A 57671-nucleotide genomic window follows, 5' to 3' on the forward strand; every position below is an offset into this window, starting at 1 on the left:
GGGCACGGCTGGTCCAACTTCATCCACGTCATGTGACGACACCACTCAGCCGGGCAGGTCGGCCCGAGGCGCCAGGCAAGGTGCCCTGGCCGACCCGCCCGGTCGTCATCCGCCGCCGTACGTCAACGGATGCCCGCGGCGTGGAGCCGCCGGGTGGCGGCGGGGTCGATGCTGGTCCTCGTCACCGAACCGGGTCCGCCTCCTGCGCCGCCCAGCGCGGCCGTCACCACGGCGAAGAACAGCGCCGGCATGAGCAGCGTTCTGACCAGCATGGCCCAGCACGCCCTGCTGCCGACTCGGCCACCGTCCTTGGCCCGTACGAGCTGGGTGCCGGTGAGGACCGCCCCGAGCGCCCGGCCGTTGCCGTAGAACAGGCCGTACAGCATCGGCACCGCGAGGAACAACGAGATCGCCACCAGGGTGACGACCCCGTCGGAGAGGCCCCTCGCGACGGCCACCAGTGCGAGGACGACGACACCCGCGCCGACACCGAGCACGAACACCGTCATGTCGATGAGCCAGGCCAGGAACCGCGCTGCCTCACCGGCCCGGACGTACAGCGTGCCGTTGTCGAACGCCGCGAGCCGGTCGGCGGTGCGCGGTCCGAACAGTCGCCCCGCGTGCTCCTGGGCGATCTCCAGCCGGGTCAACGGCCGGCCTGTTGCGCGGACTGTCACAGCACTCGTCTTTCGTGTCGTCGGTACAGCTTCACCGGGTGAAACCGGACTGAGGTCATCCGGCAGCACTCCGTCGAGCCCTGGCCGACCGAAGACGCACGAGTACGACGGCACCGGCGACCAGCGTCAACCCCAGGAGGATCAGCGGCACCGCGGGCATCGGCCAGGGCGAGCGGACGTACTCCGTGACGAACACGACCGCGCGGTGGGGCTCGTCGGTCGCGGAGCGGGTGATGCGGATGTCGTCGGTGATCTGCGCCGGATTGAACTCCCCGTCGTAGCGGGTCAGGAAACGCGGACCGACCAACGCCTTGGACAGCGTCGGGTATTGCGGGTCCGGCTTCACCTCGCCCGCGAACGTCAGCTCGGGAACGCTGCCCTGGGGCGCCGGACTACTGACGTCCATCCGGTGATCGGCGAGTACGTACAGGCGCAACTGCTGCCGGTTCTCGGCCGTCGCCGACAGTCGCATCGGGTAGACCGGCGTATCGGTCTCGAACACCAGCCGCATCGGCGGCAGCCCGGCGGAGAGGCTGCCGGAGGTCGGGGCCAGGCGCACTGCCACGACGAGCCAGCCCTCCGCAAGGTACGGGCCGAGCGCGCCTTCGAGGGCGACGGGCAGGGTGAAGTCGTTGTCGCCCAGCCAACGGGTCACGGCGGTGGCGTCCGTGCCGGCGAGCTGGGCGACCTCGTACGGCCCGATCTCGACGTGGTCGACGACGGTGGCGCCCCGGTCGGCCCCGGGGGGTGCACCCGCGCCACCCCCGTCCACCCTGACGCGCCGCACCTCGACGTCCGGGCGGCTGACCCGGTCGAGTTCGGTGAACAGTTTCCCGTCGGCCACCTCGAACCGGGCCCGCGCGGGAACCGGCATCAGGAAGGCCGCCTGGTTCGCCTCGGAACGCGTCTGCACCGAGAGGGTGATCGACTCGGTACGGCCGGTCAACTCCACCAACGCGGTCTCCTGCAACGCGCGCAGCTTGTCGTTGGCGACGAACGCGCCACACGCGCAGGCACCGGAGATCGCGGGATTGACTGCCAACATGGTGACAGTGAGTGCGAGAACCACTGCGATGCGGGTTGTCAGGCGGGCGGTCGCCACGACCGGCCGCATGCGGTCGACCCTGATCGAGCGCCACCGTCCGGCCAGGCCATCGTGCTTTTTGGCGATCTTCGACCGGGTCGCCGGCCGGCCTGTTGCAGGGACTTCCACAGCACCCTCCTGTCGCGTCGTCGACACAGTGTGCGTCACCTCCGGAGCGTGGCCGCGCGAGGCCTACGAGGGATCACACTGTCAGACTCTGGCCAATCGACGAACGTCCCTCGCTTTGGGCGGTGCTCCGCCATCCCTCTCGTGGTCAGGGACGCTGACCCCGACCTGTGCCGGCCTTTCCTCCGGACCCGGCTGGACGGTAGCTGTTCACGATCTGGGCTACAGGTTCAAGGTGCGCCGGATGTACGACGTGCAGGTGGTGTTGACCGTCTTGAAACCCACCCCGAAGTGCTTCTCGGCCGCCTCGTCGTAGTTCAGGTCGCCGTGCAGCGCGTTCATCGCCCACTGGAACATGTTGGCCTCGCCGTACCGGCTGGCCATGCAGCTGATGGCGAGATGCGAAAGCCCGTAGAAGACCGACGCGGCCTCGTCGGATGCCGATTCGGGCAGGGGCGCCAGCTCGATCGTGCTCGCCCACTTGCCCCGTTGGACGTGTGAGCGGACCGCGCGCATGGTGCCCGAGGCGGTGGGGCCCTGCGGGGCGAACTCGATGTACTCCGCGATTCCCTCTGTGATCCACTGCTTGGAGTTGTAGATCCCGGCCGCCCTGTCGTCGGAGCCGGTCGAGGTCACCACGTGGCCGAACTCGTGGCGCAGGACGGGCTCGAGGTTGCTGCGGCCCAGGGCGCTCATCTTCAACACCACGTCGCTGCGGATCTTGCCGGACTGGTAGGCGTAGCCGACCGCGTACTTGGCGTCCTGTCCGCCCAGCCACCTGTTCCATTCCTTGTTCCCGGCCAGGAACACGACGTAGCGCGGCGGCGGCTGGCGGCCGGCCACCTCGGCGTACCGGTCGGTGATCCTGGCGGCGCGGTCGGCGGCTGCGGTGACCTCGCCGAGCCGCTTGGCCTGGGCGGGAGGCGCGGCCACGGTGACCCGCTCGCCGTCCTGGAAGACCAGGCTGTCCCACTCCCACGGCAGCGGACGCAGGCTGTAGGCGTCCGTGGCCGGCTGGTTGAGCCCGGTGATCAGGTAGCCGTTGCCCCGCAGGCTGACCTTGGGCCGGTAGGTGAACTGCGCCGCGTCAGAGGTGAGCCGGGACGGTGGTGGGCAGGTCGGCGTGGCGAAGCAGTAGGAGACGACGACGTCCAGTTGCACCCTGTGCTTCTCGGCCCCGGGACCCTGCGGATACACGGCCGGAATACCCATCATGATCTGCCACGCGGAGATCCGCAGCGCCCGCAGGATCTTGAACTGGTTGCGGAAGTGGCCGTACAACGCTGTGTAGCTCTTGTCGACCGGGGCGAGGTAGCCCGCCTCGTCCCCGCGAAGCAGTGCCTCCGCCTGTGCCTTGAGCATGGCCTCGACGGCGTCGTGCGGGCTCAGGGACGCTGTCGGCGACGGTGCGGCGGACGCACTCGCCGCCGTGGCCGGCCTCTCCTCCGGCGTGCAGCCGGCGGAGGCGAGCAGCGTAGCGGTCAGTACGACCGCGAGCGCACCGCGCGCGCCCCGAAACCGTCTCGTCCACTGCCCCTGGCCGCGCGTCATGGCGTCCTCCCCGTTCATGGTGCGACGATCTAAGCACCTCGACGACGCCTCGGAACCTGGGGGTTCGTCCATGATGGATGAACCGGGTCGGGGCGGGCCTCCGGCTCGACGGGGGCGGGCTCACCGCCGGAGTCGGTGACTTCGACGCCGGCAACGACAGTCGGGTGGCGCGCCCTCGGGCCGGCCAGGAATCAGCATTTGAAAGGACCCGTCGTGCTGGGACTGTTTCTCGTGGTCCTGACCCTGCCCATCGTTGCGCTGATCATTCAGGGGTTCCGGAAGCGCACTCGGCGGTTGACGGATCCGTCGCGACGCTGGGCCCGCGCGGCGGGCTGTCTCCTGCTGGCCGCGGCCGAGGTCTACTTCTATGGACTCGCGCACGTCGGATACTTCTGGGCCAGCCTCGCCGAAACGTGCGTCAGTCGCTTCGGGAACTGGAACGGCCGGTACGGGCAACTGCGCTACTGGCCCCTGGAGCGCAAGTGCAGCCAGTTCGTCGACATGGTTCCGGGCTATGTGAACCCGCTCATCGTCGCGCTGCTCGTCGCGGCGATCGCGGTTGCCGCCGTCGCCATCGTGCAGGCTGTTCGCGGCCGTCGCTCGAACTCGCCGACCCCCTCGTGACGAAACGCGTCACACTCCATCACCGTTCCCGCCCCGTGCCGGGCGGCCCGGTTGCGTGCCCGAGTCCGACGTGTCGTGCTCAGCCGAGTGTGGAGCCGGGGGTCGTGGGGTTGCGGGCGCCGAGGAAGAAGATGCCGGGGTAGCCCTTCGTCTCGAATGCGCCGCTCGGGTTGCGACGTAGGGTCGATTTCTCGATCGACATGGTGCCGGTGCGGTTGTTGCTGACGAAGAAGATCGCGCCGCCGCCTTCGTTCGCCCTGTTGCGCTCGATGATGGTGCCGGCGATGCGCACGGTGAACTCGTTGCCGTCGCAGTAGATCGCGCCGCCGCTGCCGCCGCCAGGCGTGCCGGTCCTGGCCGGGTTGGCGCCGTGGCCGATCGCCTCGTTGTGGCTCAGCACGCTGTTCAGCACCACCCAGGAGACGCCGATGCTGCTCAGCGCGCCACCGTTCGCGCAGGAGCCGCCCTGGCCGGCCGCGCCACCGAAGGTGCTGCCCACCACGTACACCGGCTTGTTGTCGTACTGGCTGAGTACCCTGATGGCCGCGCCGCCCAGGTCGGGGCCGGTGCGGTCGCAGCGGTTGCGTACGAAGCGTGAGTTGATCACCTTGAACCGCCCTCCGCGGACGAAGATCGCTCCGCCGCCGCCGCCCTCGCCCCTGTCGCCGGTGGAGTTACCGTCGGCGAACGTCAGGTTCTGCACGGTGAGTTGCGGATGGTCCTGGTTCTGGCAGTGCGACGTGGTCCAGCCCTGGGCGCTGTCGCAGGTGTTCATGTAGAGGATCCGGCGTTGCCCCTGGCCGCTCAGCGTGACCCTGCCGCCACCGTCCAGCACCACCTTGGGGCCGTTGGCGTTGCGTACCTTGGCGGTGGCGGTCATCTTGATCGTGACCGGGCTCGGCCCGCAGTCGAAGGTGATGATCCCGCCGGCCGCGACGGCCTTGACCACCGCCGCCGAGGTGCAGCCGGCCGGAGTGCCGGTGCCGACGGTCCGGGTCGGCTTCGAGGTGTCCACCGGCCGTGCCTCGGCCGGTACAGCGGCACCGCCGTTCGGGTTGCCCGCCACGAACATCTTGGCCGGCGTGGGGCTCGCGCTGGCGCCCGGGCCGCCGAATCCGGAGCGGCCCGACGGCGCGGCGCCCTGGTCACCGCCCGGCAGCGGCACCGGTGTGCTCGACGGGCCCGGCTGCCAGGCGGTCGGATCCGGGTCGGCGGAGCCGCAGGCGGGCAGGGCCGCCGCGGCGACGCCGAGGACGAGGAGGACGACGAGCGACGACGAGCGCACCAGGTGATGCTAGGAGCCCGGCGGCGCCGCAGCGAGCCGGGCGGCGCCCCTTGCCGAGATCCATCCACGAGCGTAGGAAGAACACCACGCTCCACCAACCGCCACTGATCTCGCATCGATCCACCGTCCCGTGTCAAAGGAGATGCGCGTGACCACCCCCAGACGGCTCCGTCTCGCCGTGTCCGTGCTGGTGACGGCAGGCGCCGTCCTGCTCGGCGCGGCCGCCGCCGCGGCACCACCGACTCCCGCACCGGCCGGACAGCAGGCCTGCGACCCGATCGACCCGACGGCCTGCCTGCTGCCCTTCCCGAACGACTACTTCACCGTGCCGGACCGGACCAGCCCCACCGGCAAGCGGGTGCGGATCGCGGCCTCCGCGATGCCCGCCAACGCGCAGGGGATCCCGATCGACCCGACGGAATGGAACCGGCAGGACGGGTTCAGCCCCGGCTCGCCGATCCTGGTGCGCGTGCCCGGACTCGATGCCGCGGCGACCGGGATCGCGCCGGTCACCGACATCGGCCGCTCGCTGGCGCCGGACGCGCCGATCGTGCTGCTGGACGCCCGGACCGGCAAGCGCACGCCGTACTGGGCCGAGCTGGACGCGCACGCGGCCGGCCAGCCGGACCGGCAACTGCTGATCATCCGGCCGGCGGTGGCGCTGACCGAGGGCACCCGGTACGTGGTCGGCCTGCGCGGCCTGCGCGACGGCGACAAGGCGCTGATCCCGGCGCCGAAGGGGTTCACGGCGTACGTGACCGGTGCCGGCCTCGGCCACCGGGACCCTCGCGTCCCGCAGATGAAGCGGATCCTCGCCGACCTGACCAGGACCGGCGTCAAGCGGCACAGCCTCTACCTGGCCTGGGACTTCACCGTGGCCAGCCGGCACGGTCTGACCGGGCGGATGCTGGCGGTCCGGGACAGCGCGTTCGCCGCCCTCCGCCGGGCCGCGCCGTCGTTCACCGTCAGCCAGGTGACCGACTACCCGCCGGAGCAGGAGCCACTGATCGCCCGGCAGGTGACCGGCACCATCGCCGTGCCGTCCTACCTGACCGGCGACGGCGGGCCCGGCTCCCGGCTGCACTACGGGCCGGCCGGCGGCGACGGGACGCCACCGACCCCGAACGCCCTGCCCACGCCGTCCGGCGCCACGGTGGCGGCGGACTTCGTCTGCAACATCCCGCGCAGTGCCTCCGCCGCGAAGCCGGCACACCTCTCGCTCTACGGCCACGGCCTGCTCGGCAAGCCCACCGAGATCAACGCCGGCAACGTCAAGACGATGTCGAACACGTACGACTTCACCTTCTGCGCGACCAGCTGGATCGGCATGTCGGCCGCCGACGTCCCCTACGTGGGCGGCGCCTTCACCAACCTCAGCGCGTTTCCCGCGGTGGTGGACCGGTTGCAGCAGAGCTTCCTGAACTTCCTCTTCCTGGGCCGGACGATGATCCACCGGGGCGGGTTCGCCGCCCACCCGGCGTTCCGGGACGCCACCGGACGGCCGCTGATCAACGTGGCCGGCGGGCTCCACTACGACGGCAACAGCCAGGGCGGCATCAACGGCGGCGCGCTCACCGCCATCGCCCAGGACTGGACCCGGTCGGTGCTCGGCGTGCCGGCGATGAACTACTCCACGCTGCTGCAACGCAGCGTGGCCTTCGCCCCGTTCCAGACGATCATGGACGGCTACTACCCGGACAAGGTCGACCAGCAGTTGATCCTCGGGCTGCTGCAGATGCTGTGGGACCGCTCCGAGGCCAACGGGTACGCCCAGCACATGACCGACCGGCCGCTGCCGGGCACCCCTGCGCACCAGGTGCTGATGCACGTGGCCTTCGGCGACCAGCAGGTCTCCACCGCCGCGGCGGAGGTCCAGGCGCGCACCATCGGCGCCCGCCTGCACACCCCCGCGCTCGCCGCCGGCTGGTCACCGGATGTGCGGCCGTACTGGGGCGTCGCGCCGATCCGCAGGTATCCGTACACCGGCTCGGCGATCGTGGTCTGGAACAGCGGCGCGGCGTACGCACCGCCGCCGACGAACCTCGCCCCGGCCGGACCGGAGTACGGCGCCGACTCGCACGAGTTCCCGCGCGCCCAGGCCGGCGCCCAGAAACAGAAGGCGGTGTTCCTGCTCACCGGCAAGGTCATCGACGTCTGCGCGGGAAAGCCCTGCTCGTGACGCGGTGACCGGTCGCGTACACGCGTGCCGGGTGCGGGAAGCCCTCACCCGGCACGCGTGTCCGCCAGGGCGCCGCCGCCTTCGCGACGCCGTGACCAGGACGGGCACACCCACCGCCAAGGGCTGAGCCCACCGTGCGTGGCGTTGCCATAATCTAGCCGTGGCTAATCCGAGGCGGCGTCGCTCGTCCCATCCCGCGATCATCGGGGCGGTCATCGCCGCTGTCGCCACTGTGGTCGCGGCGGCCATTCCCGTCGTGTGGGAGCTGACCCGCGATCGCGGCGGCAGCGGTGCCGCGGCACCGGTGCAGGGCACGCCATCGGCTGCGCAGCCCCAGTCCACCGCGCCGGCGACGAGCACCGGGGCGCGTCCCGCCCCGACCCTCGCGGCGCCTGCGGCCTCTCCTTCGCGGCCGGCCCAGCCCGACGTGCTTCCGCTGGTCGACATGGCCGAGATGGACGACTTCGAGGGCTGGGAGCAGGAGCCGCTGATCGTCGCCGGGAAGCTGCGCGATCCGGTGCTGACCACCTCACCGTGCTGGTTGAACGACCACTTCACCGTCACGTTCGTGGTCAGCCGGCAGTTCCGGCTCCTGGAGGCGGCCGTGGGAATCGCCGACGAGTCCTCGGCCGGGGCCCTCCGGTTCACCGTGCTCGCCGACAGCAAGGAGGTCTTCACCACCTCGGTCGGCCTCGGACGGACCCGCCCGGTGAAGGTGGACATCAGCGACGCCACCCAGGTGTCCCTGCGGGTCAGCACCACCAACCTCAACCAGTGTCATCGCGACAGCATCGGCGTCTGGATCGGCCCCCAGCTACGCCGGTGAGCGCGGCCCGACTTCCGGGTAGTAGGCGGAAGTGGACTTCCGGGACTGGTGGCACGTGTTGTCGGGCGTCGCCGGGTTGGCCCTGGCCGGCTACGGCGTGCGCCTGCTGTTGATACCGCTGGAGTAACCGGTTCGACCTGTTTCGCCAGCGACAACCCTCACAAGATCATCTGCGGACTCCGCGACCGGCTAGGGTCTCTGCCCGTGGAAAGTGACACCTCCGCCGCCCCACCTGGCACAACGGAGCCCTCGGGGCTGGCGCTGCTCGGTCTCGGTCCGCTCGAAATTCGCGCATATCAGGCGCTCGCCAGCGTACGTGAGCTGAGGCCGGACGAGCTGCGGACGCTGCTGGGGCAGGAGCGCGGCGCGGCGGACCGGACGTTCGCCGCCCTCGCGGAGAAGGGACTGCTGTTCGAGGCCCGCGACCCCCACCGCCTGGTCGCCATGCCGCCCGACGTCGTCGGCGAGGCGCTGATCCAGCAGCGGATGGCCCAGTTGCATGCGGCCCGGGCCGAATTCGCGAAGCTGGCACACGAGTACCGGAGCGCGGTCGACGCGGGTGAGACCAGCACTCTCGTCGAGGTCATCCCGCAGGAACTGGTGCCACGGATGACCGTGCAGCTCAACCACCAGGCCACGACGGACGTCATGTGGGTCAACGCGCCGCCGTACCTCGGCACCGTGGAGGCGCCGGAAACCCACGAGTTGCAGCGGCTCTCCCAGGGCGTCCGCTACCGCTGCATCTACGCCCGGCAGATGCTCGACGATCCCTACCTGCTCGAGGTGGTTCGCCGGGACATGCTGGCCGGGGAGCAGGCCAGGGTCGTCGACCGGGTTCCCCTGAAGCTGGGCATCGTCGATCGCCGCATCGCCCTGGTCCCGCTGCTCACCGGGAGCGCGGCCAGTTCGTTGCTGGTGCACCGCTGTTCGCTGCTGGACGCACTCATCGCGTTGTTCGAGACCATGTGGTTGTCCGCGCTCCCGCTCGACGGCATCGTCGGTGCGGCCTGCGACACCGACGTGGGCGGCGGGTTGGCGTCGGAGGACAGCCGCCTGCTCACCCTTCTCCTCGCCGGGAACACCGACGAGGCGGTCGCCCGGCACCTGGGCATGAGCAAGCGCACCGTCGTACGGCGGGTGCGCCAGCTCATGGACCGGGCGGGTGTCACCAGTCGGATGCAGCTTGGGTGGCAAGCCTCGCAACTCGGCTGGATCGACCCGCCCGCCATGACCGCTAACTCACCTCGGTTCCGTTCCGAGGATCAGGACGACACGCCGTAGGCGCGCAGGACGGTCTGCCGCACGCTGTTGCCGTAACGGTCGACCGCGACCGCCCGTAGCGAGACGGTGCCGGAACCGGGATTGGCGAGCTGGGCCGTCCAGTCGTTGCCGTGCCGGCGCACGCTGACCGGTGTCCAGGTCGCTCCGTCGTCGAACGACGCCTCCATCGTCAGCTCGCGAACCGTCCTGTTCTTCACCGAACCCGGCTGGTGCTCCACGTACACGGGGAAGGAGAAGGTTCCGGCCGGTGCCCGGTTCAGCTCGTCGAGGACCGGGGCATAGCGGACCGCCATCAGCGGTAGCGGGGCCGTTGTTCCGGTGTGCGACGACCGGAACGTCCACACCGACGAGGCGGCCGGGCTGGTCGGTTGGCAGTAGACGACGTCGCAGGTGAGCGATGCCTCCAGCCGGTACTCCGCCGGGTCCGCCGGTACCCGGTACCAGCCGGCGGGCTGCGAACTGTTCCCGCCGACGAGCGTGCCGTCGCGGAACAGCTTGACGGTCCCCCCGATCGGCGTGCCGGTCAGCATGGCCGGGACGTGCCCGGCGCCGGAGTCCACGAGCATCGGCAGGTGGACGTCGATGGTGTCGCCGGACCGGTACGCCCAGTGCGGGCGGGACGGACCGTAGTTCTGGAAGATCGCCGGTGGTGCCGCCGCGAACGACGGGCCGATGACGCCGGCCAGGAAGGTCTCGCTGCGGCGCTCGCCGGGTTTCATGCTGCGCAGCGGTGTCCAGACCAGCGGCTCGACCGTCTGGTGGAAGGGGATGCCCGGGCTGAAGTACTCGGTGTGGGTGCTGGGCACGGTGAGGTTCTGGGTCAGGTTGAACAGGTACCGGTCGAAGTAGACCGGCAGGAACCCGACCCTGACCTGCGACTGGCCGCCGAGGCCCCGGTAGGTGCCGTCCACCCGGCCCAGGCCGGCGGCTGTGACGTGGAAGTCGACGTCCGGCACGCGGCGCTCGGACGGGAAGGTGAGGTTGTAGGCGTTGCCGGCGCTGTCGGTGAGGCGGGCGGACGAGGCGAATCCGAATCCGTCGGAGTCGTTGGCGCCGCCGACGTACACCTCGTCGAAGAGGTCCCCGGCGAGGCTCGTCGTCCAGGACGAGTAGGAGTGCGCCGAGGTGGCCGGATGCCTGAAGATCGCGTGCTGGTACTGGTGCCGCAGCTTCGCGTCCGGCCGGTCGTCGACCGTGTAGCTCACCCGCTGCGCCTGCCGGGCGTCGAGAGTGACGGTCGTCGTACGGTCGATCTTCACCTCCGGGTACGCCTGGATGGACACGGACGGTACCCAGGTGCCGGCCCGGTTCGTGGTCAGGTACGAGTAGACGCCGTAGCGTCCGACGGGGAGCCGTACCGTGTCGCCGTTGTCGATCTCTAGAACGTCACCGGTGTCGTGGTTGAAGACAGCCAGGTAGTCGAAGAGCGCGCCCTCGGGCGGTAGCTGCCCCGTGCGGTCCAGCGCCTGGAACGTGACCTCGTAGCTCTCCGGCTCCTTGGTGCCGCCGAGGGCGACCCGGGCACGGTGCGCCCCGTCGGACGACTCGGCGATCAGGACCCCGCCGTAGGTGCCGGGATCCGCGGCGCCACGTTCGAAGGTGACCACGACCGAGCCGGTCGCGTGCGCCGGCACGGTGAGCTGTTGCGGGGACACCGTGAACGTGCCCGGGGCCGCTGGCGTACCGTCCTGCGCGGTGGCGTCGATCCGCAGGTCCACCGTCACCGGGCTGGCGCCGTCGTTGCGGAACGTGATCTCCTCCGACAGCGGCTGCGGGTCGGTGTACGGCCAGCGGAGGAACCCGAAGGACACCGACGACCGGGTGGCCACGAACGTCTCGGACACCGCGCGGGCCACGTCCACCCGGCCGGCACCGACCTCGTACGGTGACTGCTCCGGTAGGGCGGCCGTGGTGCTGGTCAGTGCCGCCTTGAGGGTGGCCGCGTCCCACTCCGGGTGCTGTCCGGCAACGATCGCGGCCGCTCCGGCGACATGGGGCGAGGCCATCGAGGTACCGCCGGCCCGCAGGTACCAGTCGTCGATCACGTCGCTGCCGTTCGGGTGGACACCGGCGGACCGGGCGGCGACGATGGCGGTGCCCGGGGCGGCGATGTCGGGCTTAACCGCGCGGTCGCCCAGCCGCGGCCCACGGCTGGATCCCTCGGCCAGGGCGTCGCCGGTGCTCACGTTGGCCACGCTCAGCGCCGCGTCGGCGGTGCTCGGCGTGCCGAGCGTGAACGGTCGCGGGCCGTGGTTGCCGGCCGCGACGACGAACAGTTTGCCCGTCTCGGCCGTGAGCCGGTTGACCAGTTCCTCGACCGGGTCGACCTCCGGCGTGTCCATCGCGCCGAAGCTCATGTTGATGACCTTGGCCGGCGTCTCCCGGGCGGCCCACTCCATGGCCGCCATCGCCTGCGAGAACAGGCCCTCGCCGGTGTCGCCCAGCACCTTGCCGACCACCAGCTTCGCGCCCCTGGCCACGCCCACGTGCTTTCCGCCGGAGGCGGTTCCCCGCCCGGCGATGATCGATGCCACGTGGGTGCCGTGCCCGTGCCGGTCAGCGGCGGTGGGACTGGTGCCGGTGAAGTCGACAGCGGTCGTGACCACTCCGGCCAGGTCGGGGTGGGCGGGGTCGTAGCCGGTGTCGAGCACCGCGACGGTCACGCCGGACGCGGTGTGCCCGGCCTGCCAGGCCGCCGGCGCGCCGATGTACGGCACGCTGACTTCCAGCGACGCCGTCACCTTGGCATCCAGCCAGAGCTTGCGGACGCCGTCCAGCGGCTGCGCCGCGGCGGTGGTCCGCGTCGCGGCACCCCGTGCGCCGGAGCCGGTGAGCGTGCCCCAGAACGTGGCGGCCTCCGCCTTGGGTACCTCGAACGCGCCGCCGTCGATCGAGGGCAGTGACCGCCGGGGCTCGGCCAGGGTGGAGAGTGCCTGCGCGGCATTCGTGCTGGCGGCACGCGTCCCGGGCCGGTACGTCGCGATCAGCGGCAACCCCGCCCGGACGCCGTCGGCGTAGCCGTGCTCCACGAGGTACGCCACGTCGAACAGCCGCTTGTCGAGCTTCCCGCTGGCGATCAGCGGATGGGCGTCGGCCGGGACCACGGTGAGCGATCCGGGCCCGGACTGCTGGACGAACAGCACGTCGGAGCGGCCCGGCCCCGGCTGCACGTCACCGGCGAGCATGCCGTCGGGTTGCGTCCGTACGGTCACCCGGTCCCCGGTGAGCAGCGTGACGGTGGTGGCGGTCGGAGCCGACGCGGTCGGGCTCCGGTCGGCTGACGGTGCCGCGTCTGCCGGCGGGGGAGCGGCGCTGGCCGAGGCCGGCCCGATCACCAGGGTCAGCGCGGTCAGCAGCGACACGACCGCCCGTGCCCTGTTCGGTGATGGGTTCTGTTTCGCGTGGTACACCCAGACTCCGTTCATCAGACGGCCGAGCGCCGGTTGGTGACGACAGGAGGATTCTCATCCGCGAGTAAGCGCTGGTGATCGACGTCTTGACGCCACTGGCGTCAAGACGCCACCGGCGCGGGTGGCCGTCCGGGGCGGCGCCCGCACCGGTGACCGACCGATGGCGTACGCCCAGATCGATGCCAGCCACGTGAGAGCGGTGGTATCCGTTGGTCCGCTCCGGATCCCGTGCCCTGGTCGGCGGTCGCGGCGGACGTGACCGCGCTGGCCAGCACCGCGCACACCGCCACTGCCAGGGGTAACCTGGGCTCGGCACCGGTCGGGGCTCGACATCGACTGAGGAGATGGACATGGCGGTAGGAGTGTTCGCGGGCATCCCGGTGCGCGACTATGCCACCGCCCTGGAGTGGTACAAGCGGCTGCTCGGTGCCGAGCCGGCCTTCTGTCCGAACGACGTCGAGGCGGTCTGGCAGTTGGCCGAGGACCGCTACGTCTACATCGTCCAGGATCTCAACCGGGCCGGCGGAGCTGTCGGCATGATCTGGGTCGACGACCCGGTCGCCGAGGTCGCGGGGATCTCCGCCCGGGGCCTGGAGCCGGTCGACGTCGAGAGGCACGACTCGGTCTGGAAGTACGTCTTCCGCGACAGCGACGGCAACGAGATGGGAATCGGCGGAGAGGTCCCGACGACCGGGTGATCATCGGCCCCGCGCTGCGGGGCGCGGCTGCCCGACGGCGGCCGGATGCACCTGCTGTCCCGCGTACGGCACCGGCACCGGTCGGGTCCTGGCACGGGTGCAGATCGCGACGGAGCTTCCGCGCGCCGAACAGGCCGGGAGGGCTCCCGCCCGCGCGCCGGCAGGTCAAAGAGTTGCTGGTCGGTCGTGTCGGGCGCGTGACCACCGCCGGACGGCAGGTACGTTTAGTGCCGAACCAGACACTATGCGAAGTGTCGTGCTGTTTGGGAACTGTGGTCGCTTTCAGGTGGATGAGGAGCTTTCTCGTTGATGTCACATCGATCCGCGTTGACGACATCCGTGCGACGGTTGGCCTGCGCCTCCCTGGCCGTGCTGGCCGCGTTGGCGATGCAGGCGGTGACCAGCACCGGTGCGCAGGCCGCCAGCGCCGAGCGGAAGCCGGCCCCGCAAGCCGCCGATCCACCCTGTGTCCGGCAGGGACAGCAGGCCTACCCCGTCAACTACTACTGGAAGAACATCCTGGGCCTGAGGTTGGGTGAGGGGTCGGTCTCGGTCGACACCGTGCCGTCCCTGTGGGGCGGCCAGATCGCACCGGGCGGCACCTTCACCGTCACGCTCGCCCATCGCACGACCCGATGGCCGCTGCTGGTCTCGACGTACACCACGACCTGGGACGTGTCCGCGCTGCTGGCCTACGCCGATGTCGTCAGCCAGTCGGGCACCGGCACCATCAACGGAAACACCCTGTCGATCACGTCGCCGGGGGTCAAGACCGATCCGGCCACGAAGGTCATCACCTTCCGGGTCAGGCAGGGCACCGTCGGGGGCAGCATGACCATCCGCCCATCCGGGATCAGCAGCGTCATCGCCGCCCCGGGGCAGCTCGGCAACAACACACCCGCCCCGCCGATCCAGATCGTCGACGGGCAGGCCATCTCGCCCACCCGGGCCACCGACGACACCGCCACCACCACGCAGAACAAGGCCGTCAACGTGCCCGTCCTGGCCAACGACGTCGCGAGCGCACCGAGGTTCAGCAGCGTCTCCACGCCCAGCAACGGCACCGCCACGATCTCCGGCAACAGCGTGGTCTACACGCCCGCCCCGGGCTTCGCCGGCACCGACACCTTCATCTACACCATCACCACCGCCTGCGGCACCAGCACCGCCACGGTCACCGTCACCGTCGCCTGCGACCCCACGCCGGTCACCCTGCTCAACGGCAGCTTCGAGACGCCGCCCGTGGCCACGATCGACCACAACATCCCTGACGCGACGACCAATCCGAGCGTCGGCTGGCGTACCACCGCCAGCGACCGCATGCTCGAGTTCTGGCGCAGCGGCGCCGGCGGTGTCCCGGCAGCCCACGGCCAGCAGTTCGCCGAACTCAACGCCCACGAGCCCGCCACGCTCTACCAGGACCTGCCCACCGTTCCCGGGACCCGGATGACCTGGTCGCTGTATCACCGGGGCCGCCTGGGCACCGACGTGATGCAGGTGCTCATCGGGGCGCCCGGGGCGACGGTGGCCCAGACCCCGATCGGAGCCACCTCCCCGAACATCTCCGACGGCAACACCGCCTGGGGCTACTACACCGGGGTGTACGTCGTTCCTCCGGGGCAGACCACCACCCGGTTCGCCTTCCAGTCCGTGTCGGCTGCGGGTGGCGATCCGAACTACGGCAACTTCCTCGACGGCGTGGAGTTCCGGACGCCGCCCTGCCTGTAATCGGTCGCGACCCGAGAGCGCACGCACCCGCGGAACAGGCCCCAGGACTCCCGCACGGCAAGGCACCCGGCACGACGCCTTGCCGTGCGGGAGCGGTCCGGCGGAACGTGCGGGCTCGCCCGACCGTACGGAAGAAATATGGGGGCCGTTTGCCGTACCGGGCGCCGGAGCCGCGGTGACATTCTCCTTGCTGTCGGTCAGCAACGAGTTTCCTGGGGAGTGTCGCGCATGGACGAGCGGATACGTGTGCAGGTCGTCGCCGTCGACCCGGCGGTGCGGGTCGGTGTCGACGACATGGTGCGGGTCTGCCCGGAGCTGACCGTGGTGGTCGACCGGCCGGACGTGGTGCTGATGGTGACCGGCGAGGTCAGCGACGCGGTGCTGGTCCTGTTGCGTTCGCTGTCCCGTGCCGGCCGGCGGGTGCTGCTGGTGGCTGACACGGTGCGGGAGTCGGACGTGGTCGAGGCCGTGGAGGCGGGTGCCGGCGGGCTGCTGCGCCGGTGCGAGGTTCGCCCGGACCGGCTGCGTCCGGCGATCCGGGCGACGGCTGACGGCAGCTTCACGGTGCCGTCGGACCTGCTGGGGGACCTGCTGACGGGGGCCGCCGACCGGGCGCCGGACCGGCCGGCGGCCCGGCAGCTCACCAAGCGGGAGCGGGCGGTGCTGCTCATGCTCGCCGACGGGCACGAGACCGAGGAGATCGCCCGCTCGCTGGCCTACTCGGTCCGTACCGTGACCGGCATCGTGCACACGATCACCCGCCGCTGGCAGGTGCGCAACCGGGCGCAAGCCGTGGCCTGCGCCCTGCGCGAGGGGCTGATCTGACTCAGATCAGCCCCTGCCGGATGGCGTACGCGGTCGCATGGACCCGGTTGGAGACCTGCAACCGGGCCATGAGGTCGTAGATCATGTTCTTGACGCTGTGCGGTGAGCAGCGCAGCTCCCGTGCGATCCCGGCGTTGTCGTACCCCTCGGCAACGAGTTCGAGCACCCGGAGTTGCTGGGCGGTGAGTACGGGCTTCGACTCGGTCCTCATGATCGCCTCCTGGCCTTGTGGGCGTGGTGTGACTTACCGACCCAGGCTAGGAACGGGCGCGCCCTTGGCTCATCGGGCCGCCGCACCCAGATTGCCGGCCGACGCCCCCGCATTTTCCGCACCGGCATCCGTGGCCCACGGCCGGGCCAACCGCCCGACCGGCTGATCGGGATGCCGCACCGCCGCGGTGAGGATCGCGGTGAAGCCGTCGGCGAACGACGCCGCCCGGTCGGCGGTGAACAGTTCGCTCTGGTACTGCAGCCGCCCGGTCAGCCGGGTGCCCTCCTCCCGTACGGTGAGCAGCAGGTCGAAGGGGGAACCGCCCTGGCCGTGCCGGAACGGCTCGGCGGTGACCCCGGGGAGCCGGAGCCGGCCGGTCAGGTCGCCGAGCGTGTGGAAGGCGACCTGGACCACCGGGTTGTGCCCCAGGTCGCGCTTCGGCCGCAGCGCCGTCACCAGCCGGTCGAAGGGGAAACCCTGGTGCCGGTAGCCGGCCAACGCCACCTCGCGCACCTGGCACAGCAGGTCGGTGAAGGTGGCCTCGGACGGGCAGGGCAGCCGCAGGGCGAGGGTGTTGGCGAACATCCCGATCCCCTCCTCGGCCTCCTCGGTGTCGCGGTTCCCGGCGAACGTGCCGATCACCAGGTCGTCGCGGCCGGCGAGCCGCCCGATCAGCACGGTGAACGCGGTGAGCAGCACCATGAACGGGGTCGCCGCGGTGGCCCGGGCCAGCGTCCGCACGGCGGCGGCGGTCTCCGCCGGCAGGCCGAACCGGACGACGGCCCCGGCCTGCCGCAGCCGCGCCGGTCTGGGCAGGTCGGTCGGGAGGTCCAGGGTGGGCGGTACGCCGGCGAGGTGCCGACGCCAGTAGTCGAGGTCGGCCGGGTCGGCGGGCGGGTGCGGGGCCGGCGGCAGCGGGTCGACGGCCTCCGGATGGCCCTGGCGGTGCCGCGCGTACGCCTGGCAGAGGTCGCGCCACAGCACCTCCATCGACCAGTCGTCCGCGATGATGTGGTGGATGGCAGCGGCCAGGACGTGCTCCCCGTCGGGCAACCGCAGCAGGGTGACCCGCAGCAGCGGCCCCTCGGCGAGCGCGAACGGCACGGCGGCGAGCCGGTCGACGAGCACCTTCGCCTCGGCGACGTCGGCCACGGTGCGCACCTCGACCGGCACCCGGGCGTCCGGCCCGATCCGCGCGTACGGCACGCCGCGCCGGGCCCCGAAGGTGGTCCGCAGGGCCGGGTGCCGGCGCACCGTGTCCGCCAGGGCGGCACGCAGCGCGTCGACGTCGACCGGTCCGCGCAGGAGGTAGGACTCGGCGATCGTGTAGGTGCTCGACCCCGGGTCGAGCTGGTCGGCGAACCAGATCCGGTGCTGGGCGGCGCTGAGCGGCCCGTCGGCGTTGGCGTCCGGTGCCACGGGCGCCAGGGCCCCGGTGGCCGCGGCACCCTCGGCGATCGGCGGGCTGCCCCCGGTGCCCCTCGTCGCGAGTTCGGCCACGGTGGCGGTGAGCACGTCGGCGGGGGAGAGCGACCAGCCCCACAGGCGGCGGGCGCGGGAGCAGAACCGGGTGGCCGCCAGCGAGTCACCGCCCAGCTCCACGAAGGTGTCGTGCACCCCGACCGGCCCGGTGCCGAGCAACTCCGCCCAGACGCCGGCGAGCCGTCGTTCGTCGTCGGTGCGCGGGTCGACCCGCTCGCCACCGGCGAGCCGGTGCCCGTCGGGGGCGGGCAGGGCCGCCCGGTCCAGCTTGCCGCTCGGGCCGACGGGGAGCGCCGGCAGGGCCACGAACACCGACGGGATCATGTGGTCGGGCAGCCGTTCGGCGAGGTGGGCCCGGAGTACGCGGACGGCGGGAACGGTGCCGGCCACCACGTACCCGACGAGTTGCCCGGCGTGCACGGCCGTGGCGGCGGCCCGCATCCCCGGCACGGTGCGCAGCGCCGCGTCGATCTCACCCAGCTCGACCCGGTGGCCCCGGATCTTGACCTGGTGGTCGATCCGGCCCAGGTAGTCCACCGCCCCGTCGGGCAGCCGCCGGGCCAGGTCCCCGGTGCGGTACAGCCGGGAGCCGGGCGGGCCGAACGGGTCGGGAACGAACATCTCGGCCGTCAGCCCGGGCCGGCCCAGGTAGCCCCGGGCGAGCTGCACCCCGGCCAGGCAGAGTTCGCCGACCTCCGCCGGTGCGCCCCGCCCGTCGAGGATGTGGGTGCGGGTGTTCGCCACCGCGTGGCCGATGCTGACCGGCTCACCCGCCCGGCAGCGCGACCCGGTCACCTCCACCGCCGCCTCGGTCGGGCCGTAGAGGTTGAGCAGCTCGCAGCCGATCAGCTCGTCGGCTTCGGTGACCAGGTCACCGGTGAGTTCCTCGCCGCTGCACACGATCCGGCGCAGGGTGGGGAAGCGGGCCCCGGTGTCGCGGACCTCGGCGAGGAACGCCCGCAGCATCGACGGTACGAAGTGGACGCTGGTGATGCCGTACCGGTGGATCGTGTCGACGAGGTAGGCCGGGTCGCGGTGGCCGCCCGGCCGAGCCATCACCAGCCGCGCGCCGGCGGCCAGGGTGCCGAAGATCTCCGGCACCGAGACGTCGAAGCCGTACGGGGTCTTCTGGAGCACCCGGTCGTCGGGGCCCAACGGATGCGCGTCCAGCCCCCAGCGGATCCGGTTGACGATGGCCCGGTGCGGGATCACCACGCCCTTGGGCCGGCCGGTGGACCCGGAGGTGTAGATGACGTACGCCGGGTGTTCCGGGTCGACGGTGACCCCCGGCGCCCGGGCCGGCCAACCGGTGGTCGCTTGGCTCACCGACACGGCGGTGACGCTGCGGCCCGCCTCGGCGGGGACCGGCAGGCCCGGGTCGGCCAGCACGGTGTCCAGCCCCGCGTCGGCCACCAGGAAGGCGATCCGCTGGGCCGGGTGCTCCGGGTCCAGCGGCACGTAGGCGGCTCCGGCGGTGAGGATGCCGAGCAGGGCCACCACCATGTCGCCGCCCCGGTGCAGGCACACCCCGACCCGGGACTCGGGGCCGACGCCCCGGGCGACCAGCAGGTTGGCGAGCTGGTTGGCCCGCCCCACCAGGTCGGCGTAGCTGAGCTGCTCCCGCTCCGTGACCACCGCCACGGCCTCCGGGGTGCGCGCCGCCCGCCCGTGCACCAGCTCGTGCAGGGCCGGCTGTCCCGGATATTCCCTGGCCGTGTCGTTCCACGGTGCGACGCTCGGCTCAGTCGGCATCCGGGTCCTCCGGTGCGATGGTCAGGAAGTCCGGCAGCCAGGTGCCGACGCCGTCGCGTTGCGCGGCCCGCCGCACCAGCTCGGCCACGGCGAGGTCGAGCACGCCCAGGCCGAACGGCGAGTAGACGGTGACCCGTTCCGGGTCGTGCCGCCAGCCGGCCCCGCCGAGGATGTCGCCGATGCCGGCGGCGATGAAGTCCCGGTTGCCCGTCTCCTGCTCGGCCAGGTGCAGCGAGGTGGCCGCCCGGCAGACGTGGTCGGCGTCGTCGACCACGTTTACCGCGGCGCGGATGTCCGCCGGGAAGATGTCCCGTAGCGACAGGTGCAGCACGAGCGCTCCCGGCCGGCAGTGCGCCAGCCCCAGGTGCGGTACGCCCGCCGTCGTGGCCAGGCAGACCAGCGGATGGGCGCCGAGCGCCTCCTCGACGTCGCCCGCGACGCGTACCTTCAGGTCCCACCGCGCGCAGCGCCGGGCGAACGCGGCGGCCCGCCCGGCGTCCAGGTCGAAGACGGTCACCTCGGCCAGACCGGGCAGCGCCGCGCGGAGGAACCGCAGCACCTCGAAGTTGATCACGCCGCAGCCGATCAGGGAGACGCCGCCGGCCGGCGGGGCGAGGGCGCCGGCGGCCAGGGCGGCGCTGGCGGCCGTCCGCCGCGCGGAGATCGTGGAGCCCTCGATCAGGGCGACCGGGTGGCCGTCCTCCATCGAGTTCACGACGATCGCGGCGGAGGCGCGGGCCAACCCGCGGTCGATGTTGCCGGGAAACGACGAGATCCACTTCATGCCGGCGACCGGCGGGTCGTCGCCCAGGTACGCGGGCAGTCCGATGATCCGGTTGCGGGCGTCCTCGGGGAACCGCAGGAACACCGAGTGCGGCAGCACCGTACGCCCCCGCGCGTGCAGGACGTAGGCGTGGCGGACCGCGTCCAGGACGCTGTCCTCCCGGTCGGCCAGGAGCTGCCGGACCTCGCCGGCGGATACGATCAGCATGGCGGCGCCTCCATGGTCCGGTCCTTCCACAGGTGGGTGACGTCGCCGAAGTGCCCGGTCACCCAGTCGTCGTCGTAGATCGTGTTCAGGTAGCGCTCACCCCGGTCCGGGAAGATCAGCGCGCAGGTCGCGCCGGCCGGAATCAGGTCGCGTAGCTGCTCCACGGCGGCCACCACCGCGCCGGACGAACCACCGGCGAGGATGGCCTCCCGGCGGGCCAGCCGGCGGCACCCGGTCACGCAGTCCAGGTCCCCGACGTGCACCACCTTGTCGGCCAGCCCGTCCCGGTAGAGCTTCGGCCGGATCCCCGCGCCGTGACCGGGGATGAGCCGCTTGCGGGGGGTGTAGTCGCCGAAGATCGCGCTGCCCGCGGCGTCCACCGCGACCATGGTCACCGGCAGCTCGTGCCGGCGCGCGTAGTCGGCGCAGCCGCGCAGCGTGCCGCAGGAACTGGTCGCGCAGAACAGGAAGTCCAGCGGGGCGGGCAGCCCCTCGACGATCTCCCGCATGGTCGTCTCGTGGGCGCGGGGGTTCAACGGGTTGGCGTACTGGTCCGGGCACCAGGCGTTCGGGATGGTCGCGACCAGTTCCTGGACCCGGCGGATCCGCTGTGGCAGGTACTCACCCGTGGCCGGGTCGGTGCGGGTCACCATCTCCACCTCGGCGTCGAACGCGCGCATGACCGCGATGTTCTGCGCGTTCGTCCGGGGGTCCACCACGCAGATGAACCGGATTCCGAAGTAGCGGCACACCTGGGCCAGCCCGATCCCGAGATTGCCCGAACTGGACTCGACCACCACCGACCGGCCGGGCTGCAGTTCCCCGGCCCGGAGCCGGTCGATCAGCATGCCCAACGCCGAGCGGTCCTTGATGCTGCCGCCCGGGTTGTGCGCCTCCAGCTTCGCCCACAGGGTGAACGGGGCGTCCGGCATGAGCTTGTCCAGCCGGACCAGCGGGGAGCCGCCGATCGCGTTCAGCACCCCGCCGACGTCGGTGTCATCGGCCCGCATGTTCGCTCCCGCTACGGGGATCCGTAGCGGCCCGCAGGGTGTTACCGGGCACGGTCGCGGTGCCGGGGATCGCCTCGGCCGGGTCGTCGGTGGTGCCGAGCATCCGGTTGACCTCGTCCACCATCACCACCCGGGGCGAGTAACCCTTGGCGTCCGGGTCGGCCATCGCCGCGTAGCTGATGATGATGACCAGGTCGCCGGGGTGGATCAGCCGGGCCGCGGCCCCGTTGATGCCGATGACCCCGCTGCCGCGCTCGCCGGCGATGACGTACGTCTCCAGGCGGGCACCGTTGTTGATGTCCACCACGTGCACCTGCTCGCCGGCGATCAGGTCGGCGGCGTCCATCAGATCCTCGTCGATGGTCAGCGAGCCGACGTAGTGCAGGTCGGCCTGGGTGACCACCGCGCGGTGGATCTTCGACTTGAGTATGGTGCGCAACACCTTCAGCTCCTCCTTGGGTGCTCAATCGGCAGAAAACCCGCTCGACGTACCGAGCGGCTCAGCGTCGCCAGGGCGGCGAGCAGGACCATCCAGACGGCCATCGACCACGCGGAGCGCGTCGGCCCGATCGCCTCCAGCAGGTAGCCCCCGACCAGGGAACCGAGCGCGACCGCGCCGTTGGCCAGCAGGCTGACCGCGCTGAGCACCCGGCCCTGGATGTGGTCGGGGGTGAGGGCCATCTGGTGCCCGGCGACCGCCACGTTCCAGATCGGCCCCACGAACCACATCAGGGCGTACGCGGCACCGATCAGGAACCGGTCGTCGGTGACCGCGATGACGACGGTCATCAGCGCCCACACCCAGTTCGCGGCGACCACGAGCGTGCGCATCGGGAACCGCCCGGCGCACCAGGTCGCCACCAGCGATCCGAGCACCCCGCTGGTGCCGGCCACGCCGAGCAGCAGGCCGATGGCCGCCGGGGGCGCCCCGGCGGTCTCGAACGCCACGATGATGACCAGGAACAGGACGCGGAACACCAGGTTGCTGCCGGCGACCAGCAGGGTGGCCGTCCGCAGGAACGGCTGCCCCCACAACCACCGCAGCCCCCGCGTGAGTTCGGCGGCCAGTTTCCCGGGACGCGTGTCGGGGGCGGTCGCGTCGCCCGGTGCGGCCTGGAAGTCGCGGCGGATGAACAGCAGCGTCAGCAGGGAGACCAGATAGGAGACGGTGTCCAGCACGAACGGCCAGATCCGCCCCAGCCCGAACAGCGCGCCGCCGAGCGGGGTACCGGCCATCACCGCGGCCCGCTCACGGGCCTCGTTGCGGGACAGCGCCGTGGTCACCTGGCTCGGGTGCACCACGTTCGGGATCGCGGCGCCGGCCGCCAGCTCGTACCCGACCGACAGCGTCCCCTCGACGAAACCGACGGCCAGCACGTGCCACAGGTGCAGCTCGTCGACGGCGATCGCCGCCACGACGCTGCCCACGCCCAGCGCGCGCAGCAGGTCGCACCAGATCATCACCCGTTTGCGGTCCCACCGGTCCACCAGCGCCCCGGCCGGCAACTGGAACAGCAGCGTCGGCAGCAGCGCCACGAAACCGGCCAGCCCGGCGGCACCCGGCGAGCCGGTCAGCGCCAGCACCAGCAGCGGGTACGCCACCACCGACGCGGTCGAGCCGAGCATGGAGACCGCCGACCCGCTCCACAGCAGCAGGAAGTCCCGGTTGCGGTGCAGCGGCGGGATCCGCTCCCCGGCGACCGGATCGTCGACCCGGCTCACCGGTCACCACCGATCCGGCGGTGACCGGCGGGGCGTGCGCGCCCGGTCACCGGGCGGCCCGCCGGGCGGCGATGTCGGCCAGCCGGGGCCGGGCGGTCAGCCTGGGGACCGCCGGCTGGTCGTCCAGCTTCGGGTAGTCGGGCAGCGCCCCGACCAGCCGGGCGACCGTGGGATGGTCGAACAGGGCCCGGACCGGCACGTCGACGCGGAGCAGGGTACGCAGCCGGACCGCGACCCGGGTGGCCAGCAGCGAGTGCCCGCCGACCTGGAAGAAGTTCTCGTGCACCCCCACCTCGTCGGTGCCGAGCACCTCGCCCCACACCTGCGCGACCGTCCGCTCGTCACCGGTGCGCGGCGCCACCCGCACGGGTTCCCGCCGCCCGCCGGCACCGGGTCGCGGCACCGGTAGGGCGTTGCGGTCGACCTTGCCGGTGGGGGTGAGCGGAAGGGCGTCCAGCGGCACGTAGGCGGCCGGGCACATGTAGTCCGGCAGGGTACGGAGCAGGAACTCGCGGAGTTGCGCGTCGCCCGGTACGGGGTGCCGCTCCCCGCCGACCAGGTACGCGACCAGCTCCTGCTCCCCGCCGTACCGCTGCGGGTGCACCACGGCGGCCCGGACGTGCTCGTGGGCCAGCAGCGCCGCCTCGATCTCGGCCGGTTCGATCCGGTGCCCCCGGATCTTCACCTGGTGGTCGACCCGGCCGAGGATCTCCAGGTGCCCGTCGGCGTGCCAGCGGGCCAGGTCACCGGTGCGGTACATGCGGGCACCCGGCAGCGCGGAGTGCGGGTCGGGAACGAACTTCTCCGCGGTGAGCGCGGGCCGGGCCCGGTAGCCCCAGGCCACCCCGTCCCCGCCGATGTGGATCTCACCGGGGACGCCGACCGGTACCGGCTCCAGCCGCTCGTCCAGGATGTGGAGCCCGGCGTTCGGGGCCATGCCGAAGTCGACGGGGCGGCCGTCCGGGCCCAACCGGGTCGTGGTGGACCAGACCGTGGTCTCGGTCGGCCCGTAGATGTCCCACACCGTGGCCCCGGTCGAGGCGAGCCGGACCGCCAGCTCGGCCGGCAGCTTCTCGCCGCCGCAGAGGACTGTCGCACCGGCCGGTGCGGACCAGCCGGAGTCCAACAGCATCCGGTACGTGACCGGGGTGGCCTGGAGCACCGCCGGCCGGGCGGCGCCGATCAGCTCGGCCATCCGCTGCGGGTCCCGGGTCTGCTCCGCGTCGGCCACCACCACCCGGCCGCCGACCAGCAGCGGCAGGTACAGCTCCAGCACCGAGGGGTCGAACGACACGGTGGTCAGCCCGACCACGGTGGCGCCCGCCGGCAGACCCGGCCGGTGCCGCATCGCGGCGAGGAAGTTGCCCAGCCCCCGGTGGTTGATCATCACGCCCTTCGGGGCGCCGGTCGAACCCGAGGTGTAGATGACGTACGCCAGGTCGTCGGCGGACGGCCGGTCGGTCAGCCGCCGTTCCGGACGGGTGGCGATCGCCGCCCGCTCGGCGTCCAGCAGCACCGTCCGGATTCCGGCGGTGTCCAGCCGCCCGGCCAGCGCGGTCTCGGTCACCACCACCTGCGCACCGGCGTCGGCCAGCATGAAGGCGGTCCGCTGTGCCGGGTAGTCGGGGTCCAGCGGCAGGTACGCGCCACCGGTGGCCAGCACCGCGAGGAACGCCACGACCAGGTCCGCGCTCCGGTTCAGGTGCACCCCGACCAGGGTTCCCGGCCCGACGCCCAGCTCCCGCAGGTGGTGGGCGAGGCGGTTGGTCCGGCGGTCCAGCTCGGCGTAGCTGAGCACGTCGTCGCCGAAGACCACCGCGTCCGCGTCCGGGGTGGCCGCCACCTGCCGGGCGACCAGCTCGGGCAGCGTCCCGTCCGGGACCGGCAGCGGTCCGCCGGCGCCGAGGCCGAGCAGGACGCGCCGGTCGGCCTCCGGCAGCCCGACCCGGCGCGGGTCACCCGTCGGGTCGGCGACCATCGCCTCCAGCACCCGCCGGTAGGTCCGGGTGAGCAGGTCCAGGTGGCCGTCGGAGATCCGGTCGGTGCCGGCCTCGATGATCAGCTGCCCGGGCTCGCTGGACACCGAGAGGCCGAACTCGTTCGGGGTGGTGTCGGTGATCGCCGAGCGGTCGATGCCGTCCAGGTCGAGCACGTGCATGTCGGTGTAGTTGAAGAAGACGTCCACCAGGGGCCGCTGGTTGCCCCACTCGCGTTGCATCGCCGGCAGCGGGTAGTGCCGGTGCGGCCAGAGCGCGACCTCCCCGGCGAAGACCAGGCGGGCCTGCGCGGCCCAGCTCGACGCGGTCAGCTCCACGGCGTACGGCACGGTGTTGAGGAACATCCCCCGCACCTGGTCGCCGTCGGTCAGCTCGGGCCGCCCGTTGCAGACCAGCCCGCTGTGGAAGCGCCGCTGCCCGGTCACGATGCCCAGCACGGTCAGGTGCGCGGTGAACAGCAGGCTCTTCAGCGGCACGTCCGCCGTCCGGGCCAGCTCCCGCAGTCCCGGCACCAGGTCGGCGAAGGGCAACCGCACCGCCCGGTACCGGGCGCCCGTACCCGCCCACGCCGCCGGGACGGTGAGCCGCTCGTGGGTGCGCGTCCGGGACGCCCAGAACTCCCGGTCGACCCCGGCGGCCACCGCCCGCCGCTCCAGGGCCACCGCGTCGGCGAACCGGACGGCCGGCACCGGGGCGGGGTGCGGATCCTGCCCGTCGCGGATCCGGCGGTAGTACGCCAGCAGCTCCGGGACCAGCGAGTTCTGGCTCCAGCCGTCCAGGATGGCGTGGCTGTAGCTGACCAGCAGCCGCCACCGGTCGTCGGCGAGTTGGTAGGCGTGCAGCCGCAGCAGCGACGGCGTACCCAGGTCGAAGCGGTCCCGCCGCTCGTCGGCGACCAGCCGGGCCACCGTGCTCTCCACCTCCGCGGCCGGCACGCCCCGCAGGTCGGTGTGGCCGACCCGGATCTCCGCGGTCGGGTGGATCAGCTGGAGCGGTTCGCCGTACCCGGTCAGGTCGATCGAGGCCCGCAGGATCTCGTGCCGGACGGCGAGCAACTGGGCGGCGGCGTGCAGGGCGGGCAGCGAGAACGCGTCGCCCTCGATCGGGTAGCAGAGACTGTTCAGGTAGAGGTCGCCGGTCGGGTCCGCGAGCATCTCGTACGCCATGCCGGCCTGCACCATCGACAGCGGGTACGCGTCGAGGACGCCCTCGGGCAGCCGGGCCCGGTCCTCCTCGGAGATCAACGCGAACCGGTCCACCAGGCGGGTGGCCCCGGTCGGCAGCCCGCCCTCCCGGGCGTCGACGGCCTCGGCGAGTTCGGCGACCGTCCGGTACCGGAAGAGGTCCGTGACGGTGAGGTCGAGCCCCTGGTCGCGGAGGCTCCCGACGACCCGGATGGCCCGGATGCTGTCGCCGCCGATGTCGAAGAAGCGGTCGTGGATGCCGATCGGCCGGCCGTGCTCGGCGAGGGCCTGGGCGTAGGCGGTGGCGATCAGGTGCTGGGTGGGGGTGCCGGGCGGGGTGTGGTCGCTGCCGGGCGTGGCGGGGGCGTCAGGCGGGGGGAGGGCGTTGCGGTCGATCTTTCCGCTGCTGGTGAGGGGCAGCTCGGTGAGGGTGGTCCAGTGGGTGGGGACCATGTACTCGGGCAGGTGGGCGCGGAGGTGGGCGCGCAGCGTGTCGGGGTCGACGGGGTGGCCGTCGGCGGCGACGAGGTAGGCGACGAGCTGCCGGTCGTCGCCGGGGCCGTGCGGGTGGACGACGGCGGTGTGGACGCCGGGGTGGTCGGCGAGGGTGGCTTCGATCTCGCCGAGTTCGATGCGGTTGCCCCGGATCTTGACCTGGTGGTCGAGGCGACCGAGGTATTCGATCGTGCCGTCCGGGCGCCACCGGGCCTGGTCGCCCGTGCGGTAGGCGCGTCGGCCGCCGTCGGTGGGGATGAAGCGTTCGGCGGTACGGGCGGGCTGGCGGTGGTAGCCGCGGGCGAGCTGCACGCCGGTGAGGAGGAGTTCTCCGGGGACGCCGACCGGGACCGGGTTGTGCCAGGGGTCGTGGATGTGGGCGCCGGTGTTGGCGATGGGGCTGCCGATGGTGACGGCGTGCCCGGGGCGGACGGGGGTGGCGGTGACGTCGACGGCGGCCTCGGTGGGGCCGTACAGGTTGTGCAGCTCGACGTCGAGGTGGGCGTGCACGGCGGTGGCGAGGTCGTCGGGCAGGGCCTCGCCGGAGCAGACGACGCGTCGCAGGTGGGGCAGGGCCGTGCGGGTGGTGGCGAGGTAGGTGGTGAAGGCGCGGAGCATGGAGGGAACGAAGTGGACGGTGGTGATGCGACGCCGGTCGATGGTCTCGGCGAGGTAGGTGGGGTCGCGGTGCCCGTCGGGGCGGGCCATGACGAGGGCGGCGCCGGTGGTCAGGGGCCAGAAGAACTCCCAGACGCTGACGTCGAAGGTGTGCGGGGTCTTCTGCAGGATCCGGTCGGTGTGGTCGAGCCGGTAGGTGTCCTGCATCCAGCGGAGCCGGTTGACGATGGCGCGGTGGTCGACGAGGACGCCCTTGGGGCGGCCGGTGGAGCCCGAGGTGTAGATCAGGTAGGCGGGGTTGCGGTCGTCGGTGGTGACGTCGGGTCGCCCGGTGGGTTCGCCGGTGAGGGTCGGGTCGTCGAGGTGGACCCGTGGGCCGGCGTGCCAGTCGTGCTGGTCGGGGGTGTCGACCAGGGTGACGGGGTCGCCGGCGTCGGCGAGCATCCAGCGCAGCCGCTCGACGGGGTGGGTGGGGTCGAGCGGCAGGTAGGCGGCGCCGGTCTTGAGCACGGCGACGAGGGCCACGGCGAGCGCGACGCGGCGTCGCGCGCTGACGGCGACGATCTGTTCGGGGCCGGCGCCGAGGGCGATCAGCCGGTGGGCGAGCTGGTTGGCGCGGGCGTCGAGCTCGGCGTACGTCAGCTCGTGCTGGTCGTCGACCACGGCGACCGCGTCGGGGGTGGCGTCCGCCTGCGCCTCGACCAGCCGGTGCAGCAGGGTGTGGCGGGGATAGTCGACGGCGGTGTCGTTCCAGGCCGTGAGCTGGGCGGTCTCGGGGTCGGTGAGCATGGGCAGCCGGGTGACCGGGGTGCCCGGGTCGGCGGCGACGGCCGTCAACAACCGCCGGTAGTGCCCGGCCAACCGTTCGACGGTCGCGCCGTCGAACAGCGCCGTCGCGTACTCGACGACGGCGGAGAAGGAGCCGTCCGCCTCCTCGGTCACCTGCATGGTCAGGTCGAACTTGGCGGTGTGCCAGAGCGTCGGCACCTGCCGCGCGTGCAGCCCCGCCCCGGCGAAGTCGGCCGCCGTGGCGTTCTGCATCACGAACATGGTCTGGAACAGCGGGTTGCGGGACAGGTCCCGCTCGGGGGCCAGCGCGTCGACGATCCGCTCGAACGGCACGTCCTGGTGGGACTGGGCGTCCAGCACCGCCTCCCGGACCCGGGCCAGCACCTCGACGAAGGTCGGCTCGCCGGACAGGTCGGTCCGCAGCACCAGCGTGTTGACGAAGTAGCCGATCAGGTCCTGGACCTCGGGGCGGGTACGCCCGGCGACCGGGGTGCCCACCGCGATGTCGGTCTGCCCGGTGTAGCGGGCCAGCAGCACCTGGAAGACGGCCAGCAGCACCATGAACGGGGTCGCCCGGTGCCGCCGCCCGATCGAGGCGAGGGCGCGACCGAGGTCGGCCGGCACGGGAAACGGCAGCGTCGCGCCCCGGGGGTCCTGCACCGGCGGGCGGGGCCGGTCGGTCGGCAGCTCCAGCGGCACGAGGCCGGCCAGCCGGTCGCGCCAGTGGTCGAGCTGCGCGGTCAGGCCGGCCACCCGGTCCCGCTGCCGCACCGCGAAGTCCGCGTACTGGATCGGCGGCGGGGCGAGCGGGGACGGCTCGCCGGCTGCCAGCGCCGGGTAGAGCGCGCCGAGTTCCCGGGCCAGTACGCCGACCGACCAGCCGTCGAACGCGATGTGGTGGGCGAGCAGCACCAGCACGTGCTCGTCCTCGGCGAACCGGACCAGCCCGACCCGCAGCGGTGCGTCCCGGCCCAGGTCGAACGGGACGCTCGCCTCGTCCCGGATCAGCTCGTCCAGCCGCTCCTGCCGCTTCGACGGGGCGCACCCCGTCAGGTCGACGACCGGCAGCTCGACCGGCTCGGCCGGGCCGACCACCTGGCTCGGCCGGCCGTCCACGACCTGGTAGCGGGTCCGCAGCACCTCGTGTCGCCGGACCACCTCCCGCCAGGCGGCACGCAGGGCCTCCGGGTTCAGCGGGCCGGTCAACCGCCAGCTGAACGGCACGACGTACTCCGCGCCGCCCGGCCGGATCTGGTCGAGCAGCCACACTCCCTGCTGGGGATAGGACAGCGGCAGCGGACCGTCCGGTCGTCGCGGCGCGCTCGGGGTGACCGGCGACCGGTCCGGGGCCCGCCCGGCCAGCAGCGCCTCCAGCAGCGCCCGACGACGGGCGTCGTCCGGGGGCGGGGTGCCGGTGGCGGGGACGGACGGGGACTGACCCTCGGGAGTCTTCACGCCTTGCCCACCTGTGCCAACATCGTCTCCAGTTCGGACTCGGACATCCCCGCCACCCGCTCCTCGACGGCCTGCTGGAGCACCGCCGCCAGCTCCGCCACGGTCGGTGCCTCGAAGACCGCACCGACCGGCAGGTCGACCGGGAACCGTTCGTGCAACATCGCGACGACCTGCGTGGCGAGCAGCGAGTGGCCGCCGAGGTCGAAGAAGTCGTCGTGTGTCCCGCAGCCGTCGATGCCCAGCACCTCGGCCCACACCTCGGCGACGGCCTGTTCGGTGGGGGTACGCGCGGCCGTCGTCGGCCCGTCGGTCACCGGGCCGGCCGGGGCGGGCTCGGGCAACCGCCGGCGGTCGATCTTCCCGCTGGCGGTCAGGGGCAGGTCGTCGAGGACCACCCAGCTCCGCGGGACCATGTGATCCGGAAGCCGCTCGGCCAGGTACGCGCGAACCGCCCGGTCGTCGATCGGCTCCGGGCCGGCCGGCAGCAGGTAGCCGACGAGCTGCGGGCCGCCGACCGCGTTGTGGTGCACGTCCACCACGGCGGCGCGGACGGCGGGATGCTGGCCGAGCACCGTCTCGATCTCGCCCAGCTCGATCCGGAAGCCCCTGATCTTCACCTGGTGGTCCCGCCGGCCCAGGTACTCGATGCTGCCGTCCGGCAGGTACCGGGCCCGGTCGCCGGTGCGGTACATGCGCTGTCCGGGCCGGTCGGCGAGCGGGTCGGGGACGAAGCCGGTGGCGGTCAGCGCCGGCCGGCCGAGATAGCCCCGGGCGAGCTGGATCCCGGCGAGCACCAGCTCCCCGGGCTGACCGATGGGCACCGGCCGCAGCTCGTCGTCCACGATGTACGTGCGGGTGTTGGCCACCGGCCGGCCGATGGTCACCGCCTCGCCGGGCCGGCAGCGGGTGCTGGTCACCTCGACCGCCGCCTCGGTCGGTCCGTACAGGTTGAACACCTCGCAGTCGAGCCGGTCGTGCGTCGCGGACACGAGGTCCGCGGGGAGCGCCTCGCCGCTGCACAGCACCTGCCGGATCGACGGCAGGCTGGTCCGGCCGGCGGGCAGCACGTCCAGGAAGGCGCGCAGCATCGACGGCACGAACCGGATCGAGGTGACCCCCCGTTCGGCCACCACCCGGGCCAGGTACGCCGGATCGCGGTGCCCGCCGGGACGGGCCATCACCAGGGTCGCCCCGGTGGTCAGCGGGGAGAACAGCTCACACACCGAGACGTCGAAGCCGAACGGCGTCTTCTGCAGCACCACGCCGCCGTCGGCGCCCCGGGCGTCCGGCATCCAGCGCACCCGGTTGACGATCGACCGGTGCTCCACGACCACGCCCTTGGGGCGGCCGGTGGACCCGGAGGTGTAGATGACGTAGGCGGCGTTGCCCGGACCCACGACCGGCTCCGGGTCGCCGTCCGGCAGCCCCCGGTGCTCGCCGTCCACGTGGATCGGGGCGCCGGTGGCGGCGGCCAGCGGGGCGTGGTCGACGCCCGGGCCGGTGACGACGGTCGCCGCCTGCGAGTCGGTGAGCAGGAAGCGGATCCGGTCCGCCGGCTGCTCCGGGTCCACCGGCAGGTAGGCGCCGCCCGCCTTGAGCACCCCCAGCAGCGCCACCACCAGGTCGACCCCCCGGTGCAGGCACACGCCCACCACCGACTCCGCACCCACCCCGGCTGCCCGCAGCCGGTGGGCGAGCCGGTTGGCCTCGCGGTTCAGCTCCGCGTAGCGGACGGTCCGCTCGTCGGACACCACGGCGATCGCGTCCGGGGTACGCCGCACCTGCGCCTCGACCAGCTCGTGCAGGCACGGGTCGGTCGGGTACCCGACCTCGGTGTCGTTCCACTCCGTCGGGACCCGGTGCCCGTCGGCCGCGGTCAGCTTCGCCATGGCGGTCACGACTACCGGCCCGCCGCCTGCTCCATGCGCTTGCGCAGGCTGAGCGGGCGCATGTCGGTCCACACCTCGTCGATCCGCTGCAGGCACTCCTCGCGCGTGCCCTCGGTGCCCTCCGCGCGCCACCCCAGTGGCAGCTCCCGGTCACCCAGCCAGATCGAGTACTGCTCCTCGTCGTTCACCACGACCCGGTACGCGCGTTCGTCGGTGCTCTCGTCGGACATGCCGGCTCCTCCTTGCGAAAGGGCAGCCGTGTCGTACGACACGACACTGGTCCCACTGCCGGTCACACCCTGCCGGGACGCCGATCACCGGACGTAGAGAAGAACCGGCAGAAAAAGGCGTACGAGCCTTGCCGGGGATTCTCTTTCTGCCCCGTTGCCCAGCGGCGAGGCTGGGCCGTGCCGCGAAACCGGTAGCCCCGCGGCCGACAGGAGAAGCGATGAGTACGCCCCGGATGACGGTGCCACCGCTGCCGTGCGGGTCGGCCGAGAACGCGCTTCCGTACGTCCTGAGCGCCGGCACGCCGGGGGAGCCGATCGGCACCCGGCTGGCCGTCGACCGGTCCGCGATCCGGAACCGGCTGCGCGAGCACGGGGCGGTGCTGCTGCGGGGGTTCGACATCGGCGGCGTGGACGGCTTCGCGGGAGCGGTCCGGACGCTCTCCGGGGAGCCGCTGGACTACGCCGAACGGTCGTCCCCCCGCAGCACCATCAAAGGGCAGGTCTACACCTCGACGGACTTCCCGCCGGCCGAGGAGATCTTCCTGCACAACGAGAACTCCTACCAGGCCGACTGGCCCCTGACGCTGTACTTCTTCTGCCTGCGGGCGCCGGCCACCATGGGAGCCACCCCGCTCGCCGACACCCGCCTGGTGTGCCAGGCCATCGACCCGGCGGTGCGCGCCGAGTTCGTCGCCCGGGGCTGGCTGGTGGTGCGCAACTTCCACGAGGGCTTCGGCGTGCCCTGGCAGCAGGCGTTCAACACCGACGACCGGGACGAGGTGGCGCGCTACTGCGCCCGCAGCGGCATCGAGGTGGAGTGGACCGGCTCCGGGCTGCGTACCCGCGCCCGCCGGGCCGCCCTGCACCGGCACCCGGGGACCGGTGAGCTGCTCTGGTTCAACCACGTGACCTTCTTCCACGTGACCACGCTGGCCGAGGAGGTCTGCGCCGGGCTGCGGGAGTTGTTCGACGAGACCGACCTGCCCACGAACACCTACTACGGCGACGGCGGGCGGATCCCGGACGACGTGGTGGCCCACCTGCGGGACTGCTACCGGGCGGCCCAGCGCCGTTTCGACTGGCAGCGCGACGACGTCCTGGTGGTGGACAACATGCTCGCCGCGCACGCCCGGGAACCGTTCACCGGCGACCGGAGGATCGCCGTGGCGATGGCCGAGCCGTACCGCGCGGCGCTCGCGGCGGCCGGCAGCGCCCCGGGCTGACCGTCGTCGGTGTGCCGGAGGGCCCTCCCGCACACCCGGCCGACGGGCGGCCGACGCGCACACATCCCGGCGGCGGCAGCGCCGTCCACCCGGCAACGGCAACTCCCCACGGCATCGCGGCGATGCCCGGCTGGACACGGAGGCGAGAAGACCCATGGCAGACGGCGACAGCCGGTACGTCGGCACCGGCGGGGCGGTGCCACCCGACCACGAGGACGGCTACGCCGTGTCGTCGGCGCAGGAGCAGCTCTGGTTCGTCGACCAACTGCGCTCCGGCGCCAGCGAGTATCTCCTGCACCAGGCGGTACGGGTGCGCGGCCCGCTCGACACCACGGCGTTGGGGGCGGCGCTGACCGAGATCGGCGCGCGACACGAGATCCTGCGGACCCGGTACGACACGGTGGACGGACGTGCCGTGCAGGTGATCGACCCGCCCGGCCCGGTCGACGCCGACCTCGTCGACCTGCGCGACGCGCCGGCCGGCGACCGGGACCGCCGCCTCGACGAGGCGGTGGCGGCGACCCTCGACGCCCCGTTCGACCTGCGCAAGGACGTGCCGCTGCGGGTCCGGCTGATCCGCTGCGCGGCCGACGACCACGTCCTGCTGTTCGTGGTGCACCACATCGCCTTCGACGGCTGGTCCTGGGGTGTCCTAGCCCGGGAACTGCACACCCTCTACGGCGCGTTCGTCACCGGCCGGCCCGACCCGCTGCCGCCGCTGCCCGTCCAGTACGCGGACTTCGCCGCCTGGCAGCGCGAGACCTGGCTGGCCGGCCCGCACGTCGACGCCCAGGTCGGCTACTGGCGGGAGCGGTTGTCCGGGCTCGGCCCGCTGGACCTGCCGACCGACCGGCCCCGGCCCGCCAACTGGCAGGCCGCCGGCGACGGCCTCACCTTCACCGTGCCGGCGGACCTGGCGGCCGACCTGACCCGGCTCGGCGCGGACCGGGGCGCCACCCCGTTCATGGTCTTCCTCGCCGCCTTCCAGCTCCTGCTCGGCCGGTACGCCGGCCAGACCGACGTGGCGGTCGGGGTGTCGGTGGCGGGGCGGCACGAGGTCGAGCTGGAGGGCCTGATCGGGCTCTTCGTCAACACCGTCGTGCTGCGGGCCGACCTGGCCGGCCCGGCGTCCTTCCTCGACCTGCTCGACCAGGTCCGGGCGACCACTCTGGACGCCTACGACCACCAGGAGGTGCCGTTCGACCGGATCGTCGCCGAGCTGGCCCCGGAGCGGGACCTGTCCCGCAACCCGCTGTTCCAGGTGGGCTTCGGGCTGCACAACGCCGACCGGGCCCCCTTCGCCCTGCCCGGGCTGACCGTCACCGAGCAGCCCACCTCGTGGACGTCGTCCGCGTTCGACCTCTCCCTGCAACTGGTGGGGCAACCGGACGGCTCGTACCACGGGGAGGTGGTCTTCCCCACCGCGCTGTTCGACGCCGCCCGGGTGCGCCGGATGGTCGCCAACTACCTGTACCTGCTGGCGGTCGTCGTCGCCCGCCAGGCCCCGCTGGGCGAGCTGGACCTGCTGGCCCCCCGGGAGCGCCGGGAGGTGCTCGGCGGGTGGAGCCGGGGCGCCGACCGGGCCGCCGGCCCGTTGCTGCCGGAGCTGTTCCTCGCCCAGGCGGTGGCGACCCCCGACGCGACCGCGCTGGTCGCCGACGACGGCACCGAGGTCGGCTACGCCGAGCTGGCCGGGCGCGCCCGGGCGCTCGCCGCGCGCCTGCACACCGCCGGCGTCCGTGTCGGCACCCCGGTCGGGGTCGCGGTGCACCGTGGACCGGACCTGGTGACCGCGCTGCTCGGGGTGCTGCTCGCCGGTGGCGTCTACGTACCCCTCGCCCCCGACCAGCCGGTCGACCGGCTGGCGTTCATGGCGGCCGACGCCGGGGTGTCGGTGCTGGTCACCGAACCGGCCCTGCGGCACCTGCTGCCGGGCTGCGCCGCCCCGGTGGTGCTCGTCGGCGCCGGCCACGACACCGGGGCCGGTCACGGCGACGGCACCGCACCCGCGTCGCTGCCGGCCACCGATCCCGACGCCGCCGCCTACGTCATGTACACCTCCGGATCGACCGGCCGGCCCAAGGGCGTCGTGATCACCCATGCCGGCATCCGCAACCGGGTGCTGTGGTCGGTCGAGCAGTACCGGCTCACCGCCGCCGACCGGGTGCTGCAGAAGACCGCCCTCGGCTTCGACGCCTCCATGTGGGAGTTCCTGGCCCCGCTGGTGAGTGGCGGCGCGGTCGTGCTGGCCGCCCCGGACGCCCACCGCGACCCCGGCGCGATGCTGCGGGCGCTGCGGGCGCACGACGTCACGGTGCTGCAACTGGTGCCGTCCGTGCTGCGGGTGCTGCTGCACGAGACCGACCTGTCCGGCTGCGCCGCGCTGCGGCTGGTCTGCTCCGCGGGGGAGCCGTTGCCGGCGGCGCTCTGCGAGCAGCTCCGCGCCCTGCTGCCCGTGGAGATCTGGAACACCTACGGTCCCACCGAGTGCGCGATCGACGCGACGGCCTGGCGGTACCGGGGCGACGAGGAGACCGAGGTCGTCCCGATCGGCACGCCGCTGCCCGGCTGCACCGTCCTGGTCCTCGACGCCGGCGACCGGCCGGTACCGGTCGGGGTGGCCGGCCAACTCTGCCTCGGCGGGGTCGGCGTGGCCCGGGGCTACCTGGGTCGGCCCGGCCTGACCGGGGAGAAGTTCACCCCCAACCCGTACGGACGCACGCCGGGGGAGCGGCTGTACCGCACCGGCGACCTGGCCCGGTGGCGCGACGACGGCAGCCTGGAGTACCTGGGCCGCCTCGACAACCAGGTCAAGCTGCACGGCGTACGCATCGAGCCGGGCGAGGTCGAGGCGGCCCTGCGGGGGCACCCGAGCGTCGACGCGGCGGTGGTGACCCTGCACCGGCCGCCGTCGGGTGACGCCGAGCTGGTCGCGTACGTGGTCGCCGCCGCCGGTGCCCGGATCGATCCGGACGGACTGCGGGAGGCGCTCGCCGGCCGGCTGCCCGCCGCGCTGGTCCCGTCCACCCTGATCAGCCTGGACGCCCTTCCGCTGACCGCGAACGGCAAGCTGGACCGGGCGGCCCTGCCGGCGCCCGACGGCCCCCGCCCCGGTGCCGACCGGAGGTTCCTGCCGCCGGCCACCGACACCGAGCAGGCAGTCGCCGGGATCTGGGCCGATCTGCTCGGCGTCGAGCGGATCGCCCGGGACGACAACTTCTTCACCCTCGGCGGCCACTCCCTGCTCGCCATCCGGGGCGTGCTCCGGCTGCGCCGGGCGCTCGACGTGGAGCTGACCGTCGGGCATCTCTTCACCGCCCCCACCGTCGCCGAGCTCGCCGCCCTGATCGACGGGACCCGGCCCGGCGCCGGGCCCGCCGACGAGCCGGCCGGCGCGGCGATCCGGCCGGTGGCGCGGGACGGGGCGCTGCCGCTCTCCCTCGGCCAGCGCCGGATGTGGTTCCTGGACCAGCTCGAACCGGGCAGCCTCGAATACCTGATCCCGATCTCGATGCGGCTGACCGGCCCGTTCGACGTGACGGTGTTCCGGCGGGCACTGGACGAGGTGGTCGACCGGCACGAGATCCTGCGCACCCGCTACCACTCGGTCGACGGCGAGCCGGTGCAGGTCGTCGACCCGCCGGGACCGGTCGGGTGGGAGCTGATCGACCTCAGCGGCGCCCCGCACGTCGTCGACGGTGCCGAGGCGCTGCTGCGGGTCGCGGCCAGCCGGCCCTTCGACCTGGCCACCGAACGCCCGATCCGGGCCCAGGTGATCCGGGTCGCCGCCGACGAGCACCTGGTCGCGCTGACCCTGCACCACATCGCGTTCGACGTCTGGTCGATGGACATCTTCCTGCGCGAACTCGACACCCTCTACCGCACGTACGCGCGGGGCGGCGCGGCCGCCGCGCTGCCCGACCTGCCCGTGCAGTACGCGGACTTCGCGGCCTGGGAGGCGGCCCGCCAGGACAGCCCCGAACTGGACGCCCAGCTCGCCTACTGGTCCCGGCAACTGGCCGGGGCGACCCCGCTGGAGCTGCCCACCGACCGGCCCCGCCCGGTGTTGCGGGACCCGGCCGGTGACAACGTCGTCGTCGACGTGCCGACCGACGTCGGGCGGGCGCTGGCCGAGCTGGGCAACCGGGAGGGCGCCACCCTGTTCATGGTGCTGCTGGCGGCCTTCCAGGTCATGCTCGGCCGGTACGCCGGACAGCACGACGTGACCGTCGGCACCCCGGTCGCCGGTCGGACCCGGCAGGAGACCGAGGACCTGCTCGGCTTCTTCGTCAACAACCTGGTGATGCGCGCCGAACTGGTCGACGACCAGCCCTTCCCGGCTCTGCTCGACCAGGTACGCCGCACCGTGACGGACGCGTTCGGCAACCAGGACGTCGCCTTCGAGCGCCTGGTCGACGCGCTGCGGCCGGACCGGGACCTGTCCCGCAACCCGCTGTTCCAGGTGATGTTCGAGTTGCAACACCTGGAGCGGATGACCGCGACTCTCGGCCCGACCACCATCGCGCACGTCGACAGCGCGTACCCGGTGGCCAAGTTCGACCTCACCCTCTCCGTGGAGCAGCACCCGGACGGCCGGCTGCGCTGCTGGTTCGAGTACGCCACCGCGCTCTGGGACCGCCGCACGATCGAGCGGATGGCCGGGCACTACCTGCACCTGCTCGCCCAGGTGGCGACCGCGCCGGGCACCGCCCTGCGTGACCTGACCCTGCCCACCGACGCGGAACGGGCGCGCCTGACCGGGCCGTGGGCCGGCGAGCCGGCCGGACCGCTGGACGCCGCCGGTGCCGGCGTGGTGGAGCTGTTCAGCCGGCGGGTCCGGCAGCACCCGGACGTCGTGGCGGTCGAGTTCGACGGCCAGCGGCTGACCTTCGCCGAGCTGGACACCCGGGCCAACCGGCTCGCCCACCACCTGCGCGGACTCGGGGTACGCCCGGAGGTCCCGGTCGCGGTCTGCCTGGAACGCGGCCTGGAGGTGGTGGTCACGCTGCTCGCGGTGCTCAAGGCGGGTGGGGTGTACCTCCCGGTCGACCCGGACCATCCGGCCGAGCGGCTGCGCTTCATGCTCGCCGACGCCGGGGCGGCGGTGGTGGCCACCGTGGCACGCTTCGCCGACCGGGTCGCCGCCGAGGGGGTGGCCGTGGTCGCCGTGGACACCGACCGGGCGGTGGTCGCCGGCCGCGACGGCGCCACGCCGGACCCGTCGACCGGCCCGGACGACCTCGCCTACGTCATCTACACCTCGGGCTCCACCGGGCGGCCCAAGGGGGTGATGATCCCGCACGGCGCGTACGCCCACCACTGCGGCGTCATCGCCCGGGAGTACGACATCAACCCCGGCGACCGGGTGGTGCTGCTCTCCGCGCTCACCTTCGACGTGGCGATGGACAGCATGATGGCCACCCTGCTGGCCGGAGCGACCCTGGTGGTCAGCGACCCGCTCTTCTGGAGCCCGGCCGAGCTGCCGGACCGGCTCGCCCGGCACCGGGTCACCCACATGGAGATCACCCCCGCCTACTACCGGCAGGTGATGGACGCCCTGCCGGCCGGCGACGACCGGCTGCGGCACCTGAAGCTGATGAACGTCGGCAGCGACGTGGTCACCGTCGCCGACGCCCGGCGCTGGGCGGCCACCGGCCTGCCCGGCCGGTTCCTGGTCAACTACGGCCCGACCGAGGCGACCGTCACCTGCCTGCTGCACCCCGTCACCGGCGACCCGGCCGGCGAGCGGGCCGAGGCCGCCCTGCCGATCGGCCGCCCGGTCCCCGGCACCCGGGCCTACGTGGTCGACGAACACCTCAACCTGGTGCCGGTCGGGGTGCCCGGCGAGCTTCTGCTCGGCGGGGCACGGCTGGCCCGGGGCTACCTGGCCCGGCCCGGACTGACCGCCGACCGGTTCGTGCCCGACCCGTTCGGCGACGGGCCCGGCGGCCGGCTCTACCGCAGTGGCGACCTGGTCCGGCACCGCCCGGACGGGACGATCGAGTTCCTCGGCCGGATCGACCAGCAGGTCAAGATCCGCGGCTTCCGGATGGAACTCGGCGAGATCGAGTCGGCCCTGGCCGAGCACCCGGCGGTCCGCGCGGTCGCGGTGGTGGCCCGGGAGACCCAGCCGGGGGAGAAGGGCCTGGTCGCCTACCTGGTCGGCCGGGACGGCTCCCCGCCGGCGGTCGGTGAACTCCGGGCCCACCTGCGGGACCGGCTGCCGGACTACATGGTGCCGGCCCAGTGGATGGTGCTGGACGCACTGCCGCTGACCGCCAGCAAGAAGGTCGACCGCCGGGCGCTGCCCGCCCCGACCCCCGTCCGCGCCGACCCCGGCCGGGCGTACGAGGCGCCCCGTACCGCGCTGGAGGAGACCGTGGCCGACATCTGGGCCACCGTGCTGGAGGTCGACCGGGTCGGCGTCCACGACGACTTCTTCGACCTCGGCGGTCACTCGCTGCTCGCCACCCGGGTGCTCGCGCACCTGCGGCAGAGCTTCGACATCGACCTGCCGCTGCGCCTGCTGTTCGAGCAGACGACCGTGACCGACCTCGCCGGCGCGGTGCACACGGCCATCGAGAACGAGATCGCACGGCTTTCCGACGCCGAGGTGGCGGAACTGCTGATGGAGGGAAACCTGTGACCGCTAGCCACACCCCGAGCGCGTCCCTGCGACAGGAACTGCTGGAGCGGCGTCTGCGTGGTGCCGGTCAGTCCCGCCGCGCCGACACCATCGCCCCGGCGGCCCGTACCGGCCCGCTGCCGCTCTCCTTCGGGCAGCACCGGCTCTGGGTGCTCGACCAGTTGCAGCCCGGCGGCACCGGGTACCTGATGTCCGTCGGCCTGCGGCTGCGCGGCCCGCTGCGCGCCGACGCGCTGCGCCGGGCGTTGGCGGAGCTGGTCGCCCGGCACGAGATCCTGCGGACCCGGTACGTCGTGGTCGACGGCGAGCCGGCACAGGTCGTCGACCCGCCCGCCCCGGTCGAGGTGGCGGTGACCGACCTCGGCCACACCGACCAGGAGACGGCCCGGCAGCGCCTCACCGAGCTGCTCGGCGCGTCGGACCCGGTCGACCTGGCCGCCGGTCCGGCGGTGCGGGCCCGGCTGGTCCGGCTCGCCGAGGACGAGCACGCCCTGGTGCTCACCCTGCACCACATCTCCTCCGACGGCTGGTCGGAGGGGATCATCGTCCGCGAACTGGCGGCCCTGTACGACGCGTTCGTCGCCGACCGGCCCGCCCCGCTCGCCCCACTGCCGATCCAGTACGCGGACTTCGCGGTCTGGCAGCGGACCCGGCTCGCCGGGGACCGGCTGGACCGGCAGGTCGAGCACTGGCGGGACCGGCTGGCCGGGCTGACGCCACTGGAATTGCCGACCGACCGGCCCCGGCCGCCGGTGTGGAACCCGGACGGCGGTCTGGTCACCTTCACGGTGCCGGCCGCCGTCGCCGGCCGGCTGCGGGAACTGGGCCGGGCGTCGAACGCCACCCCGTTCATGGTGCTGCTGGCCGCGTTCCACGTCCTGCTGGCCCGCTACACCGGCCAGACCGACATCACGGTGGGCACCCCGGCCGCGGGCCGGGACCGGTTGGAGCTGCACGGCCTGGTCGGGCTCTTCCTCAACACGCTGGTGCTGCGGGCCGACCTGTCCGGCGAGCCGACCTTCGTCGAGGTGCTGGCCCGGGTCCGGGAGGCGGTGCTGGACGCCCAGTCCCACCAGGACGTGCCGTTCGAGCGGATCGTGGACGCGTTGTCCCCGGACCGGGACCTGTCCCGCAACCCGCTGTTCCAGACCATGTTCCTCTTCCAGGAGGGCGGGCCGGCGGGCTTCGACGCGGGCGGCCTGGTGGCCGAGGAGCTGTCCGCCGGCCCCACCACGGCGAAGTTCGACCTGACGCTCGGGCTGGTCGAGGAGGCGGACGGCTCCCTCTCCGGCGGGGTGGACTTCCCGACGGCGTTGTTCGACGGCACGACCGTGCAGCGGTTGGCCGGGCACTACCGGCAGTTGTTGACCGCCGTCGCAGGCGACCCGGCCACCCCGGTCACCCGGCTGCCCATGCTGACCGACGCCGAGACGGCCCAGCTCACGGCCTGGAACGACACCGCCGTCGACCATTCCGGCCCGGGCGCGACCCTGACCGGTCTGCTGGACGCGCAGGCGGCCCGCACCCCCGACGCGGTGGCGCTGCGCTTCGGCGGCGAGGAGCTGTCGTACCGCCGGTTGCACGCCGAGGCCGACGCCCTCGCGCGGCGCCTGCGCCAGGCCGGGGCCGGCCCGGATTCCGTCGTGGCCGTCTGCCTGCCCCGCGGCCTGGACCTGGTGCGGGCGCTGGTGGCGGTCCTGAAGGCCGGCGCCGCCTATCTGCCGTTGGACCCGGACCTGCCGGCGCGGCGCCGCGCCTTCATGGCGCGCGACTCCGGCGCCCAACTCGTGATCGACGAGGACTTCCTCGCCGCCGGGGAAGGCTCGCCTCCCGCCGGCGACCCGACGCCGTGCGAGGAGATCACGCCCGCGCACGCCGCCTATCTCATCTACACGTCCGGTTCGACCGGCCGGCCCAAGGGCGCCCTGATCGAGCACGGCGCGATCGTCAACCGGCTGCTGTGGATGCAGGACGCCTACCGGCTCGACGTCTCGGACCGGGTGCTGCAGAAGACGCCTGTCGGGTTCGACGTGTCGGTGTGGGAGTTCTTCTGGCCGCTGGTCACCGGCGCGACGCTGGTGCTCGCCCGCCCCGGCGGGCACCGCGACCCGGCGTACCTGGCCGACGTGATCCGGACGGAGGGGATCACCACCATCCACTTCGTACCGTCGATGCTGCGGGCCTTCCTGGCCGAGCCCGTCGGGGCGCTGCCGTCGCTGCGGCGGATGATCTGCAGCGGCGAGGCGCTGCCGCCCGACCTGGCCGAGCGGGTGCACGAGCGGATCGGCTGCGAGCTGCACAACCTGTACGGCCCCACGGAGACCGCTGTCGACGTCACCGCGACGCGGTGCGAGCCCGGCGAGCCGGTCACCATCGGCCGTCCGATCGCCAACACCACCGCCCACATCGTCGACGCCGCCGGGCAGCCCGTACCGGTCGGTGTGCCCGGTGAGCTGCTGATCGGTGGCGTGCAGCTCGCCCGGGGCTACCTCGGCCGGGCCGCGCTGACCGCCGAACGGTTCGTCCCCGACCCGTTCGCCGACGCGCCGGGGCGGCGCCTCTACCGCACCGGTGACCTGGTCCGCTACCGTCCCGACGGCAGCGTCGAGTACCTCGGCCGGATCGACCACCAGGTGAAGATCCGTGGTCAGCGCATCGAGTTCGGCGAGGTCGAGGCACTGCTGTACGAGGCTCCCGGCGTCACCGCGGCGGCGGTGGCCGTCCACGACGAACAGCTCGTCGGCTACCTCGTGGGGCCGGAGACCGTCGACCTGGTGCGCGCGTACCTGATCGACCGCCTGCCGGACGCGATGGTCCCGGCACGCTGGACGATCCTGCCCGCCCTGCCGCTGACGGCCAGCGGCAAGGTGGACCGCCGCGCCCTGCCGGCACCCGAAGCGGTGTCGGGCGGAGCGGGCGAGGGCTACGTCGCCCCCCGCGACGAGCTGGAGAAGCGGATAGCCGACGCGTTCGGCGCGGCGCTCGGCATCGACACGGTCGGGGTGACCGAGAGCTTCTTCCTGCTCGGGGGCGACTCGATGCGGGCGATCCGGATGGTGGGGCTGCTGCGCGCGGCCGGCCTCGCGGTGTCGGTCCAGGACCTGTTCACCCACCAGACCGTGGCCGACCTGGCGGGCGTGGTCGTCCCGGCCGGGCCGGCCGAGGACGCGGAGCCGACCGTCGGCCGGTTCGCGCTGGTGAGCGACGCGGACCGCGGCCGGCTGCCGGACGGGCTCGTCGACGCCTACCCGATCACCCAGAACCAGGCGGGCATGCTGTTCGAGATGCTGTCCGGCGGGGACCGGCCGGTCTACCGCAACGTCTCCTGCTACCGGATCAGCGACCAGTTGCCCTTCTCCCTGGACGCGCTGCGGGACGCCGGCCGGCTGCTCACGGACCGGCACGAGATCCTGCGTACGTCGTTCGACCTGTCCAGCTACTCCGAGCTGATGCAGCTCGTCCACGCGTCGGTCGACCTGCCGATCGGCTACGACGACCTGCGCGGGCTGCCGGGCGACGAGCAGGAGGAGGCGGTACGCGCGCACCTGCGCGCCGAACGCGTCCGGCCGTTCGACATCACCACCGCGCCGCTGCTGCGCTATCACGTGCACCAGCTCGGCGACTCCGAATGGTGCCTCACCCACTCGGAGAGCCACGCGATCCTCGACGGCTGGAGCCACACCTCCACCGTGGCCATGCTGATCTCGTTGTACCGGACCCTGTGCCGGGGCGAGCGGCCCGCCCTGCCGCCACCGCCGGCGGTGCGGTTCGCGGATCTCGTCGCCCGCGAGCGCACGGCCCTCGCCTCGGCGGCGGACCGCGACTTCTGGGCGGCGACCGTCACCGGATCGGACCGGCTCGAACTCCCGCCGGAGTGGGGCACCGAGTCGGACGCCCCGGCGAACATCGTCGAGGTGCCGTGGGCCGACCTGCGTCCCGGGCTGCGCCGGCTCTCCGCCGCCGCCGGCACCTCGCTGAAGAGTGTGCTGCACGCCGCGCACCTCAAGGTGATGAGCGTCGTCACCGGCCGGCAGCGGTTCTTCACCGGCCTGCTGTGCAACGGCCGGCCCGAGCGGCTGCGCGGCGACGAGGTGTTCGGCATGTACCTCAACACCGTGCCGTTCGCCGCCGACACCTCCGCCCGGACCTGGCGCGCTCTGGTCAAGACCGTCTTCGCCGGCGAGGCGCGGCTCTGGCCGCACCGCCGCTACCCGCTGCCGGCCATGCAACGCGAGTGGGGCAACGGCACGCCACTGCTGCGGGTCGGCTTCTCGTACCTGGACTTCCACGTGCTCGACGGCCCCGCCGAGTCGGTCGAGATGGTCGACGACTTCAGCCCGAGCAGCGTCGGGCTGGACGTGTGGACCTTCCCGGGAGCCCTGCGGCTGGGCGCCCGCCCCGCCGACATCGACCGGCAGTACCTCGAACTGCTGGCCCGGACCTACCGGCATGTGTTGGAGGCGATGGCCGCCGATCCCGACGGCGACACGGACGTCGGCCTGGGCGCCGCCGACCGGGCCTGGGCGGTCGAGGCGCACCAGCCCGTCGAGCGGTTCCCGGCGACGCCGTTCGTCCACGACCTGGTCGCCCAGCGCGCGGCCGCCGCGCCCGCCGCGGTGGCGGTGCGGCACGGCGACGCCACGCTCACCTACGGGGAGCTGGACGACCGGTCCGACCGGCTCGCCGCCCGACTGGGAGAACTGGGCGTCCGGGCGGACTCGGTCGTCGGCATCCACCTGCCCCGCCGGACCGACCTCATCGTCGCGATGCTGGCCGTCCTCAAGGCGGGCGGGGCGTACCTGCCCCTCGATCCCGCCTACCCCGCCGAGCGGATCGGCGACATGATCCGTGACGCGGCGCCCGTGGCCGTGCTGACCGACGCCGACCTGGCCCCGAGGCTGCCGCGCACGACCGTGACGGTGCTGGTCGCCGACCTCGCGAACGGCCGGTCCTCGGCGGCGTACCCACCGGCGGTGCCGCTGGGCGGGGACAACCTCGCCTACGTCATCTACACGTCGGGCTCCACGGGGCGGCCCAAGGGCGTCGCGGTCACCCACCGCAGCGTGCTCAACTTCTGCCACGCCCAGCGGCGGGTCCTGGCCGCGCACGCCGGGGACGAGGTGTTGCAGTTCGCCTCGCCCAGCTTCGACGCGTCGGTCTGGGAGATCCTGCTGGCCCTCGCCAACGGCGCGACGCTGGTGCTGCCCCCGCCCGACACCGACCCCGGTGACCTCCGCCGCCACGCGGCCGAACTCACCCACATGACCCTGCCGCCGCCGCTGCTGGACCGCCTCGACCCGGCCGCCTTCCCGCGCCTGCGGGTGCTCGTCACCGGCGGCGAGGCGTGCACGGCCGACCAGGCGGCGCGGTGGGCCGACCGGGTCCGCGTCCTGCACGCCTACGGGCCCACCGAGACCACAGTCGTCGCCACCATCGCGGAGCTGCGGGCCACCGACACGGCACCGCCGCCGATCGGCCTTCCGCTGGACAACGTGCGCGCCTACGTCGTCGACGAGGAACTGCGCCTGCTGCCCCCCGGCGTACGCGGGGAACTGATGCTCGGCGGGGCGGGCGTGGTACGCGGATACCTCAACCGGCCGGCCCTCACCGCCGAACGGTTCGTGCCGGACCCGTACGCGTCCCGGCCGGGCGAGCGCATGTACCGCACCGGCGACGTGGTCTCCCGTGACCCGGACGGCACCCTGCACTTCCACGGGCGCCGCGATCACCAGGTCAAGGTCCGCGGGTTCCGGATCGAGCTCGGCGAGATCGAGCACGCCCTCGCCGCCCACCCGGCGGTGGCCGCCGCGGTGGTCGCCGTGCACCGGGCCGGCACCCCGGACGCCTCGCTCGTCGCCTACACCCGCCCCGCGAACGGGACCCCGGCGTCCGCGGCGGCGCTGCGCGACCACCTGCGTGAGCGGTTGCCGCAGCACCTCGTCCCGCACCACTACCTGTCCGTGGACGACTTCGCGTACACGCGCAACGGCAAGGTCGACCGGGCGGCCCTTCCGGCGCCGGACGGCTCGCGGCCGGCGACCGACGTCGTGTACGTCGCGCCGCGCTCGGAGATCGAAGAGCACATCGCCACCGCCTGGAGCGAGGCGCTCGGCATCGAGCGGATCGGCGTGCACGACGACTTCTTCGAACTCGGCGGGCACTCGCTGGCGATGATGCGGCTGACCGCGACGCTGCGCAGCCGGCACGGCTACGAGCTGACGTTCGGCTCGTTCGTCGAACACCGCACCGTCGCCGGGCTGGCCGCGACCCTCCAGGACCCGTCGGCCGGGCCGGCCGGCGCGATGATGTGGCTGCGGCGCGACGGCGACGGCCGCCCCCCGCTGTTCTGCGTGCACCCCGGTGGCGGCAGCGCCCACTGGTACCTGCGCCTGGCGCCGCACCTGCACCCGGACCAGCCGGTGGCGGCGTTCGAATGGCCGGGCCCGCATCCGGAGGGGACGCCCACCACGGCGGAGATGGCGCGACGCTACGGCGACGAACTCCGCCGCGCCCAACCACACGGGCCGTACCGGCTGTTCAGCTGGTGCGGCGGCAGCGGCATCGCCAGCGAGATGGCGCACCGGCTGGTCGAGGACGGGCACGAGGTGAGGCTGATCCTGCTCGACCCGGGCCTGGACATCCACACCCGCGCCGACGCCTGGAGCGAGCTGGCCCTGATCCGCCGCCTCGAACTGCTGCTCCACGAGGTCAGCACCGGAGGTGACGAGGCCGACACGCCGGAACGCCGCCGGGAGATCCTCGAACTGCTCGAGCACCTCGTCGACGACGTGGACGAGGAGACCGGCGTCACGCTGCCCGAACGCGGCGTGGGGGACTCCTGGCCACGGCAGGTCCGGATCTGGCGCGAGGTCATGGAGGTGGACGTCGAGTACCACCACCGTCCGTGGCCGGGGCGGCTGGAACTGATCGTCAGCGACGAGCTCGCCGACGGCCAGCACGAGGTCACGTCCGGCCAGAGCTACCCGGACTATCTCGCGCGCTGGGAGGAGCTCTGCACCGGCGGCGTGCGGGTGCACCGGGTGCCGGGTGACCACTTCAGCGTCATCAAGCCGCCGCTCGTCACCGAGCTCGCCCGCGTCATCACCGACGTGCTCGACGCGGGCTGACCGCTGTCACGGATGCCGGCCGCGCCTGCCCGGGCGCGGTGCGGACGAGAGGAGTAACTGCATGAGTACCCGCACGAGCCCCGCGCCGCTCCGGGTGGCGATCGTGGGCACGGGCAACATCGGGACCGACCTGCTGTTGAAGGTCGGGGCGTCCCCCCTGCTGGAGTGCGTCCTGTTCGCCGGACGCCGCGCCGGATCACCCGGCATCCAGCTGGCCGGGCGCCACGGGGTGCCCACCAGCGTGGACGGGATCGACGCGGTCACCGCCCGCGCCGAGCACATCGACCTGGTCTTCGACGCCACCTCCGCCGACGACGCCACCCGCCACTGGTCGGTCGTCGCGCCCACCGGGCTGCCGTTCGTCGACCTCACGCCGGCGCACCTCGGGAAGTTCTGCGTGCCGGCCCTCAACCTCGACGACTGCCTCGACGAGCAGTACCTCAGCATGGTCACCTGCGGGGGACAGGCGGCGGTCCCGATGGCCCACTGCGTGGCGGAGGCCGCGGACGGGCTCGACTACCTGGAGATCGTCTCGGCCAGCGCCTCGGCCACCGTCGGGCCGGCGTCCCGGGCCAACCTGGACGAGTACGTGCACACCACCGAGCAGGCGACCATCGAGTTCTGCGGCGTGCGGCGCACCAAGACCGTGCTGATCATCAACCCCGCCGACCCCGGCATCGTCATGCGCAACTCCATCGCGGTGACGAACGCCGAACGGATCGACATGGACGCCCTGCGCGCCTCCGTCGGCATGATGGAGAAGCTGATCAGGTCGTACGTCCCCGGTTACCGCGTCGTCGTCCCGCCGGTGGCCGTCGGGGACCGCATCACCATCGTCGTGGAGGTGGAGGGCCGGGGCGACTGGTTCCCGCGCTACGCCGGCAATCTCGACATCATCACCTGCGCCGGCCTCGCGGTCGCGGAGGCCCGGGCGGAACGGCGGCAGGCATGAGCGGCGCACCGAAACTCAGCATCTGCGACACGACCCTGCGCGACGGCAACCACGCCGTCGGCCACCAGCTCGGTCGGACGGACATCAGCGCCTACGCGCGGGCGGCCGAGGCGGCCGGCGTGGACGTCGTCGAGGTCGGCCACGGCAACGGCCTCGGCGCCTCGTCCATCCAGGTCGGCATGGCCGCGCTCAGCGACGCCGAGATGCTGCGGGCCGCCAAGGCCGAGCTGCGTACGGCCAAGCTCGGGGTGCTCTCCATCCCCGGGTTCGCCAGCGTCGAGCGTGACCTCAAGCCGGCGCTGGACTGCGGCGTGGACGAGGTCCGGGTCGGCGCGCACTGCACCGAGGCGGACGTCACCCGGCAGCAGGTCACGATGCTGCGGGCCATGGGCGTCGCCGTCAAGGGGATGCTGCTGATGAGCCACATGGCCTCCGCGGCGAAGCTGGTGGAACAGGCACGGCTCATGCAGAGCTACGGCGCCGAGGCCGTCGTGCTGATGGACTCCGCCGGCGCGTACACGCCGGAGAAGGTCCGCGAGAAGGTCGGCGAGCTCGTCGAGAACCTCGACATCGCGGTCGGTTTCCACGCGCACAACAACCTCGGCATGTCGGTCGTCAACAGCATGACGGCGATCGAGGCCGGCGCCACCATCGTCGACGTCACGGCGCGCGGTTTCGGCGCGGGCGCCGGCAACGCGCCGATCGAGCTCGTCGCGGCCAACCTGCACGTCGGGCAGGTGGACACCGGCGTCCAGCTCTTCGGCGCGCTGGACGCGGCCGACGTGGCGCAGGAGCGGTTCGTCAAGCACGTACCCACCAACGACAGCGTCACCATCGCCAGCGGGATCGCCGGGGTGTTCTCCGGGTTCGCCGCGCCGGTGCGGCGCGCGAGCGCCCGCTTCGGCGTCGACCCCCGCAGGATCCTGCTGGAGCTGGGCAACCGGCGGGTGGTGGCCGGCCAGGAGGACACCATCATCGAGGTCGCCATGTCGCTGGCCGCCGAGCAGGGCGCCCCGAGCCACGTCTGAGTGGCCGTCCGGGTTCGCATCAAAGTGACGTAGGAGGAGCTAATGCAACGCCATTCCACGCTCGACGACGCGGCCGACCTGGCCGGGGTCGCCGCGCTGCTGCAGATCGGCGCGGAGATCGGAGTGGACCGACTGCTGGACTCGGGCGGCACGTTCAGCGCCGCGGAGCTGGCCGGGGTCGCCGATCTCCCGCAGGCCGGCGTGAACGACTACCTCGCCGCGCTGGTCGCCGCCGGGCTCGTCGTCGGCACGGAGGTCCCGGGCCGGTTCCGGGCTGCCGACGACTACCCGGACCGGCGGTACGCGGCCGGATACGTGTCCTGGGCCATGAGCGCGAACGGCCCGTTCCTCGCCAACGCCCGGGAGTTCCTGACCGACCGCGACGCGGCCGCCCGGCTCCACCGGCGCGACGGGCGCCGGGTGGCGGTCAGCTCGCGGTGGATCGGCGAGCGGGCGTTCTACCCGCCGATCGTTGACCGGGTCGCCGCGGCCGGTGCCCTGCGCGTGGCTGACCTCGGTGCCGGCGCCGGCGGGCTGCTCATCAGGCTCCTCGGGCAGGACCCGGCGCGTACCGGCGTGGCGCTCGACAGCAGCGGCGCCGCGTGCGCCGCGGCCCGGGAGGCCGCCGCCGCCGCGGGGGTGGACGACCGGCTCCAGGTCGTCGAGCGTACGGTCGAGTCCCTCGCGGACGATCCCGGGCCGGTCGAGGGCGCGAACGCCGTGCTGGCGTGTTTCGTCATGCACGACATCGTGGCGGACGAGGCGGTGGCCAAGGCGGTCCTGGGCGCCTGCCGCGACGCGCTCGCCCCCGGTGGGTTCATGGCCGTCGCCGACGCGATCTCCTACGCCCCCGATCCCGCGGAGCGACGGTTCAGCGCGCTGTTCACCTACCTGCACGCCACCTTCATGAGTGTGGCCCTCCCGCCCGAGCGGCAGTGGCTGGACACGTTCCGGGCCGCGGGCTTCTCCAGGACGGAGTGTGTGCCGCTCGGCGTGCCCGGCGGCCGGCTCTTCGTGGCGGTCAAGTAGTGGTCACGACGCTGCCCCTGCACCGCGAACTCGCGGGGGAGCTGTGGACGGCGGCGCGGACCCTTCGTGCCGTGCCGCCGGTCTCGGTCCGGCATCCGGAGCTCGACCTGGCCGACGCGTACGCCATCCAGAGCGAGCTACGCGAGATGGACCTGGCGGCCGGCGCGGTCCTGGCCGGTCTCAAGATCGGTGCGACGAGCGAGGCGATCCAGTCGATGTTCGGCATCGACCATCCCGACTTCGGCTACCTGACCGACCGGATGGTGCTCGACGACGGTGCCGACCTCGACCTGGGCCGGTTCATCGCGCCGAAGGTCGAGGGCGAGATCGCGTTCCGGTTCGCGGCGGACCTCACCGGCCCGGCCGTGACCGCGCAGGACGTGCTGGCCGCCACCGCGGAGGTCCTGCCGGCGCTGGAGGTGCTCGACAGCCGGATCCAGGACTGGCGGATCGGCCTCGTGGACACCGTCGCCGACAACGCCTCCTCGGCGTTGGCGGTGGTCGGCGCAGGCGTGCCGCCCGACACGACGGACCTGGCCGGCGCGCGGATGCAGCTGCGCTCCCGCCACGTCGCGCAGGAGGGGCGTGGCTCGGCCGTGATGGGGCATCCGGCCGAGTCGGTGGCGTGTCTGGTCCGCATCCTGTCCGGGTTCGGCACCGGGATCAGGGCGGGGCAGCTCGTGCTCTCCGGTTCCTGGGCGGCGGCCGTGGACCTCGTGCCGGGCGACACCGTGCGGGCCTGCTTCGGCCCCCTGGGTTCGGTGTCGCTGACCACCCGCGGCTGACGTGGTCCGGGGCCCCTCGGGGCCCCGACACCAGCGGCGGCACCAGTCGGGGGAGCACGCACCCGACGACCTGTTTCGACGACGAGACGACTACGACCGAGGAGACCCCGGACCGATGACCACGCTGGTGGACGAGACGGTACCGCCACACAAGGCGGCCTACGACTTCTCCCTCTTCGAGGCGATGGAGTCGGAGGTGCGTTACTACTGCCGCAAGTTTCCGGTGGTGTTCGACCGGGCCCGGGGCGCCGAGCTCTACGCCGAGGACGGGCGGATGTTCACCGACTTCTTCTGCGGCGCCGGCACCCTGAACTACGGGCACAACCATCCCTACCTCAAGCGTCGCCTCGCCGAGTACCTCGCCAGGGACGGCGTGACGCACGGCCTGGACATGTACACGGTGGCGAAGCGGACCTTCCTGAGCCGGTTCCGGGAGCAGGTGCTGGCCCCGCGCGGGCTGGACCACAAGGTGCAGTTCTGCGGGCCGACCGGCACCGACGCGGTGGAGGCGGCGCTGAAGGTGGCCCGCCGGGCCACGGGACGGCGCGGCATCGTCTCCTTCACCGGGGCGTACCACGGCATGTCCCGCGGGTCGCTGGCGGTCAGCGGTGGCCGCCGGGCCCGCGCCGCCGGGCAGGTGGGCTCGGCGGACGTGACGTTCGTGCCGTACGAGGACGGCCCGGCGGGACCGTTCGACTCGATCGGCTACCTGGAGCGGATGCTGTCCGACCCGTCGTCGGGGCTGGACGTCCCGGCCGCGGTGATCGTCGAACCGTTGCAGATGGAGGGCGGGGTGTACCCGGCCTCGGCCGACTGGCTGCGCCGGCTGCGCGAGTTGACCACCCGGTACGGCGTCCTGCTCATCTTCGACGAGATCCAGTCCGGCTGCGGGCGGACCGGCACGTTCTTCTGCTTCGAACACGCCGACGTGGTGCCGGACATCATCACCGTCTCCAAGGCGATCGGCGGGTACGGGCTGCCGCTGTCGATGGTGCTGTTCCGGCCGGCGCTCGACGTCTGGTCGCCGGGCGAACACACGGGCACCTTCCGGGGCAACCAGCTCGCCTTCGTCGCCGGTGCCGCCGCCTGCGAACTCTGGGGTCAGGACGGATTCCGGACCAACGCCACGGTCGCCGCCCGGCGCCTGGAGCGCTTCGGCGCCGAACTGCGCGACAGCGATCCGGCCCTCGCCATCCGGGGCCGGGGCATGGTCCTCGGCATCGACCTGCGGGCGGCCGGCGGCGCCGAGCGGGCCGATCGGATCCAGCGGCGCTGCTTCGAGACCGGGCTGATCGTCGAACTCTGCGGACGCGACGACGAAGTGATCAAGGTGATGCCGCCGCTCACCATCGACCTCACCCGGCTGGAGCGGGGCCTCACCGTACTGCACCGGGCCATCCAGGCAGGCTGACCGTCTCCCGCCATCCGCCGACCGTTCCCGGAGGATCCCGATGCACCGCCGTCCCCGCCGCCACCTGCTGTCGATCCAGGACCTCGGCGACACCGACCTGCGGCATCTGGTGGCCCGCAGCGCCGACTACGCCGCCGGTCGGGTCCGCCCCGCCGACCAGTTGCGCGGCCTGGTCACCGCGGTCTACTTCCGTCGCACCTCGACCCGGACCCGTACCGCCTTCTCCAGCGGGGCGCTGCGGCTCGGCTCGCAGCTACTCAGCTACGGGCCCGGGGATCTGCAACTGAACACCGGTGAGACGGTCGAGGACACCACGCGGGTGCTGTCCGGGATGGTCGACCTGTTCGTCGCCCGGACCGCCGACCCGGTCGCCGAGCTGCGCGCCTTCGCCGCGCAGGACCGGATGGGGGTGATCAACGCGATGAGCGCCGAGGAGCACCCCACGCAGGCGCTGGCCGACCTGAGCACCATGACCCAGCGGTTCGGCCGGGTCGACGGGCTGCGGGTGCTCTACGTGGGGGAGGGCAACAACACCGCCGCCGCGCTCGCGCTCGCTCTCAGCCGGTTCACCGACACCCGGCTGGACCTGCGCACGCCGCCCGGGTACGGGCTGGACCCGGGCGTCCTCGCCGCCGCCCAGGTGGCCGCCGAGGGGACCGGCTCGGCGGTGACCGAGGCGCACCACATGACGGACCTGCCGGAGGTCGACGTCGTCTACACCACCCGCTGGCAGACCACCGGCACCACCAAGCCGGACCCGGACTGGCGGCGCCTCTTCGCACCGTTCCAGGTCGACGAGGCGGTCCTGGCGGCGAGCCCGCAGGCGGTGTTCATGCACGACCTGCCGGCGCACCGGGGCGAGGAGGTCACCGCCGGGGTGCTGGACGGCCCCCGCAGCATCGCCTTCGATCAGGCCCGGCACAAGATGTTCAGCGCCCAGGCCGCGCTGGAGTGGTGCGCCGGGTGAGCCCGTCGCCGGACGGCGGGCCATCTTTCCAGGTCAGGACCGGTGCGCCGGCGCAGCCGAAATATGGGTACCGGTTACCCATGTGACCCCTTCCGGAGCACCGGCACGATATCGGCATGGACAGGGCGGGGACGCGGGATGCGGCAGCGGTGAGTGGTGCGGGCAGCGCTTGGTGGGCGCCCGGCCTCACGCTCGCCGAACGGGCACGGGCAGCCGACCACGGCGGGCCCGTCTCCACCGACCCCGTGTCCCTGCAGGCCGTGCAGCGGCTACAGGACTGGCGCACGGCGTACGAGCTGGGTCCGACGGGTCAGTTCGCGATGCGCCTGGCGGCCCTGAAGATCACCGAGCGGCAGTTCCTGGGCCTCCTCGACCAGCCCCCGGCGACGCTGGCGAACGGGCCGGGCGCGCCCGCGTGGGCCGGGTTCACCGAGCGGGCGCTCGGCCTCGCCCCCGACGGAGCCCCTGACCTGCCGGCCGGTACCCCGTGGTCCGAGGCGTTCGCCAGCGTGCTGGCGCCGTTCGTCACGGCCGCCTGCGCCGACCTGGGACAGCGGGTGCGGGCGGCCGGGATGTCCACGGCGGTCGACGTAGCCGCGGTGTCCGCCGGGTTCGCCGACGTGCTCCGCGGCAGGCTGGTCGCGCTGGCGTCGCGGACCTTCGTCCTGGAACTCAACGCCGCGCGCGCCGCGGGCCGGCTGGTGGGTGCCACGCCCGAGCGCCGGTTCGCCGCCTTCGTCGCCGACCTCGTCCAGCGCGAGCGGCTGACCCGGGTGCTGATGGACTACCCCGTGCTGGCGCGGCTGCTGGCGACCGCCTGTCGGCACGCCGTCGATGCGACGGCCGAGCTGCTCGACCGGTTCGTCGCGGACCGGGCGGAGATCCTCCGCCAGCTGTTCGACGGCCGCGACCCGGGGCCGCTGGTTGGCTTCGACACGGCGGGGGACTCCCACGGGCACGGGCGGGCGGTGGCGATGGTGCGCTTCGCCTCCGGCGCCCGGGTGGTCTACCGGCCGCGCCCGGTCGCTGTCCACGTGCACTTCAACGAGGTGCTGGACTGGCTGAACGGGTTGCTGCCCGAGCTGGAGCTGCGCGCGTTGACCGTGCTCGACCGCGAGGGCTACGGCTGGATCGAGGTTGTCGACCGGGCCGCCTGCGCCGACGTCGACCAGGTGGGCGCGTTCTACCGCCGGCAGGGGGTGCTGCTCGCGCTGCTGTACCTGCTGGGCATGACGGACATCCACCACGAGAACGTGATCGCCTGCGCCGACCAACCCGTTCTCGTCGATGTCGAGACGCTGCTGCACCCCGACCTTCCCGTGCCGGCCGCCGCGCCCGACCCCGCCGCCCGGGCGCTGCGGACGTCGGTGTACCGCACCGCCCTGCTGCCCCAGCCGCTCATCGGCGAGCACGGCCTGCTGGACCTCTCCGGCCTGGGTGGCGAGCCCGGCGCACAACAGCTCCGGGAGACCGTCGAGTGGGCCGCGGCCGGCACCGACACCATGCACCTGGTACGGCGTTCCACGCCCGTGCGGCCCGCCGAGAACCGCCCGACGCTGGACGGCGTGCCGGCCGATGCCGCCGAGTACACGGCCGAGCTGCTCGCCGGCTTCCGTGCCGCGTACCGCGTCATCGCCCGGCGGGCCGGCGACCTGACCGGCCCGGACGGCCTGCTCCGGCGGTTCGTCGCCGACGAGGTGCGGGTCATCATCCGGTCGACGCGGACCTACACCGTGCTGCTGAGCGAGTCGACCCATCCCGACGTGCTGCGCGACGCGCTCGACCGGGACCAGATCTTCGACCTGCTCTGGGCGGCCTCGGTGGACGACCCGGTGCGCAACCGGTTGGTGTCCCGCGAGATCGAACAGCTCTGGGACGGTGACGTCCCCCTGTTCACCTGCCGCCCGGACGGCCGCGACCTGACCGATGGTGACGGCGCCGCGTTCGTCGACGTGCTCGACGAGCCGGTGCTGACAGCCGCCCTGCGCAAGATCGGCGGCATGGGGGCGGTCGACCAACGCGACCAGGAGTGGATCGTCCAGGCGGCGCTCGCCGGCCGGCACGGCGGGGCACGCCACGAGTGTGCCGAGCCGGCGTCCGTCCGGTGGGAGGCGACGGCACCGGACCCGGCCCGGCTGCTCACGGTCGCCTGCGGCATCGCGGACAAGATCATCGCGGACGCCTACGACGACGGCGTGTTCGCCAACTGGCTCGGGCTCGAGCCGGTGGACGGCGGGCACAGCACGATCCTGCCGCTGGGCGCGGGGCTGGGCAGCGGATATCCGGGCGCCGCCCTCTTCCTGGCCGAACTGGCCCGGCTCACGGACGTCGACCGCTACGCCGAGGCCGCCGGCCGGGCGGTGCGCCAACTTCCCATGCTGCTCACCGCGCTGGAGGCCCGGCCGCACCTGGCCGACACGGTCGGCAGCGGCGGGTTCACCGGCCTCGGCGGGATCGCCTACGCGACGGCTCGACTCGCCGACCTGCTCCAGGACGACGTGCTCGGCGACTCCGTCGAGAGGGCGGTACGCCTCGCGGCGGTCGCCGCCGCGACGGACACCAACCTGGGCGTGCTCGACGGGCTCGCCGGCTGCCTCGCCGCGATGCTCGCCGTCAGCGAGCTGACCGGCCTGCCGCTCGCGGCCGAGACGGCCAACGACTGCGCCAAGCGGCTGCTGGCGGCCACCCCCGCGCTGCCCGCGCAGCCCGGCTTCGCCACCGGCACGGCCGGGATCGGCTGGGCCCTGCTGCGGTTCGCGCAGTCGGGCGGCGACGAGCGGCACGCCGAGGCCGGCGCCGCGATGCTGGCCCGTGCCGCCGCCGGCCCGGTCCCGGACCCGTCGGCGCACTCGTGGTGCCACGGCATCCCCGGGATCGCGGTCGCCATCGCCGACCAGGGTCGGCTGCTGGCGGACCCCGCGCTGGCCGCCTTCGTGGACCGCGCGGCGACCGCCGTGTCGAGGTCCGGGCTGGTCAGCGACCACAGCCTCTGCCACGGGGAACTGGGCAGGCAGGAAATGCTGTCGATCGCCGCCGCGCGGGGTCGCCAGGCCGCGGTCAGCGTTCGCTTCGACCAGGCCGGGCAGCTGGTGGCGGCGCTGGACCAGGCCGGCCCGAGGTGCGGTGCCGCCGGCGGCGTGAGCGTCCCCGGCCTGCTGGACGGCCTGGCCGGGATCGGCCACGGACTGCTCCGTATCGGCTTCGCCGACCATGTGCCCTCGGCACTGCTGCTGCATGCCGAGCCGACGACATCCGTACGCGGTGTCGAGAACTGAAGGAGAAGATATGCGGGACGACTTGACTGCTCCTCATCCGGTGGGGTCGGTCGAGGAACACGAGTCAGCCGACACCCACCCGGCGGGCGAGATCAAGCTCAGCTTCCTGGGGCACATCGGACGGCGGTCGGGCATCCTGACCGGCCTGATGATGGCCGCGCCCGCCATCGCGGCCCTTATCGACACCGGTGGTGGTACCGGCGGTCACTCGTCGGCGTGACCCCGGCCCGGGAGCGGCACCATCCTGTGTCGCTTCATCGACAGTGCGTGCGTTCGACGGCACAATGCGGGTGCCGCTCGCGTTAGCCTGCGGGGCATGCGTTTCTCCTCGCCGGTGGTGATCGGACGTGACTCCGAAATCCGCGTCGTCGACGCTCGACTGACGGCGACACGGGCCTCATCCGGCGGCACGGTCTTCCTGATCGGCGAGGCGGGAATCGGCAAGACCCGGCTCGCGGAAAACTGTGCGCGCACGGCGGCGGAGGCCGGGATGGAGCTGCTACGGGGCCGTAGCAGCTCCACCGGCCCCATCGTGCCGTTCCGCCCGCTGACCGAGGCGATCTTCTCGCTCTCGCGTACGGGCCGGCTGCCGGAGAACAGGGAGCTGGCGCCCTACCGGCCGGCCCTCGCCCGGCTCATTCCCGAGTGGCGGGACCCGGCGGTGCCGGAACGGGTGGCCTCGATCGTCGAACTGGCCGAGGCCGTACTGCGGCTCGTCACCGCCGTGGCCGGCAACCGGGGCTGCGTCCTCATCCTCGAGGACATCCACGACGCCGACGCCGAGACCCACGCGGTCGTGGAATATCTGGTCGACAACCTCGCCGACCTGCCCATCCTGCTGGTGGCCACGATGCGGCCCGGCAGCGGTCCCGCGACCGACCTGGCCTGGGCCGCGGCCGCGCGCCGGTCCGCGACCGTCGTCGAACTCCGCCCCCTGTCCGACCAGGAGGTGCACGAACTCGCCTCCGCCTGCCTCGGCGCCGAGGCACTGCCCGCCGAACTGGCCGACCGACTGGTGCGCGACAGCGAGGGCAACCCGTTCGTCGCCGAGGAACTCCTCAACAGCATGATCGGCGCGCGCGCACTGGTCCGCGACAGCGACGGCTGGC

Annotated in this window: 33 protein-coding genes (1 of these 33 running past the window's edge); 19 read left to right on the forward strand and 14 right to left on the reverse strand. The window is 73.0% G+C overall.

The window, feature by feature from the left end:
• Nucleotides 1-122: 122 nt before the first annotated feature.
• The 3 genes from ABZ809_RS09725 to ABZ809_RS09735 form a co-directional block, all read right to left on the reverse strand.
• Nucleotides 123-677 carry an RDD family protein gene (locus ABZ809_RS09725; protein WP_357562045.1) on the reverse strand — a complete coding sequence of 185 codons (555 nt, stop codon included), beginning with the start codon at nt 675-677 and terminating at the stop codon, nt 123-125.
• A 55-nt stretch (nt 678-732) separates the two neighbouring features.
• Complete coding sequence (locus ABZ809_RS09730; RefSeq protein WP_357562046.1) at nt 733-1722, reverse strand: DUF2330 domain-containing protein; 990 nt, start codon at nt 1720-1722, stop codon at nt 733-735.
• Nucleotides 1723-2109: 387 nt separating this feature from the next.
• A complete protein-coding gene (locus tag ABZ809_RS09735; RefSeq protein ID WP_357562047.1) occupies nt 2110-3456 on the reverse strand; it encodes a hypothetical protein in 1347 nt (448 codons plus the stop codon).
• Nucleotides 3457-3651: 195 nt separating this feature from the next.
• On the opposite strand from ABZ809_RS09735, the gene ABZ809_RS09740 reads away from it, so the two are divergent.
• Nucleotides 3652-4062: a hypothetical protein gene (locus ABZ809_RS09740; RefSeq protein ID WP_357562048.1), complete on the forward strand. Its 411-nt coding sequence runs from the start codon at nt 3652-3654 to the stop codon at nt 4060-4062.
• Between the two features lie 79 nt (nt 4063-4141).
• Here ABZ809_RS09740 and ABZ809_RS09745 read toward each other — a convergent pair whose 3' ends face one another.
• The gene (locus tag ABZ809_RS09745; RefSeq protein WP_357562049.1) at nt 4142-5347 is read right to left on the reverse strand and encodes a hypothetical protein; all 1206 of its coding nucleotides are present in this window, start codon (nt 5345-5347) and stop codon (nt 4142-4144) included.
• A 148-nt stretch (nt 5348-5495) separates the two neighbouring features.
• On the opposite strand from ABZ809_RS09745, the gene ABZ809_RS09750 reads away from it, so the two are divergent.
• From ABZ809_RS09750 to ABZ809_RS09760, 3 genes are all read left to right on the forward strand, one after another.
• A complete protein-coding gene (locus ABZ809_RS09750) occupies nt 5496-7526 on the forward strand; it encodes a hypothetical protein (RefSeq protein ID WP_357562050.1) in 2031 nt (676 codons plus the stop codon).
• A 160-nt stretch (nt 7527-7686) separates the two neighbouring features.
• On the forward strand, nt 7687-8352 hold the full coding sequence (locus tag ABZ809_RS09755) for an NPCBM/NEW2 domain-containing protein (protein WP_357562051.1): 666 nt from the start codon (nt 7687-7689) through the stop codon (nt 8350-8352).
• A 204-nt stretch (nt 8353-8556) separates the two neighbouring features.
• Nucleotides 8557-9633: a hypothetical protein gene (locus tag ABZ809_RS09760; protein ID WP_357562052.1), complete on the forward strand. Its 1077-nt coding sequence runs from the start codon at nt 8557-8559 to the stop codon at nt 9631-9633.
• On the opposite strand, the gene ABZ809_RS09765 is transcribed toward ABZ809_RS09760, so the two are convergent.
• Nucleotides 9615-12995, reverse strand: a complete 3381-nt coding sequence (locus ABZ809_RS09765) for a S8 family serine peptidase (protein WP_357562053.1) — start codon at nt 12993-12995, stop codon at nt 9615-9617. The two genes, ABZ809_RS09760 and ABZ809_RS09765, sit on opposite strands and share 19 nt — an antisense overlap.
• A 398-nt stretch (nt 12996-13393) precedes the next feature.
• Between ABZ809_RS09765 and ABZ809_RS09770 the strand changes: the two genes are divergently transcribed.
• The 3 genes from ABZ809_RS09770 to ABZ809_RS09780 all read left to right on the forward strand — a co-directional run bounded on the left by ABZ809_RS09770 (nt 13394) and on the right by ABZ809_RS09780 (nt 16294).
• Nucleotides 13394-13741 (forward strand): VOC family protein, encoded by a 348-nt coding sequence (locus ABZ809_RS09770; protein WP_357562054.1) that lies wholly within the window; start codon nt 13394-13396, stop codon nt 13739-13741.
• Nucleotides 13742-14050: 309 nt separating this feature from the next.
• On the forward strand, nt 14051-15469 hold the full coding sequence (locus ABZ809_RS09775; protein WP_357562055.1) for an Ig-like domain-containing protein: 1419 nt from the start codon (nt 14051-14053) through the stop codon (nt 15467-15469).
• Between the two features lie 228 nt (nt 15470-15697).
• Nucleotides 15698-16294 (forward strand): response regulator transcription factor, encoded by a 597-nt coding sequence (locus ABZ809_RS09780; RefSeq protein WP_357562056.1) that lies wholly within the window; start codon nt 15698-15700, stop codon nt 16292-16294.
• A gap of 1 nt (nt 16295) precedes the next feature.
• Here the strand turns inward: ABZ809_RS09780 and ABZ809_RS09785 are convergent, their stop codons facing one another.
• The 9 genes from ABZ809_RS09785 to ABZ809_RS09825 all read right to left on the reverse strand — a co-directional run bounded on the left by ABZ809_RS09785 (nt 16296) and on the right by ABZ809_RS09825 (nt 32119).
• Entirely contained in the window at nt 16296-16505 is a 210-nt protein-coding gene (locus ABZ809_RS09785; RefSeq protein WP_357562057.1) for a helix-turn-helix transcriptional regulator, read from the reverse strand.
• Nucleotides 16506-16574: 69 nt separating this feature from the next.
• Entirely contained in the window at nt 16575-19739 is a 3165-nt protein-coding gene (locus tag ABZ809_RS09790; protein WP_357562058.1) for an amino acid adenylation domain-containing protein, read from the reverse strand.
• On the reverse strand, nt 19729-20730 hold the full coding sequence (sbnB, locus tag ABZ809_RS09795) for a 2,3-diaminopropionate biosynthesis protein SbnB (protein ID WP_357562059.1): 1002 nt from the start codon (nt 20728-20730) through the stop codon (nt 19729-19731). The genes ABZ809_RS09790 and sbnB overlap by 11 nt, the downstream gene beginning before the upstream one ends.
• Nucleotides 20724-21740, reverse strand: a complete 1017-nt coding sequence (sbnA, locus tag ABZ809_RS09800) for a 2,3-diaminopropionate biosynthesis protein SbnA (protein WP_357562060.1) — start codon at nt 21738-21740, stop codon at nt 20724-20726. The genes sbnB and sbnA overlap by 7 nt, the downstream gene beginning before the upstream one ends.
• Entirely contained in the window at nt 21727-22182 is a 456-nt protein-coding gene (panD, locus tag ABZ809_RS09805) for an aspartate 1-decarboxylase (RefSeq protein WP_357562061.1), read from the reverse strand. Before panD ends, sbnA begins: the two co-directional genes overlap by 14 nt.
• Before the next feature lie 2 nt (nt 22183-22184).
• Nucleotides 22185-23462 (reverse strand): MFS transporter, encoded by a 1278-nt coding sequence (locus ABZ809_RS09810; RefSeq protein WP_357562062.1) that lies wholly within the window; start codon nt 23460-23462, stop codon nt 22185-22187.
• Between the two features lie 46 nt (nt 23463-23508).
• Nucleotides 23509-30000 carry an amino acid adenylation domain-containing protein gene (locus ABZ809_RS09815; protein WP_357562063.1) on the reverse strand — a complete coding sequence of 2164 codons (6492 nt, stop codon included), beginning with the start codon at nt 29998-30000 and terminating at the stop codon, nt 23509-23511.
• Complete coding sequence (locus ABZ809_RS09820; RefSeq protein ID WP_357562064.1) at nt 29997-31889, reverse strand: amino acid adenylation domain-containing protein; 1893 nt, start codon at nt 31887-31889, stop codon at nt 29997-29999. The genes ABZ809_RS09815 and ABZ809_RS09820 overlap by 4 nt, the downstream gene beginning before the upstream one ends.
• Before the next feature lie 11 nt (nt 31890-31900).
• A complete protein-coding gene (locus ABZ809_RS09825; RefSeq protein ID WP_357562065.1) occupies nt 31901-32119 on the reverse strand; it encodes an MbtH family NRPS accessory protein in 219 nt (72 codons plus the stop codon).
• Between the two features lie 218 nt (nt 32120-32337).
• Here ABZ809_RS09825 and ABZ809_RS09830 point away from each other — a divergent pair, with 218 nt between their 5' ends.
• From ABZ809_RS09830 to ABZ809_RS09885, 12 genes are all read left to right on the forward strand, one after another.
• On the forward strand, nt 32338-33342 hold the full coding sequence (locus ABZ809_RS09830; protein WP_357562066.1) for a TauD/TfdA family dioxygenase: 1005 nt from the start codon (nt 32338-32340) through the stop codon (nt 33340-33342).
• Nucleotides 33343-33496: 154 nt separating this feature from the next.
• Complete coding sequence (locus ABZ809_RS09835; protein ID WP_357562067.1) at nt 33497-39988, forward strand: amino acid adenylation domain-containing protein; 6492 nt, start codon at nt 33497-33499, stop codon at nt 39986-39988.
• The gene (locus ABZ809_RS09840; RefSeq protein ID WP_357562068.1) at nt 39985-47115 is read left to right on the forward strand and encodes an amino acid adenylation domain-containing protein; all 7131 of its coding nucleotides are present in this window, start codon (nt 39985-39987) and stop codon (nt 47113-47115) included. Before ABZ809_RS09835 ends, ABZ809_RS09840 begins: the two co-directional genes overlap by 4 nt.
• Before the next feature lie 61 nt (nt 47116-47176).
• On the forward strand, nt 47177-48067 hold the full coding sequence (locus tag ABZ809_RS09845) for an acetaldehyde dehydrogenase (acetylating) (protein ID WP_357562069.1): 891 nt from the start codon (nt 47177-47179) through the stop codon (nt 48065-48067).
• Nucleotides 48064-49095 carry a 4-hydroxy-2-oxovalerate aldolase gene (gene dmpG / locus ABZ809_RS09850; protein WP_357562070.1) on the forward strand — a complete coding sequence of 344 codons (1032 nt, stop codon included), beginning with the start codon at nt 48064-48066 and terminating at the stop codon, nt 49093-49095. The genes ABZ809_RS09845 and dmpG overlap by 4 nt, the downstream gene beginning before the upstream one ends.
• Before the next feature lie 42 nt (nt 49096-49137).
• Complete coding sequence (locus ABZ809_RS09855; RefSeq protein ID WP_357562071.1) at nt 49138-50124, forward strand: class I SAM-dependent methyltransferase; 987 nt, start codon at nt 49138-49140, stop codon at nt 50122-50124.
• Nucleotides 50124-50909 (forward strand): hypothetical protein, encoded by a 786-nt coding sequence (locus tag ABZ809_RS09860; protein WP_357562072.1) that lies wholly within the window; start codon nt 50124-50126, stop codon nt 50907-50909. The genes ABZ809_RS09855 and ABZ809_RS09860 overlap by 1 nt, the downstream gene beginning before the upstream one ends.
• Nucleotides 50910-51024: 115 nt before the next feature.
• Nucleotides 51025-52320, forward strand: a complete 1296-nt coding sequence (gene ectB / locus ABZ809_RS09865; RefSeq protein WP_357562073.1) for a diaminobutyrate--2-oxoglutarate transaminase — start codon at nt 51025-51027, stop codon at nt 52318-52320.
• Nucleotides 52321-52360: 40 nt separating this feature from the next.
• Nucleotides 52361-53287, forward strand: coding sequence for an ornithine carbamoyltransferase (locus ABZ809_RS09870; protein WP_357562074.1), 927 nt, complete (start codon nt 52361-52363; stop codon nt 53285-53287).
• A gap of 116 nt (nt 53288-53403) precedes the next feature.
• Nucleotides 53404-56562 (forward strand): type 2 lanthipeptide synthetase LanM family protein, encoded by a 3159-nt coding sequence (locus tag ABZ809_RS09875; protein WP_357562075.1) that lies wholly within the window; start codon nt 53404-53406, stop codon nt 56560-56562.
• Between the two features lie 10 nt (nt 56563-56572).
• Entirely contained in the window at nt 56573-56782 is a 210-nt protein-coding gene (locus tag ABZ809_RS09880) for a hypothetical protein (protein ID WP_357562076.1), read from the forward strand.
• A 96-nt stretch (nt 56783-56878) separates the two neighbouring features.
• A protein-coding gene (locus tag ABZ809_RS09885) for an AAA family ATPase (protein ID WP_357562077.1) crosses the window boundary here: on the forward strand, nt 56879-57671 show its start. Its footprint extends 2147 nt past the window's final position; the window shows 793 of its 2940 coding nt (coding positions 1-793); the start codon lies at nt 56879-56881; the stop codon falls past the right edge of the window.

The sequence above is a fragment of the Micromonospora sp. NPDC047074 genome, from assembly GCF_040643815.1.
Classification (GTDB): domain Bacteria; phylum Actinomycetota; class Actinomycetes; order Mycobacteriales; family Micromonosporaceae; genus Micromonospora.

Coding starts and splice junctions, on each gene's coding strand:
- ABZ809_RS09870 (WP_357562074.1), top strand. CDS start 52,361: ATGCACCGCCGTCCCCGCCGCCACCTGCTGTCGATCCAGGACCTCGGC.
- ABZ809_RS09775 (WP_357562055.1), top strand. CDS start 14,051: ATGTCACATCGATCCGCGTTGACGACATCCGTGCGACGGTTGGCCTGC.
- sbnB (WP_357562059.1), bottom strand. CDS start 20,730: ATGCTGATCGTATCCGCCGGCGAGGTCCGGCAGCTCCTGGCCGACCGG.
- ABZ809_RS09785 (WP_357562057.1), bottom strand. CDS start 16,505: ATGAGGACCGAGTCGAAGCCCGTACTCACCGCCCAGCAACTCCGGGTG.
- ABZ809_RS09790 (WP_357562058.1), bottom strand. CDS start 19,739: ATGCCGACTGAGCCGAGCGTCGCACCGTGGAACGACACGGCCAGGGAA.
- ABZ809_RS09770 (WP_357562054.1), top strand. CDS start 13,394: ATGGCGGTAGGAGTGTTCGCGGGCATCCCGGTGCGCGACTATGCCACC.
- sbnA (WP_357562060.1), bottom strand. CDS start 21,740: ATGCGGGCCGATGACACCGACGTCGGCGGGGTGCTGAACGCGATCGGC.
- ABZ809_RS09835 (WP_357562067.1), top strand. CDS start 33,497: ATGGCAGACGGCGACAGCCGGTACGTCGGCACCGGCGGGGCGGTGCCA.
- ABZ809_RS09820 (WP_357562064.1), bottom strand. CDS start 31,889: ATGGCGAAGCTGACCGCGGCCGACGGGCACCGGGTCCCGACGGAGTGG.
- ABZ809_RS09855 (WP_357562071.1), top strand. CDS start 49,138: ATGCAACGCCATTCCACGCTCGACGACGCGGCCGACCTGGCCGGGGTC.
- ABZ809_RS09780 (WP_357562056.1), top strand. CDS start 15,698: ATGGACGAGCGGATACGTGTGCAGGTCGTCGCCGTCGACCCGGCGGTG.
- ABZ809_RS09825 (WP_357562065.1), bottom strand. CDS start 32,119: ATGTCCGACGAGAGCACCGACGAACGCGCGTACCGGGTCGTGGTGAAC.
- ABZ809_RS09730 (WP_357562046.1), bottom strand. CDS start 1,722: ATGTTGGCAGTCAATCCCGCGATCTCCGGTGCCTGCGCGTGTGGCGCG.
- ABZ809_RS09880 (WP_357562076.1), top strand. CDS start 56,573: ATGCGGGACGACTTGACTGCTCCTCATCCGGTGGGGTCGGTCGAGGAA.
- ABZ809_RS09735 (WP_357562047.1), bottom strand. CDS start 3,456: ATGAACGGGGAGGACGCCATGACGCGCGGCCAGGGGCAGTGGACGAGA.
- dmpG (WP_357562070.1), top strand. CDS start 48,064: ATGAGCGGCGCACCGAAACTCAGCATCTGCGACACGACCCTGCGCGAC.
- ABZ809_RS09875 (WP_357562075.1), top strand. CDS start 53,404: ATGGACAGGGCGGGGACGCGGGATGCGGCAGCGGTGAGTGGTGCGGGC.
- ABZ809_RS09845 (WP_357562069.1), top strand. CDS start 47,177: ATGAGTACCCGCACGAGCCCCGCGCCGCTCCGGGTGGCGATCGTGGGC.
- ectB (WP_357562073.1), top strand. CDS start 51,025: ATGACCACGCTGGTGGACGAGACGGTACCGCCACACAAGGCGGCCTAC.
- ABZ809_RS09830 (WP_357562066.1), top strand. CDS start 32,338: ATGAGTACGCCCCGGATGACGGTGCCACCGCTGCCGTGCGGGTCGGCC.